This window comes from Hymenobacter sp. 15J16-1T3B (assembly GCF_020711235.1).
GTDB lineage: Bacteria > Bacteroidota > Bacteroidia > Cytophagales > Hymenobacteraceae > Solirubrum.
Window position 1 is genome coordinate 1 of record NZ_JAJFAV010000022.1, and the last position, 57,671, is coordinate 57,671.

General features: G+C 66.4%; 43 protein-coding genes (1 of these 43 running past the window's edge). 22 read left to right on the forward strand and 21 right to left on the reverse strand.

The features are described from left to right. Positions 1-274: 274 nt before the first annotated feature. From LJ737_RS24925 to LJ737_RS24935, 3 genes are all read right to left on the reverse strand, one after another. Positions 275-904 carry a superoxide dismutase gene (locus tag LJ737_RS24925; protein ID WP_227769541.1) on the reverse strand — a complete coding sequence of 210 codons (630 nt, stop codon included), beginning with the start codon at positions 902-904 and terminating at the stop codon, positions 275-277. A 194-nt stretch (positions 905-1,098) separates the two neighbouring features. After that, complete coding sequence (locus LJ737_RS24930) at positions 1,099-1,851, reverse strand: PD-(D/E)XK nuclease-like domain-containing protein (protein WP_227769490.1); 753 nt, start codon at positions 1,849-1,851, stop codon at positions 1,099-1,101. A 138-nt stretch (positions 1,852-1,989) separates the two neighbouring features. After that, positions 1,990-2,307 carry a hypothetical protein gene (locus LJ737_RS24935; RefSeq protein ID WP_227769491.1) on the reverse strand — a complete coding sequence of 106 codons (318 nt, stop codon included), beginning with the start codon at positions 2,305-2,307 and terminating at the stop codon, positions 1,990-1,992. Positions 2,308-2,460: 153 nt separating this feature from the next. On the opposite strand from LJ737_RS24935, the gene LJ737_RS24940 reads away from it, so the two are divergent. From LJ737_RS24940 to LJ737_RS24950, 3 genes are all read left to right on the forward strand, one after another. Next, positions 2,461-3,015: a deoxynucleotide monophosphate kinase family protein gene (locus LJ737_RS24940; protein ID WP_227769492.1), complete on the forward strand. Its 555-nt coding sequence runs from the start codon at positions 2,461-2,463 to the stop codon at positions 3,013-3,015. Positions 3,016-3,129: 114 nt separating this feature from the next. After that, positions 3,130-3,711, forward strand: a complete 582-nt coding sequence (locus tag LJ737_RS24945) for a hypothetical protein (protein ID WP_227769493.1) — start codon at positions 3,130-3,132, stop codon at positions 3,709-3,711. 278 nt (positions 3,712-3,989) lie between these two features. Next, positions 3,990-4,370 carry a globin family protein gene (locus LJ737_RS24950; RefSeq protein ID WP_227769494.1) on the forward strand — a complete coding sequence of 127 codons (381 nt, stop codon included), beginning with the start codon at positions 3,990-3,992 and terminating at the stop codon, positions 4,368-4,370. A gap of 94 nt (positions 4,371-4,464) precedes the next feature. On the opposite strand, the gene LJ737_RS24955 is transcribed toward LJ737_RS24950, so the two are convergent. After that, on the reverse strand, positions 4,465-7,323 hold the full coding sequence (locus LJ737_RS24955; RefSeq protein ID WP_227769495.1) for an outer membrane beta-barrel family protein: 2,859 nt from the start codon (positions 7,321-7,323) through the stop codon (positions 4,465-4,467). A gap of 201 nt (positions 7,324-7,524) precedes the next feature. After that, entirely contained in the window at positions 7,525-8,367 is an 843-nt protein-coding gene (locus tag LJ737_RS24960; protein WP_227769496.1) for a GLPGLI family protein, read from the reverse strand. A gap of 151 nt (positions 8,368-8,518) precedes the next feature. On the opposite strand from LJ737_RS24960, the gene LJ737_RS24965 reads away from it, so the two are divergent. The 12 genes from LJ737_RS24965 (at position 8,519) to LJ737_RS25020 (ending at position 24,437) form a co-directional block, all read left to right on the forward strand. Beyond that, positions 8,519-9,982 carry a sensor histidine kinase gene (locus LJ737_RS24965; protein WP_227769497.1) on the forward strand — a complete coding sequence of 488 codons (1,464 nt, stop codon included), beginning with the start codon at positions 8,519-8,521 and terminating at the stop codon, positions 9,980-9,982. 295 nt (positions 9,983-10,277) lie between these two features. After that, positions 10,278-10,952, forward strand: coding sequence for a response regulator transcription factor (locus tag LJ737_RS24970; RefSeq protein ID WP_227769498.1), 675 nt, complete (start codon positions 10,278-10,280; stop codon positions 10,950-10,952). Positions 10,953-11,189: 237 nt separating this feature from the next. Beyond that, a complete protein-coding gene (locus tag LJ737_RS24975; RefSeq protein ID WP_227769499.1) occupies positions 11,190-12,281 on the forward strand; it encodes a porin in 1,092 nt (363 codons plus the stop codon). A gap of 125 nt (positions 12,282-12,406) precedes the next feature. After that, positions 12,407-12,760 (forward strand): S-adenosylmethionine decarboxylase family protein, encoded by a 354-nt coding sequence (locus LJ737_RS24980; RefSeq protein WP_227769500.1) that lies wholly within the window; start codon positions 12,407-12,409, stop codon positions 12,758-12,760. Continuing rightward, positions 12,757-14,073 carry a DUF4178 domain-containing protein gene (locus LJ737_RS24985; protein WP_227769501.1) on the forward strand — a complete coding sequence of 439 codons (1,317 nt, stop codon included), beginning with the start codon at positions 12,757-12,759 and terminating at the stop codon, positions 14,071-14,073. The genes LJ737_RS24980 and LJ737_RS24985 overlap by 4 nt, the downstream gene beginning before the upstream one ends. Before the next feature lie 12 nt (positions 14,074-14,085). Continuing rightward, positions 14,086-14,277, forward strand: coding sequence for a hypothetical protein (locus LJ737_RS24990; protein WP_227769502.1), 192 nt, complete (start codon positions 14,086-14,088; stop codon positions 14,275-14,277). Positions 14,278-14,389: 112 nt separating this feature from the next. After that, entirely contained in the window at positions 14,390-14,605 is a 216-nt protein-coding gene (locus tag LJ737_RS24995; protein ID WP_227769503.1) for a DUF350 domain-containing protein, read from the forward strand. Continuing rightward, on the forward strand, positions 14,598-16,154 hold the full coding sequence (locus LJ737_RS25000; protein ID WP_227769504.1) for a polyamine aminopropyltransferase: 1,557 nt from the start codon (positions 14,598-14,600) through the stop codon (positions 16,152-16,154). The genes LJ737_RS24995 and LJ737_RS25000 overlap by 8 nt, the downstream gene beginning before the upstream one ends. A gap of 151 nt (positions 16,155-16,305) precedes the next feature. Beyond that, a complete protein-coding gene (locus tag LJ737_RS25005) occupies positions 16,306-17,964 on the forward strand; it encodes an NAD(P)-binding protein (RefSeq protein WP_227769505.1) in 1,659 nt (552 codons plus the stop codon). Then, positions 17,961-19,040: a hypothetical protein gene (locus tag LJ737_RS25010; protein WP_227769506.1), complete on the forward strand. Its 1,080-nt coding sequence runs from the start codon at positions 17,961-17,963 to the stop codon at positions 19,038-19,040. Before LJ737_RS25005 ends, LJ737_RS25010 begins: the two co-directional genes overlap by 4 nt. A 74-nt stretch (positions 19,041-19,114) precedes the next feature. After that, positions 19,115-22,087 carry a glycoside hydrolase family 2 TIM barrel-domain containing protein gene (locus tag LJ737_RS25015; protein ID WP_227769507.1) on the forward strand — a complete coding sequence of 991 codons (2,973 nt, stop codon included), beginning with the start codon at positions 19,115-19,117 and terminating at the stop codon, positions 22,085-22,087. A gap of 214 nt (positions 22,088-22,301) precedes the next feature. Beyond that, positions 22,302-24,437 (forward strand): T9SS type B sorting domain-containing protein, encoded by a 2,136-nt coding sequence (locus LJ737_RS25020; RefSeq protein WP_227769508.1) that lies wholly within the window; start codon positions 22,302-22,304, stop codon positions 24,435-24,437. A 25-nt stretch (positions 24,438-24,462) separates the two neighbouring features. Here the strand turns inward: LJ737_RS25020 and LJ737_RS27295 are convergent, their stop codons facing one another. The 10 genes from LJ737_RS27295 to rhaT form a co-directional block, all read right to left on the reverse strand. Next, on the reverse strand, positions 24,463-25,095 hold the full coding sequence (locus LJ737_RS27295) for a DUF6503 family protein (protein WP_410779969.1): 633 nt from the start codon (positions 25,093-25,095) through the stop codon (positions 24,463-24,465). Beyond that, positions 25,095-26,441, reverse strand: a complete 1,347-nt coding sequence (locus tag LJ737_RS25025; RefSeq protein ID WP_227769509.1) for a transglutaminase domain-containing protein — start codon at positions 26,439-26,441, stop codon at positions 25,095-25,097. Before LJ737_RS25025 ends, LJ737_RS27295 begins: the two co-directional genes overlap by 1 nt. Before the next feature lie 91 nt (positions 26,442-26,532). Continuing rightward, positions 26,533-27,801 carry a glycoside hydrolase family 88/105 protein gene (locus LJ737_RS25030; protein WP_227769510.1) on the reverse strand — a complete coding sequence of 423 codons (1,269 nt, stop codon included), beginning with the start codon at positions 27,799-27,801 and terminating at the stop codon, positions 26,533-26,535. Positions 27,802-27,996: 195 nt separating this feature from the next. After that, positions 27,997-29,658: a glycoside hydrolase family 28 protein gene (locus LJ737_RS25035; protein ID WP_227769511.1), complete on the reverse strand. Its 1,662-nt coding sequence runs from the start codon at positions 29,656-29,658 to the stop codon at positions 27,997-27,999. 250 nt (positions 29,659-29,908) lie between these two features. Beyond that, entirely contained in the window at positions 29,909-32,065 is a 2,157-nt protein-coding gene (locus LJ737_RS25040; protein ID WP_227769512.1) for a hypothetical protein, read from the reverse strand. Positions 32,066-32,117: 52 nt separating this feature from the next. Then, the gene (locus LJ737_RS25045) at positions 32,118-35,498 is read right to left on the reverse strand and encodes a DUF4450 domain-containing protein (protein WP_227769513.1); all 3,381 of its coding nucleotides are present in this window, start codon (positions 35,496-35,498) and stop codon (positions 32,118-32,120) included. Positions 35,499-35,612: 114 nt separating this feature from the next. Beyond that, entirely contained in the window at positions 35,613-37,166 is a 1,554-nt protein-coding gene (locus LJ737_RS25050) for a RagB/SusD family nutrient uptake outer membrane protein (protein WP_227769514.1), read from the reverse strand. Between the two features lie 90 nt (positions 37,167-37,256). Further along, complete coding sequence (locus LJ737_RS25055) at positions 37,257-40,460, reverse strand: SusC/RagA family TonB-linked outer membrane protein (RefSeq protein ID WP_227769515.1); 3,204 nt, start codon at positions 40,458-40,460, stop codon at positions 37,257-37,259. Positions 40,461-40,854: 394 nt separating this feature from the next. Further along, positions 40,855-41,763: an alpha/beta fold hydrolase gene (locus tag LJ737_RS25060; protein ID WP_227769516.1), complete on the reverse strand. Its 909-nt coding sequence runs from the start codon at positions 41,761-41,763 to the stop codon at positions 40,855-40,857. Positions 41,764-42,047: 284 nt separating this feature from the next. Next, a complete protein-coding gene (gene rhaT, locus LJ737_RS25065; protein ID WP_227769517.1) occupies positions 42,048-43,172 on the reverse strand; it encodes an L-rhamnose/proton symporter RhaT in 1,125 nt (374 codons plus the stop codon). A gap of 251 nt (positions 43,173-43,423) precedes the next feature. On the opposite strand from rhaT, the gene LJ737_RS25070 reads away from it, so the two are divergent. From LJ737_RS25070 to LJ737_RS25100, 7 genes are all read left to right on the forward strand, one after another. Further along, positions 43,424-45,532: a bifunctional aldolase/short-chain dehydrogenase gene (locus LJ737_RS25070; RefSeq protein WP_227769518.1), complete on the forward strand. Its 2,109-nt coding sequence runs from the start codon at positions 43,424-43,426 to the stop codon at positions 45,530-45,532. Between the two features lie 367 nt (positions 45,533-45,899). Next, positions 45,900-46,913, forward strand: a complete 1,014-nt coding sequence (locus tag LJ737_RS25075) for a GntR family transcriptional regulator (protein ID WP_227769519.1) — start codon at positions 45,900-45,902, stop codon at positions 46,911-46,913. Between the two features lie 405 nt (positions 46,914-47,318). Then, entirely contained in the window at positions 47,319-48,599 is a 1,281-nt protein-coding gene (locus LJ737_RS25080; protein ID WP_227769520.1) for a sugar isomerase, read from the forward strand. 11 nt (positions 48,600-48,610) lie between these two features. Continuing rightward, the gene (locus tag LJ737_RS25085; protein ID WP_227769521.1) at positions 48,611-49,939 is read left to right on the forward strand and encodes an FGGY-family carbohydrate kinase; all 1,329 of its coding nucleotides are present in this window, start codon (positions 48,611-48,613) and stop codon (positions 49,937-49,939) included. A gap of 171 nt (positions 49,940-50,110) precedes the next feature. Continuing rightward, the gene (locus LJ737_RS25090; protein ID WP_227769522.1) at positions 50,111-50,905 is read left to right on the forward strand and encodes a (Fe-S)-binding protein; all 795 of its coding nucleotides are present in this window, start codon (positions 50,111-50,113) and stop codon (positions 50,903-50,905) included. Between the two features lie 83 nt (positions 50,906-50,988). Continuing rightward, complete coding sequence (locus LJ737_RS25095; RefSeq protein WP_227769523.1) at positions 50,989-52,359, forward strand: lactate utilization protein B; 1,371 nt, start codon at positions 50,989-50,991, stop codon at positions 52,357-52,359. A gap of 113 nt (positions 52,360-52,472) precedes the next feature. Next, positions 52,473-53,036: a LutC/YkgG family protein gene (locus LJ737_RS25100; protein ID WP_227769524.1), complete on the forward strand. Its 564-nt coding sequence runs from the start codon at positions 52,473-52,475 to the stop codon at positions 53,034-53,036. A gap of 36 nt (positions 53,037-53,072) precedes the next feature. On the opposite strand, the gene LJ737_RS25105 is transcribed toward LJ737_RS25100, so the two are convergent. The 6 genes from LJ737_RS25105 to LJ737_RS25130 all read right to left on the reverse strand — a co-directional run. Continuing rightward, on the reverse strand, positions 53,073-53,279 hold the full coding sequence (locus tag LJ737_RS25105; protein ID WP_227769525.1) for a hypothetical protein: 207 nt from the start codon (positions 53,277-53,279) through the stop codon (positions 53,073-53,075). A 67-nt stretch (positions 53,280-53,346) separates the two neighbouring features. Next, a complete protein-coding gene (locus LJ737_RS25110; RefSeq protein WP_227769526.1) occupies positions 53,347-54,138 on the reverse strand; it encodes an L-fucose dehydrogenase in 792 nt (263 codons plus the stop codon). A gap of 91 nt (positions 54,139-54,229) precedes the next feature. Next, the gene (locus LJ737_RS25115) at positions 54,230-55,060 is read right to left on the reverse strand and encodes an amidohydrolase family protein (protein WP_227769527.1); all 831 of its coding nucleotides are present in this window, start codon (positions 55,058-55,060) and stop codon (positions 54,230-54,232) included. After that, entirely contained in the window at positions 55,047-55,904 is an 858-nt protein-coding gene (locus tag LJ737_RS25120) for a fumarylacetoacetate hydrolase family protein (protein WP_227769528.1), read from the reverse strand. Before LJ737_RS25120 ends, LJ737_RS25115 begins: the two co-directional genes overlap by 14 nt. Before the next feature lie 236 nt (positions 55,905-56,140). Continuing rightward, positions 56,141-56,905: an SDR family NAD(P)-dependent oxidoreductase gene (locus LJ737_RS25125; protein ID WP_227769529.1), complete on the reverse strand. Its 765-nt coding sequence runs from the start codon at positions 56,903-56,905 to the stop codon at positions 56,141-56,143. A 165-nt stretch (positions 56,906-57,070) separates the two neighbouring features. After that, positions 57,071-57,671, reverse strand: the final stretch of a protein-coding gene (locus LJ737_RS25130; protein ID WP_227769530.1) for a glycoside hydrolase family 28 protein. 812 nt of this gene lie beyond the right edge of the window; only the last 601 of its 1,413 coding nucleotides appear in the window; its start codon lies beyond the right edge, outside the window; it ends in the stop codon at positions 57,071-57,073.

Here is a 57,671-nt window from a genome sequence, read left to right on the forward strand (position 1 = left end):
GTGCGGCGGCGCCGCCTCGTAGCCGGGTTGCCCGGGGCCGATGCGGCCATGATGACGTGGATGCACCAGTAGCCGGAGCCCGACCTCGCGCAGCTGACCGCGCACCAGTACGAGGACTTCTGGGCCGCCGAAGCCGCGGAGCTGCGCGCCCTCGACCGGCAGATGAGCCAGGCCCTGGACTCGGCCCGCGCCGTGCGCTGAACCCAGCCCACCAAACGCAACGAGCCGCTTCCTGCGCAGGAAGCGGCTCGTTGCGTTTGGCGGCAACACCGGCTTAGCCTTTCAGAGCCGCGTCGTAACGCTTGCCGGCTTCCGACCAGTTCACCACGTTCCAGAAGGCGGCCACGTAGTCGGGGCGCTTGTTCTGGTACTTGAGGTAGTAGGCGTGCTCCCACACGTCGAGGCCGATGAGCGGGGTGCCGCGCTGAATGCCGGCCACGTCCATCAGCGGGTTGTCCTGGTTGGGGGTGCTGGTAATGGCCAGCTTGCCGGCTTTGGCGTCGTGAATCAGCCAGGCCCAGCCCGAGCCGAAGCGGCCGGTGGCGGCTTTGGTGAATTCCTCCTTGAACTTGTCGAAGGAGCCGAAGTCTTTGGTAATGGCCGCGGCCAGCGTACCGGTGGGCTGCCCGCCGCCCTTCTGGGCCAGCAGCTGCCAGAAGAAGGAGTGGTTCCAGTGGCCGCCGGCGTTGTTGCGGATGGCGTCGGGCTGCTTGCTGGCCGAGGCCAGCAGCTGGGCCAGGCTCATTTTCTCCTCCGGCTTGCCCGCCACGGCTTCGTTCAGCTTCGAAACGTAGGTTTTGTGGTGCGCGTCGTGGTGGATTTCCATCGTCCGCGCGTCAATGTGCGGCTCCAGGGCATTGAAGGCGTAGGGCAGCGGCGGCAGCGTGAAGGGGCCGTCGGCCATGGGCAGGGCGCGGGCTTCGCGCAGCAGCTTTTCCTCGTGAGCGGCGGCCAGCACGGCCGGGCTGATGACGGCGCCGACCACGGCCAGCAAGCTGTTTTTCAGAAAATCTCGCTTCAGCATAGCGGTGAACTAGTGAGAGGATGAATGGGGAGAGCCGGCGGCAAATAAGCCAGAAAACCCGGAATTGCCGGGCTTTATTCGGCCGGCGCGGGCGCGGGGTCATCCTCCTGCTCGGGCGGGGTGTGGCCCAGCTCCACCACCACGTCGCGCACGGCGGGGTCGAGGTAGTCGGGCAGCTTCGCCGGGTCGAGCAGGCGCAGCAGGCGCAGGTACTTGGCGCGGCCTTCTTCGAGCATGTGCGGGGGCACTTCGAACACGAAGAGGTGATGGGGCGGCTGCTTTTGCACGCCCACGAGGATAAACCGGTCGGCGCGCAGCGCGTCGAGGTAGAAGGCGGCCTGCCGGTCGTAGTCGTAGCCCGTGCACTGGGCCACGAAGTGGTGGTAGTCGCGGGCCAGGGTCGTTTTAAAGTCGATGACGGTGTAGGGCTGCCCGGGCACGTCGACCACCAAGTCGGCGCGCAGCTTGCACATGGTGCCGGTGATGGGCTCGGTGAAAATGCAGCTGGGTTCGGCCACGCCGTTGTCGAGCAACTCGCGCAAATCGTCGCGCAGGCGCACGCCCTCCACCAGCCACCACACCAGCGTGTCGTTGACGGCCGGGTAAGCGGGCACGTATTGATCAGGCTCGAGCAGGGCGGTGTGGAACGCGGTGCCGAAGCTCAGGGCCGACGAGCCGCTGGATTCGCGCCGCGGGCGGCCGTTGAGCGCGTCGCGCAGCCGCGAGAGGTCCGAGTTGGCAATGGCGGGCAGGGCGCGGTAGTCGTCGTAGGAAAGGCGCAGCAGATCGGGGCGGCGCCAGGGAGCGGGCGGGGTGGTGTCGGACATAGCGTAGCGCAATGTACTACGGCGGGAGCGGCCGGGTTGTTGAGCGGCGCGGCGTCGCCCGGGCGGGCGACGTGGCCTTGGCGCGCGCCGACGCCGGGCCGTAGCGAGATTCGGCTTCTGGAATGCTCCCCGCGGCGCTTACCGTTCGGGCGCCGCGGGCGGCAAGGGAGGCTGTTTGTTCGGGAATTCGATGGGCCGGAAGCGCCCACTGCCGAGCCCCAGGCACAGTGGCGCAACCACCAGCGCCGCGCTCCACCAGGTCAGGTCCTCGTAGCAAAACAGGCCAAGCAACGCCAGAACCCCGGCCAGCAGGCACCCCAGCATCCGCTGCGCCCGGGACTTGCGCTGGAGCAGCCACCACCACAGCCCCGCGTACAGCCAGAACGCCAGGAGGCCCAGCAGCCACAGCCCAAATTCGACGGGCGAGGTTTCGTTCAACAGAAGCGCGACTAGCATGGAACAAGCGAACAGGCAACGGCGGGATGCCGTTATTTGCGGGGTAATACGGCGAAGTAAGGACAGTTTTCGACTCCGCCGCGGCGCTTGGGCCGCGGCGGGGCCGGCGGCGTCCGCTTCGGGCCGGCTACCGCGCCATTAATTTTTTTCTCCATGATTCAGCTCATCGGCCTGGCCGGCCGCCGCGGCAGCGGCAAAGACACCGTCGCCCGTCTCGTACAAGAACTCCAGCCCGCGCGCCACTGGCAGATTCGCTCCTTCGGCGACGCCATCAAGGGCGTGTGCGCGGTGCTCTCGGGCGAGTCGACGGCGCCGTACTACACCCAGCCGGGCAAGGCCGAGCTGGTGCCGACCTACGGCCTGACGCGCGGCGAGCTGCTGCAGCAAGTGGGCGCGGCCCTGCGCGCCTGGCGCGGCCCGGTGTGGATTGAGGCCCTGCTGGCCGGCCTGCCCACCGACCGCCCCGTCATCGTGGCCGACCTGCGCTTTCCCGACGAGGCAGACACGCTGCGGGCCCGCGGCGCGCTGATCTGGCGCGTGGAGGGCGACCCGCTGCGGCAGCGCGGCGACGGCACCCGCGACGACAACCACCCCTCGGAAACCGCCCTCGACCACTACGCGCCCTACGACGCGGTGCTGCGCAACGACGGCTCGCTGGAAGAGCTGCGCGCCCAGGTTGAGCGGCTGCTGCGCGCGGCCGGCGCCTGAGGTGCCGGCCGCGCTGCCCACGCCGGAACCACCGGCGGCGCGACCCGGCGGCCCGCGCTGCGTATAGCCGGGTAAGCGGGCCGGCGTGCACCACCCCCGGCCCGCGGGCTGCTTATGCACAGGCTGCTGTCGTTTCTGCCGCTGCTGCTCGTCGGCTGCGGCGACTGTCAAGAGGTTCACCTCACGCCCGAGGAGCGGGCGTGGTTTGCCGATTACCGGCCGGGCGCTACCCTCACCTTCCGCAGCAACCGCGGCGGCAGCGCCACCTTCACGGTGCTGCCGCGCCAGGAGTGGTACGAAAACACCAACTGCAACAAGCTGGAATCGGGGCCCTACCAGCCCATTTTCAGCCAGTTGGTGCTGCGCCCCGCCGTCAGCTACAGCGCGCAGTTCCGCGACTTCGTGCTCAACATCCGCAAGACCAACCCCGAACGCGCCGGCCTGCTCACGTTTAGCGCCGCCGGCCTCGACGGCACCACCGACGCGCTGCTCGGCAAGCCCACGGCCACCCTGCGGCAGCAGGCTTGCACGCTGAGCAGCGGCCAGAGCTACCCGGCGGCCTACGTGTTTCGGCAGGGCCAGAACGCCACCGCCTACGGCAACAGCCGCGTGCGGGCCTTTTACTGGGACAAAGCCGCCGGCCTGATCCGCTACGAACTGGCCGACGGAGAAATATTTGACTTGGCCCCGCGCTAAGCTGTATCTTAAGGCTGAATGGCTTATCCCACCTGAAGCCAGGCACCGGCGCTTACCACTCGTGTGGACGCCGCTCTACCCAGCAACCCGCCACCGGCCAGCGCCGTTGGAGCGGGCGTTGGGCTCTGCTTCTGCCGCCGTTGCTTGGACTGCGGCCGCCGGTGCCCCTCGCCGTTTCGGGCGCCGTTCTCGCCTGCCGCCGTTTGCCGGAACCCCGTTCCTGATTCAGGTATGTCCCTTTCCGTTTCTGCCCCCGGGCACCCCACGCCGAAGTCGCCGTGCACCTGCCGGCCTTCGTGCGCGCCTTCCACCGCCAGCTCAGCACCGATGCGCTGCTGGCCCCGCTCTTTCCCACCACCCACCACCCACTGACGGCGCAGGAGTACCAGTTCTGGCACGACGTGCTGAGCGGCAGCTGCTACCTGGGCCGGCCGTTTCCGCGGCCGCAGGCGCCCGCGCACCTGCTGGCCGTGTACGAGCGGTGGCAGCTGCTGCTCGGCGCCACCCTCTACGCCCACCTGTCCCGCACCCAGGCCGCCGAAGCCCTGGCCCACGCCTCCAACGTGGCCGTGCTGCTGCAGCACCTGGCCCTGGGCCGCCCGACGCCGCCCCCGCCGGCTCCGCCGCGCCGCTACCCCGCCACCCGGCACTGGATTTAGTACCCGCGTGCCCGTCTCCGAACGCCAGACCGCCCCGCCCCGACGTAGCAATCGGGACGGGGCGGTCTGGCGTTCCGGAGGGCGCCTGCGCGGCTTACTTGCCGAAACTGCGCACGTTGTAGCCGAAGCTGAGCATCAGGTAGCGGGTGAGCACGCGGCTGCGCACGTCTTCCAAATAAGTATCGGTGACGTTGCGCACCACGCTGCGGTTTTGCTTGAGCAGGTCGTAGGCCTGCAGTTTCAGCTCGCCTTGCTTGTTCTTAAACAGCTGCCGGGCCAGGGCTACGTTCCAGAGCGCCACGCCCTGGTTAAAGCCCGCCGAGCGGCCGGCGTAGCGCGTCAACCACAGGTCGGAGCTAATCGTCCAACGGCCGGGCAGCTGGTAAAACGCATCGGCTTCCAGCGTCTGCGTCCAGTAGGCGGTGTTTTGCTGGGGCAGCAGGGAGTAGCGCGCGTCGAGGTAGGTCACGTTCAGGTCGAGGCCGAATTCGAGCCGGTCGTTGAAAGCGGTATTCACGCTCAGCCCCTGGCCCAGGCTCCAGTTGCGGGCTTGGTTCCACTGCTCGTTCACCAGGCTGCGGCCCCGGGTGAAGCTGCCGTTGGTGCTCAGGTTCACGTTCAGCTTGTGCCAGCCCAGGCGCTGGCCCAGGGACAAAAACCCGTTCAGCGTGCGGTAGCCGTCGGCGTTGACGGGCCGGGTGGTTTGCACGCCTTGCGCGTCGAAGGAGGTGGCGGACACGATGCGGTCCTGCACTTGCGTGGCGCTGAGCAGGCCAAAAAGGCTGCGGTTGTTGACGGCGTTGAACTGCTGGTAGGTGGCCGTGAGCGTGTGCAGGTACTCGGGCCGCAAAAGCGGGTTGCCGCGGCGCACGAACAAAGGGTTGGTGTTGTCGGTGACGGGCTGCAGCTGGGTGGCCGAGGGCGCTTGCAGGCGGGTGCGGTAGTTCAGGCGCAGGGTGCGGCCGCGGGAGCCGTTCCAGGTAACCATAGCGTTGGGCAGCAGGGCCGGGTAGCGCCGCGTGAAGGCGGTGTCGCGGGTTTGGTTATGCACCCCGAGGCTGGCCTGCTGCCCATCGAGGCCCAGGGCGTAGCCGTAGCGCAGGCGGCGCGTCTGCCAAGTCAGGCCGGCGCGGTGCGTCAGAAACTGGCTGCTGAAGCGGTTGCTCAGCCCCGGGCTCGGCTGGTCGTAGGCGCCGGTGGTGGCGTCGTAGTCGGCCGCGGTGCGGCGGGCCCGGCTGCGCGAATCCGCCACGTTGTAGTGCAGCTCCAGCTTTTGCTGCAGGCTCAGCGGCTCCACGTAGGCCAGGTTCAGCGCCTGGGTGCGGGCGGGGTAGTCCTGGGCTATGCGCTGGTCGAGGCGGGTGCGGCGGGTCGCGCCGTCGGGGGCGAAGAAGGTGTTGTCGGCTTGGTTGAAGGCGGTGCCGTCCTGGTTGTTGAGCACCGCGCTCAGGTTGGCCGACAGCGTGCGGCCGGCCTTGGCAAACTTGCGCATCAGCAGCAGGTTGCCGTTGCCCCAGGCGCTGGCGGCCGTGGCCTCGTAGCGGCTTTGGCTTTGGTTGAGCGGCTGCGCGCCCAGGTCCGTTTGCTGGCTGACGTTGCGCCCCTGCTCACTCTTCTGCCACCACAGCGCCGGCGTGAAGCGCAGCGAGGTGAGCGAGTCGAGCTTGTAGTCGAGGCGGAAGTTGAGGCGCTGGCTCAGGGTGCGGCTGCGGGCCGAGGTCGATTGGTCCGTTACCAGCGCCGGCCCGGCGGCGTCGCCGGCGCGGCGGCCGGTGGCGGTTTCGCGGCGGCTCAGCTGCTCAGTGCGCACGGTGCTGCGCGCGGCCAAGTAGCTGGTAGCCACCTCGGCGCGCTTGCCCCAGGCGTCGCGGTAGTTCAGGCCGCCCGTCAGGCTTTCGGTGATGCTAGTGGGCTGGTTGTTACTGCCGCTCGCGCTGCTGCCACGCCCGCCGCCCTGCACCAGCATCGGCCCGCTGCCGGGCCCGCCCACGCCGCCGAAGCCGCCGGGCAGGCTGCTCGCGCCGGCGTTGGCACCGGGGCCGCTGCTCAGGTCGCCGGCCGCGGGCAGGCCGTTGTCCGAGAAGCCGAGCTGGTTGACGTTGTTGGCCTGCCCAAGCGCGGAAATCTGCCGGCCATTGTTGAAGCGGTTCAGGCCCAGCTGGGCGCGGTAGCGGCCGTCGGTGCCCACGCCCAGGCCCTCGGTGCCAAACCAGCCCTTGCGCTTGTCGCGCTTGGTCACCAGGTTGATGGTTTTTTGCTGCTGCCCGTCGTCGATGCCGCTGAACTGGGCCTGGTCGCTTTGCTGGTTGAACAGCTGCACCTGGTCGATGATGTTGGCCGGCAGGTTGCGGGTGGCCACTTTGGGGTCGTCGCCGAAGAAGGGCTTGCCGTCGACGAGCACGCGCTGCACCGGCTGGCCCTGCGCCCGGATGGTGCCGTCGCGGTCGACCTGCACGCCGGGCAGCTTCTTGAGCAGCTGCTCCACGGCGGCGTTGGGCTGGGTTTTGAAGGCGCGGGCGTTGAAGGCCACCGTGTCGCCCTGCACCGACACCGGGGCGCGCTCCTGCGCCACCACCACCTCGCCCAGCGTCTGGCTGGTGGCCCGCAAGCGCACGGTGCCCAGCTCGGCCGCGGGCGCAGCGGCCGTGAGCTGCAGCGGCACCAAGCGGCTGCGGTAACCCAGGAACGTCAGCAGCAGCACGTAGCGGCCCGGGGCCACGCCGCGCAGCACGAAGCGCCCGTCGCCGTCGGTGATGGTGAAGCTCAGGTAAGCCGAGTCGCGGGCCGCCAGCAAGGACACCGAGGCCTCGCGCAGCGCCTTGCCGCTGGCCGAGTCGGCTACGCTGCCGCGGATCTGGCCGGCGGGAACGGTCGGGCTTGAAGCGGCGGGTTGTTGGGCCCGGGCCATAGCCGCACCCAGGCTGAAAAGCAGAAGGAATAGAACGAAGCGCATGAAAAACCTCCCCCCGCCCCCACTCCTTGCTGGAGAGGGGGGCCTGACGATTTAAGGGGGTGCGTCAGGGAGTTGAGCCTGATGGATTGGAGCAGCGGGCAGATGAGGCGCGGCGGCTGGCGCCGCTTGCCTGACAGCCGGTGGCGGGCGCCGTGCCGTTGCCGGGAATGGTGGCCGGCCGCGTCGCCGGCGCGGGGCGGCTTAGTTGCGGCCGCCGGGGGCACCGAAGTTGTCCATGGCGCGCTGCCGGAAGTCGGCGCGGGCCTTGTCGCGCAGGTCTTTCAGCTCCTCGGCCGATACTGGCTGGGCCTGGGCGCTGGGGCGCACCTCGGCTTCGGCCACGGCGGTTTTCAGGTCCACTTTGCTCGCCCGAAACTGCTCGTTGGCTCCTTCCACGGCCAGCACCACGCCGTGGTCGGGAGTCAGCTCGCGGATGGGCGAGTAGGTGAAGGGCAGCTCGGTGGTAATCCAGACGGTGTAGGTTTCCTTGCGGAAGGACACGGTGGCCTTGCGGCAGGTGTAGCCGGCAATTTTCTTGGTTTGCTCGGTTAGCTGCCAACCCTCGGCTTTGCCAATGGGCGCGTCGCTGCGGTAGGCGGTGGTCTTGTCGTCTTTCTTGAGGGTCAGCACGGTGGCGGCGCTGCGCTCCTTCAGGTTCAGGTAAGTCGTTTCCTCGAAGGGCCGGCCGAGGTTGGTGGTTTGGGGGGCGCGCCCGCCGCCGGGGCCACCGGGGCCACCCGGGCCGCCAGGCCCCTCGAGGGTGCGAATCATCAGGCCGCCGCCCTCCTGGGTTTCCTTCGCGTAGTCGCCAGCGAAGCTCAGCGTCTGGGCGAAGGTGCGCACGTCGGGAATGTCGGCCGGGAAGTCGGGGGAGCCGGGGCGCAGCTCCTGGCCGTTGACGACCACGCGCAGCTGGCTGGGGTCGATGCGGCGGGTGGCTTCGTAACTGATGCGGCCGGCCGCCTGGGCGTGCAGGTGCTGAAACGCGCTCAGGCCGGTGACGAGCAGCAGGGCGAGGAAGAGAATGGTAAGCAGGGCTTTCATGACGTGGGGCTGTAGAGGGTTGGTTGACGCTCACAAAGCACCGGCATCGGCCTGTAAAGCACTGTTATCTTGTGTTAAAGAGTGTTAACGGCCGCGCGCCGGCCCGGCCCGCGTCGTATTTTCGCCGCAGTACTGCTCACCTCCCCCGCCCATGAAACGCCGCATCCGCACCATTTTCTGGCTTATGGCGGCCTGCATCCTGGGCATCAACGGCTTTCAGGCCTACTGGCTCTACAACACCTACCAGCTCAGCCGCACGCAGTTTGAGCGCACCACCCGCGAGGCCCTGCTGGCGGTGGTGCAGCGCTACCAGCTGCGCAGCGCCCGGCAGCTGTTTGGGCGGACACCCGGTCCGGGCCAAATCTTCGTGCGGCAGTTCAGCGCCGACGACGCGGGCACCCGCGTCGACCGCATCGTGGTGACGACGGACCACCAGGCCACTCGTTCGGCCGCCGACTCCCTGCGCCCCCGCGTGCGGAGCGCCGACAAGCTGGTGCTGACCACCCATGCCGGCGGGCCGGCACGGCGCAGCGCCGCCGATACCACGGCCCGCCGCCTCTCGCGCATCATCATCAACGACTGGGCCGGCTCGCGCCGCATCGACCTGCCCCGCCTCACGGCCGACTACCGGGCCGAGCTGCGCCTGCGCAACGTGGCCACCGAAGCCGTGCTGGATACCCTGACGGTACCCGCCGCCGGGGCCCTGGCGGTGGGCGCGGTGCCCGGCAAGCCCGCCCGCCCGGGCTACCCGGTGCAAACGCCGCCGGTGCCGTTTAACCCGCTGCGGGCGCTTTACGTGCAGGCCGCGTTTCCGCCGCCCACCTCCTACCTGCTGCGGCAGATGGGCGGGCTGCTGGCCGGCTCGGTGCTGTTGCTGGGCCTGACCACCGGCTGCTTCGTGCTGATGCTGAACACGATTCTGCGCCAGAAAAAGCTCGCCGACGTGAAAAACGACTTCATCAACAACATGACCCACGAGCTGAAAACGCCGCTGGCCACGGTGTCGGCGGCGGTGGAGGCCCTGCAGCATTTCGGCGCCCTGCACGACCCGCAAAAGGCGCAGACCTACCTCAGCATTTCGCAAAACGAGCTGCAGCGGCTCTCGGACCTGGTGGAGAAGGTGCTCAACATTGCCGTGGAGGAGCGGCAGGCCCTGCAGATCCACCCCGAGCCGGTGCACCCCGCCGCGCTGGTGCAGGAGCTGGTGCAGCGCCAGCAGCTGAAGGCGCCCAAGCCGGTGCATTTCCAGGTCGACATCGAGCCCGCCGACGTGGTGCCGCTCGACGTGCTGCACCTGGGCAACGTCATCAACAACCTCATCGACAACGCCATTAAGTACTCCCGCGAGCAGGTCACCATTGTGCTGCGCGGCCGCCGCGACGAATCGGGCTGGCGCCTCACCGTGCAGGACGACGGCATTGGCATTCCGAAAAGCTACCAGGACGCCATCTTCGACCGGTTTTTCCGCGTGCCCACCGGCAACCTGCACCCCGTCAAGGGCTTCGGCCTGGGCCTTTACTACGCGCGCCAAGTGGTGGAGCGCCACGGCGGCCGACTGGCCGTGCGCAGCGAGCCGAACCGCGGCAGCGAATTTTCGTTGTGGCTGCCGGTGTGAAAGCTTGGAATCAGGGTAAAAAGGTCGTCATCCTGAGGCGCAGCCGAAGGACCTTGCTCGTACCCCGCACCGCCGCAGCCTACGCAGTGCAGACGCTTTTCCGGCAACGGCCACTAACGCTGTCAGCTGAGCAAACCGGGACGTTTTTCGAGGTAAAAAAAGTCGGCGCTCGGCCTGTGGCGGCGGTACCGGGCTTGAGCAAGGTCCTTCGCTGCGCTCAGGATGACGGGCCGTTCACCTTGGTTCTTGAACAGTGCTCCTCCCTGCTTCTACTATCACCTAGTCCCTCCCTACCATGCCTTCCATCCTCCTCATCGAAGACGAGCCCGCGCTGGGCATGATTGTGAAAGACAGCCTGGAGGTGCGCGGCTTTCAGGTGCGCTACGCGGCCGACGGGCAGGAAGGCCTGGAGCTGTTTCGCCAGGAGTGCCCCGACATCGTGGTGGCGGATGTGATGATGCCCCGGCTCGATGGGTTTTCGCTGGCCGAAATCATCCGGCGCGAGAATGCGCGGGTGCCCATCATCTTTCTCACGGCCCGCTCGCAGCCCGCCGACGTGGTGCGCGGCTTCGAGCTCGGCGGCTCCGACTACCTGAAGAAGCCCTTCAGCATGGACGAGCTGATTGTGCGCATCCGGGCGCGGCTGGGGCAGCCGGCCGCCGCGCCCGCCCCGACCGGCGTGCTCGGCCTGGGCCAGTACCAGTTCGACCACCCCAAGCAGCGCCTGCACCGGCAGGGCCAGGAAGTACCCCTCACCCACCGCGAAGCCGAGCTGCTCAAGCGCCTCTACGACCAGCGCAACCAAGTGCTGGAGCGCACCGCCGTGCTGCGCGAGCTGTGGGGCGACGACAACTTTTTCAACGGCCGCAGCCTCGACGTGTTCATCACCCGCCTGCGCCGCTACCTCAGGGACGACCCGCAAGTGCAGATTGTCAACGTGCGCGGCATCGGCTACAAGCTGGTGCTGTGAGGGCCGGCGGCGCCCGCCAGCGCGGCGGGCCGGAGCGTCGTATTGGGAAGTCCACCTTTTCATTTTGGTAGGCCGCCCTGAATCAGAGTGCACCCACCAAAAATCAACACCCTAATCATCAGCTGATTGACGTAAAACAAAAAGCCGTTTTACCGTTGGCCCGTAACTTGGCAGGCCAGGCCCTAGCCGGGCACCGCACCCGCCACCCCACGTTCGGCGGTGTCCGGCTTTAGCTCGATGAACGCACTGTTTCTGCTGACCCTGACCGCTCTGGCCGCCCCGGCGGCTGCCCAAACGCCCGCCGATTCGGTGGCCGCCGACCCGAACCCGCTCACTTTTTACGGCTTCGCCGACGGCTACTACGGCTACGACTTCACCGGCCGTAGCCAGACGCGGCCGGGCTTTCTTTACTCGCACCCCCGGGCCAACGAGTTTGCCCTCAATAACGCCGTGCTCGGGGCGCGCTACGACGACGGGCGGGTGCGCGGGGCCGTGGGCCTGCACGCGGGCACCTACGTAGAGGCCAACTACGCTGCCGAACCCGCCGCCCTGCGCCCGGTTTACGAGGCCTATGCGGGCTTTCGGCCCTTCGCCCGGGCCTGGATCGACGTGGGCATTTTCGGCTCACACATCGGCTTTGAGTCGGCGCTGAGCAAGGACAACTGGACGCTCACGCGCTCCGTCATGGCCGAAAACTCGCCCTACTACGAGGCCGGGGCGCGCCTCAGCTACGAAGCCGGGCCCAAGCTGACTGCGACGGGGCTGGTGCTCAACGGCTGGCAAAACCTGCGCGAAAACAACCGCGCCAAGGCCCTGGGCACGCAGCTGCAGTGGAAGCCCACGGCCAAGCTACTCATCAACAGCAGCACCTTCTACGGCAACGAGCAGCCCCAGGACTCCGCCCGCCGCCGGCGCTACTTCCACGACTTCTACTTCAGTTACGCCGCCACCGATAAACTCAGCCTGGCCGCTGTGTTCGACGTGGGCGCCCAGCAGCGCGGAGCGGGCCGGCGCGGCGCCGACACCTGGCACGCCGGCGCGGCTCTGCTGCGCTACCAGCTCACCGAGCACTGGGCCGCTTGTGCCCGCTACGAGTATTACCGGGCGCAGCGCGGCGTGGTCATTCGTAGCTTCGCTCCCGCCCCCGCCGACGCGGACTTCAACGTGGGCGGGGCTTCGTTGAACCTGGATTACGCTCCCGCGGCCCACGTGCTGGTGCGCGTGGAGGGCCGGGCGCTGCGCAGCCGCCAGCAGCCGTTCCGGACCGATGCGGGCGCCCCCACGGCGCGCTACGCCAACGTGACGAGCAGCGTGGCCCTGAGTTTTTAAGCGCGGAGCGTCCGCCGAAGCGGGCCCTGCCGCCTCAGCCGGGGCCGCTAGCGCGTGTGCCCGCGGCTGCGTAGTTTTGACAATCCTGCCCTTGCGGCCCGTTTGCGGCCGGCGTTTTCTATCCGATGGCAACTTATACCCCGGGCCTGCACGTGCTGGCCACCTTCAGCGCCCCCGCCGCGCCGCTGACCGATGCGGCGGCTTGCCAGGCGTTCTTCGACGCGCAGATTCAGGCCCTGGCGCTGTGCAAAGTCGGCGAGGCCTACCACCGCTTCGACAACGGAGGCTTCACGGCGGTAGTGGCCCTGACGGAGTCGCACCTGAGCATCCACACCTGGCCCGAGTACGGCCTGGCCACCTTCGACGTGTTTCTCTCCAACTACCGGCGCGATAATTCGGCCGCGGTGCGCCAGCTTTACGCGGCTACGCTGGGCTTTTTCGGGGGCCAGGAACAAAGCCTAACCGAAGTGCGCCGATGAGCGAAACCGCTACGCTACCCGCCCACTCGGCGCAGCTGGAGTGCCCGAAATGCCACTACCGCCTCACCTGCTACGACCTCGCCCACAGCACCCACTGCGCCTGCCCGGATTGCCACAACTACTTCGAGCTGCGCAACGAGCAACTCAGCGGCGTGCTCGGGCGCTTCACCAAGGGCCCCGACTTCGTGCGGCAGGTGCTGCCGCTGGGCGCCACCGGCACCCTGCCCGACGGGCTGAGCTACCGTGTGCTCGGCTACTCTGCCCGCGCCGAGGCCAAGTCCATCGACTTCCGTTGGGGCGAGTACGTGCTCTTCAGCGCCCCCGACCGCTACGCGCAGCTGGCCGTGTACGAGGGCCACTGGACGTTTATCCGCCCCGACAGCCGCCTGCACCGGGTGTCGAACCCCAAGACCCGGGAGGCCGCCGTGGAGGCCGATGACCACCGCTACGAGCTCTACAACAAGTACTCCCCGCGCATTCACCACGCAGCCGGGGAGTTCAACTGGAACATCCGCCAGGACGAGGCGCTGACGGTGCAGGAGTTTATCGACCCGCCCTACATGCTGGTGCGCGAGCAGGGCGGCGGCCAGCCGCCGGCCTGGTACCTGGCCGAACACCTGGAGCCGGCGCAGGTGGCCGAGGCGTTCGGGGTGCCCGCCGGCCAGCTGCCCGAGCGCGAGGGCGTGGGCGCCGTGCAGCCCGCGCCGGGCGAGCCCAGCTGGCAGCCGCTGCTCTACTTCAGCTTCGGGCTGGCCCTGCTGGCGGTGCTGCTGCAGCTCGTACTGGCCGGGACCAAGCCCTCGAAGAGCCTGCTGCAGGAATCCTACGTGACGCAGCAGGCGCCGGGCAGCATCCCGGCGGCCGGGCAGAGCACGGTCATCGTCACGCCGTCGTTCGAGGTGCACGGGCCCACGGCGCTGTATTTCCAGCTCTGGGCCGGCGTCGACAACCAGTGGCTGGAGCTGCCGGTCAGCCTGGTGAACGAGCGCACCGGGCAGGGCTACGAGTTCACCAAGACCTTCGAGTACTACCACGGCTACGAGGACGGAGAGAGTTGGAGCGAGGGCAGCGCCGACGCCGACGCGACTCTCACCAACATTCCGGCCGGGCGCTACCACCTCAACCTCTACCCGCAAAGCGAAAACGCGCAGTCCATCCGCCTGCGCGTGGGCGTGACCGAGCACCCCACCCTGGAATCCAATCTGCTGCTGTTGCTGCTGGTCATTCTGGCGTTTCCGGTGGTGCAGTACCTGCGCCGCCGCCTGCACGCCCAAACCCGCTGGAGCAACAGCGACTACGGCCCCACCTCCTAACGCCCTGAGCCCATGCGCGAGCTGCTGCGCCACCACAAATTCTACGCGCTGACCGTGCTGCTGGCCTTCGGCCTGTACGCCTGGGCCAGCCTGAACGGCCGCCGCCTGCTCGGCGACGACAACGAAATCACCGAAAACATCAACGGCAGCGGCGGCACCCGCGCCGGCGGCCACGGCGGCCGCAGCCTGTACTTTCACAAGTAGTGAAGTTGTGAATTTGTGAAGTGGTGAAAGGCAGATTCGGATCCTAGCCAGATCGTTTTGTCCCTTCTTAAGATTCACAATTTCACAATTTCGCAAATTCACCACTTGCCCCATGGAATACCTCAACGCCAAGCTTATCGTCGCCTCCATCGTGTACTCGGTGCTCGGCATTCTGATTCTGATTCTCAGCTTCGTCGTCTTCGACAAGCTCACGCCCAAGACTTTGTGGAAGGAAATCATCGAGGAGCACAACACGGCCCTGGCCATCGTGGCGGGGGCGTTCATGCTGGCGGTGGCCCTGATCATCAGCGCGGCCATTCATGGGTAGTCCGCCGGTGCTGCCCCCGCCCGCGCGCCGCGCCCGGCCCGACCACCTGCCGGCCCTGCTGCTGGGCTCGGTGTTCGTCATTGCCACCTGCGGGCTGATTTACGAGCTGATTGCGGGCACCCTGGCCAGCTACTTGCTCGGCGACTCGGTTACGCAGTTTTCTACCATCATCGGGGCCTACCTGTTTTCCATGGGCATCGGCTCGTGGCTGTCGCGCTTCCTCGACGCGCCCCTGCTGAAGTGGTTTATCCGGCTGGAAATCCTAGTGGGGCTGGTGGGCGGCCTTTCGGCCCCGCTGCTGTTTGTGCTCTTTGAGTACGTCACCTCCTTCCGCCTGATTCTCTACACCCTGGTGGGCTTGACGGGCATCCTGGTGGGGCTGGAAATACCCTTGCTGATGCGCATTCTGGAAAACCGCTTCGAGTTTAAGGAGCTGGTTTCCCGCGTGTTCACCTTCGACTACATCGGCGCCTTGCTGGCTTCGCTGATTTTTCCGCTGGTGCTGGTGCCCCAGCTCGGCCTGATTCGCACCTCGCTGTTTTTCGGGGCGCTGAACGTGGCCGTGGCGGGGCTGCTGCTCTTCCGCTTCCGCGAAACGCGGCCCTACCGCCGCTCTTTTACAGCCGTGGTGGCCGCGGCGCTGCTGGTGCTCGGGGTGGGTTTCGTGTTTGCCGAGCGGGTGCAGGTCTACACCGAGACGCTGGCCTTCCAGGACCAGGTCATTTACAGCAAAAGCACCGTCTACCAGCGCATCGTGCTCACCAAAAACCAGCGCGAGCTGCGCCTGTTCCTCAACGGCAACCTGCAGTTCAGCTCGGCCGACGAGTACCGCTACCACGAGGCGCTGGTGCACCCGGCCATGCAGGCCCTGCCCCGCGCCCGGCGGGTGCTGGTGCTCGGCGGCGGCGACGGGCTGGCCGTGCGCGAGCTGCTGAAGTACCCGCAGCTGCAACAGATTCGGCTGGTGGACCTGGACGAGGGCATGACCCGGCTGTTTCAGCACAACGAGCAGCTGCTTGGGCTCAATCAACGCTCCTTGCTCAACCCCAAAGTGCAGGTTATCAACGGCGACGCCTACCGCTGGGTACGCCAGGACACGACCCGTTACGACCTGCTGGTGGTCGATTTCCCCGACCCCTCGAACTACAGCATCGGCAAGCTTTACAGCGCGGCGTTTTACCGGGATCTGGACCATTTGCTGGCCCCCGGCGGGCTGCTGGTGGTGCAGAGCACCTCGCCCTACGTGGCGCGGCAGTCGTTCTGGTGCATCAGCCACACGCTGCAGGCCGCCGGCTTCCACACCATTCCCTATCACCTTTACGTGCCCTCCTTCGGCGAGTGGGGCTACGTGCTGGCCGGCCGCAACGGCCACTGGCGCGGCGACGCGGGCCCGCTGCCCCGCGGCCTGCGCTACGTCACGGCGCAGTCCATCCGGCAGATGCTGGTGTTTCCGCCCGACATGGCCGAGGTGCCCACCGACATCAACCAGCTCAACAACCAGGCCCTGGTGCGCTACTTCGAGGAGGACTGGGGGCCCTACACGCACTAAGCCGTGTCTGTGGCCCCTAGAACGGTCCTGCTTCGACAAGCGTACGCCAGATTATGCAGGACGTTCGAATAAGCCCAAAAAGTCTTTTCAAACACAACGCAGTAGCGGGCTGACGGCCCCGGAATTAGCGTAGCACAACTCGTAAAGGTCCATGACGCAGCCCGACGAACCCGCTGGTTTCTCCCTTAGCCGCCGCGCCTTCGTGGCGCGCACCGGCCTGGGCGCGGCCGGCCTGCTGCTCGGCGGCCCGGGCCTGCTGGAAAGCTGCGCCCCGGCCAGCTCGCACGCCCACATCCAAGGCAGCCTGCGCGGAGCCAGCGCCGCCGTGGGCCACCTGCTGCGCCGGCCCGGCGGGCTACCGGCGCCCAGCCGCACCGAGCGCACCGACATGCTCATCGTGGGCGGCGGGGTGGCGGGGCTGGCGGCCAAGCGCTGGCTGCAGCGCCACGGCCGGGCCGACGTGCTGCTGGTGGAGCTGGAAGACGCGGTGGGCGGCAACGCGGCCCACGGCCGCAGCGAGGTATCGGCCTACCCCTGGGGCGCGCACTACCTGCCCGTGCCCGACGTGCGCAACCGCGAGCTGCTCGACTTTTTGCAGGAAGCCGGCGTCATCACCGGCTACGCCGCCGACGGCTTGCCCATCTACAACGAGTACCACCTCTGCCACGACCCGGAGGAGCGCCTGCTGCTGCACGGCCACTGGCAAAGCGGGCTGGTGCCCGAGTTGGGCGTGCCGACCGAAGACAAGGCCCAGATCAGCCGCTTTTTTGCCTTGGTCGACGAGCTGCGCACGGCCCGGGGCGCCGACGGCCTCGACGCCTTTGCCCTGCCGCTGGACCGCTCCTCCGCCGACCCGCGCTGGCGCGCCCTGGACGCGGAATCTTTCGCCGCCTACCTCGACCGGGAGGGCTTCACCTCCGCCTACCTGCGCTGGTTTCTCGACTACGGCTGCCGCGACGACTACGGCGCCACGGCCGCGCAGGTCTCGGCCTGGGCCGGGCTGCACTACTTCGCCTGCCGCAAGGGCCGCGCCCACAACGCCGCCCACAGCGACGTGCTGACCTGGCCCGAGGGCAACGGCTTCTTGGTGGAGCAGCTGCGCCGGCAGGCCCCGGCGGGCATTCACGCCGGCACGCTGGCCTACGGGCTGCGCGAAACGGCCGCGGGCGTGGAAGTGCTCTGCTACGACGTGGCCACCCGCCAAACCACCCGCGTCGAGGCGCGGCAGGTGCTGCTGGCCACGCCCTGGCTGGTGACGCAGCGCCTGCTCGGCGCAGTGGCCGACGCGCCGGTGCTGAGCCCCGCGCCCCACCACGCGCCCTGGCTGGTGGCCAACCTCACCGTCGACGGGCTGCCGCAGGGGCCGGGCCAGCCGCTGAGCTGGGACAACGTGCCCTACGGTGGCGCCGGCGTGGGCTACATCGACGCCAACCACCAGGACCTGGCGCTGCGGCCCGGCCCGCGCGTCATCACCTACTACTGGCCGCTCACTCACGCCGACCCCACAACCGCCCGCCGCGAAGCCTACCAAACCAGCTACGCCGAGTGGCTGCCGCGGGTGCTGGCCGAGCTGGAACAAGCCCACCCCGGCGTGACGCCCCGGGTGCAGCGCGCCGACCTCTGGCTGTGGGGCCACGGCATGGTGGCCCCCACCCCGGGCTACGTGTGGGGCGGCCGCCGCGAGGCGGCCCGCCGGCCCCTGCGCAACAAGCTGTTCTTCGCCCACACCGACCTAAGCGGCATTTCCCTGTTCGAGGAAGCCTTTTACCAGGGCATCCGCGCCGCCACCGACATGCTCCTGCCCGCGTGAAACAGCCCTGGATTCGCTCGGCCTGGTACGACGGCCTGCTGGTGCTGGCCCCGCCCTTCCTGGCGCTGCTGCTGGTGCTGCTGCTGCCGCCGGCCTTTCGCAGCTCCCCGCAGATGCCGGTGCTCGGCTGGGTGGTGCTGGTGCTCTTCATCGACGTGGCGCACGTGTACAGCACCCTTTTCCGCACCTACCTCGACCCGGTACGGCGGCTGCGGCAGCGGCGGCTGTACTGGCTGGTGCCGCTGGGCTGCTACGCGGCCGGCGTGGCCTTGCACCACGTCAGCGGCCTGCTGTTTTGGCGGGTGTTGGCCTACCTGGCGGTGTTTCACTTCGTGCGGCAGCAGTACGGCTTTTTGCGCCTCTACGCCCGCCACGAACCCGCCGCCCGCTCCCGCTGGCTGGATACGGCCGTGATTTACGCGGCCACGCTCTACCCGCTGCTCTACTGGCACCTCTCGGCCCCGCGCAACTTCAACTGGTTTGTCGACGGCGACTTTGTGCAGCGCGACTGGCCGGCGGGCCGGGCGGTGGCCACCGTTGCGTACGCGGGCCTGCTGCTGGCCTACGGCGCCAAGGAGCTGCGCCAGGGCCTCACGACGCGCCGCGTCAACCTGCCCCGCAACCTGCTGGTACTCGGCACGGCCGCCTCGTGGTACGTCGGCATCGTACTCTGCAACGGCGACCTGGCTTTCACCCTGCTCAACGTGGTGTCGCACGGCATTCCGTACCTGGCGCTGGTGTGGGCCAGCGGGCACGAGCCGCGGCCCGGCCAGCGCGCCACGCGCCGCGGCGTGTGGGCCGGGCGCTACGGCTGGATGCTGTTTCTGGGGCTGATTCTGGTCTTGGCCTACCTGGAAGAAGGCGCCTGGGACGGGCTGGTCTGGCGGGAGCACGGCGGCGTATTCGGCTGGTTTCAGCAGCTGCCGCACGTGGTCGAGACGCCGCTGCTGGCCTGGCTGGTGCCCCTACTGGCCCTGCCCCAGGCCACGCACTACGTGCTCGACGGCTTTATCTGGCGGCGGCCGGCCGCGTCGCCCCAGCAGGCCGCCGCGGCCCCGGCATTCGAAACGGCCTAAGAGCAGGAAGCTACAGGTCACTGGCGCGGCCGGCGTTGGCTATGTTGGGCCCGCTAACCCACTTCCCGCCCCGCATGTTCTTGTTTCTCACCCGCTGCCTGGGTGCCCTGTGGCTGCTCGGCAGCTTGGCGGCCCGGGCCCAGCCTGCCGCCCCCACCAAGCAGACGCTCTACCTCTCGGGCCGCGACAAGGACCGCACCGTGGCCTGGGATTTTTACTGCACCGGCGGGCGGCAGAGCGGGTATTGGACCACCATTGCGGTGCCCTCCTGCTGGGAGCAGCAGGGCTTCGGCAGCTACAACTACGGCCGCGACTACAAAACCTACGGCAAGAACTTCCGCTTCGCCGACGAGCAGGGCCGCTACCGGCACGAGTTCCGCACGCCCGCCGACTGGCAGCAGCGGCGGGTGTTCATCGTGTTCGAGGGCTCGATGACCGACACCGAGGTGAAGGTGAACGGGCAGCTGGCCGGGCCGATTCACCAAGGCGCCTTCTACGAGTTTCGCTACGACATCACCGACAAGCTGCGCCCCGCCGGCCAGCCTAACTTGCTGGAAGTCACGGTGAGCAAGATGTCGGCGGATAAGTCGGTGAACAACGCCGAGCGCCTGGCCGACTACTGGGTGTTTGGCGGCATTTTCCGGCCGGTGAAGCTGGAAGCCGTACCGCAGCAGTTTATCCCGCGCCTGGCCATCGATGCGCGAGCCGACGGTGCGTTTGCCCTGAACGTGTTCGTGCGCGGGCTGCAACAGGCCACCGAGGTGCAGGCCGACATCCTCGACGCCGACGGCCGCGTGGTGGGCACGGCGCGGGGCACGGCCCAGCCTGCCGATACGTTGGTGCAGGTGCAAACCCGCGTCCGGCAGCCGCGGCGCTGGACCTCGGAGACGCCGCACCTCTACCGCACCCGCGTCACGCTGCGGGCCGGCGGGCAGCCGCTGTACCAAACCGAGGAGCGGTTCGGCTTCCGCACCATCGAAATCCGGCGCGGGCGGGGCATTTTCGTCAACGGCACCCAGGTCAAGCTCAAGGGCACAAACCGCCACAGCTGGTGGCCCGAAACCGGCCGTACCCTCAGCGACGCCGTGCACCTGCAGGACGTGCGCCTGATCAAGGAAATGAACATGAACGCGGTGCGCATGTCGCACTACCCGCCCGACCGGCGCTTTTTGGAGCTCTGCGACTCGCTGGGCCTCTACGTGCTCGACGAGCTGGCCGGCTGGCAGAAAGCGTACAGCACCGCGGCCGGCGCCCCGCTGGTGCGCGAAATGGTGCAGCGCGACTGCAACCACCCCAGCATTCTGTTTTGGAGCAACGGCAACGAGGGCGGTACCAACAAGGAGCTGGACGACGACTTCGCGCAGTACGATTTGTCGAAACGGCCCGTCATCCACGCCCACCACCGCCCCGGCAACCAGCACAACGGCATCGACACCAACCACTACGAGAACTTCTACAGCACCCAGAAAATCCTGGCCGATTCGCTGATCTACATGCCCACTGAGTTTTTGCACTGCCAGGACGACGGCGGCGGGGCGGCCGGGCTGCAGGATATCTGGGCGCTGCACTGGCAGGCCCCGCGCTCCGGCGGCGGCTTCCTCTGGGCCCTGGTCGACGAGGGCGTGGTGCGCACCGACCAGCGCGGCATCATCGACGTGAACGGGGTGAATGCGCCCGACGGCGTGCTGGGCCCGCACCGCGAAAAGGAAGGCAGTTTCTACGCCATCCGGGAAATCTTTTCGCCCATCCAAGCGCGCATACCCGGGGCGCCGGCGAAGGCCGCGCAGAAGCCCTCGAAACGGGGCCAGGCGTCGGCAGCTTCGGCCCCGAGCGGGGCGGCGGCCACCAGTTCTGCCCCGCCGCTAGCCGAGCTACCCGCAGACTTTAAGGGCATTGTCGAGGTCGAAAACCGCTACCACTTCCTGAACTTGAGCCAGTGCTTTTTCCAGTGGGAGCTGGTGAATTTTCGCAAGCCTGGCGACGCGTTCAGCGGGCACGTAACCCTGCAGCGCGGCCGGGCCGCCAGCCCCGAGGTGGCGCCGCTGGCCAAGGGCCGGCTGCAGCTGGACCTGCCCAAGGACTGGCAGCGCTCCGACGCCCTGCAGCTGGCCGCCTTCGACGCGCAGAAGAACTTGGTGTACCGCTGGACCTGGCGCACCGGCCCCGCCCGCCGCGCCCTCGACGGCATCGTGACGCTGGCGGCCGGCCCCGTCGAAACCACCGACACCGACTCCACCCTCACGCTCAAGGCGGCCGGCATCACGGTGGGCTGGAACCGGCACACCGGCCGCCTTACCGGGCTGAAGGGCAACAACGGCGACAAGCTCAGCTTCGGCGGCGGGCCGCTGCTGGTGAGCGGCGCGGCCGCGTTCGAGGGCCTCACGCACCACGCGGAGCCCGACGGCGAGGTGGTGGAGGCGCGCTACCGGGGCGACCTGCGCGCGGTACGCTGGAAAATGTACGGCTCGGGCTGGCTGCAGCTTGATTACGAATACGCCACCGAGGGCGACCTGCCCTTCGCCGGCCTCTCGTTCCGCTACCCCGAAAACTACGTGCTGGGCGCCCGGTGGCTGGGCCGGGGCCCCTACCGCGTCTGGAAAAACCGCCCGCATGGCGTCGCGCTCGACACCTGGGAAAACGCCTACAACAACACCCAAACCGGCGCCGCGCCCTGGATCTACCCCGAGTTCAAGGGCTACTTCGCCGACATCAGCTGGCTGGAGCTGAACACGGTGGAAGGCAAATTCCTCGTGGCCACGCCCGACGCCGGACTCTACGTGCGCCTCTTCGACTTCTACGGCCTCTCGGGCGTGCAGCCCCACCCGCCGCTGCCCGCCGGCAACCTCTCCTTCCTCGACGCCATTCCGCCCCTGGGCACCAAGCTGGCCCTGAACATCGACGCCAACACCGCCGCCCTTGGGCCCCAGAGCGAGCTTAACCACCTGCGCGGCACCCGCCGCCGCACGCTGTATTTCTTTTTCGGCCTGCCCCCGGCCAGCAGCACGCCCCAGCCCTACACCGCCCCGGCCAAGGACGACCTGTTCTAGCGCCTGCTTCCCGTTGCTTCCGGCGCGGACTTCAGGGCGACTTCGGCGGGGGCTGTCCTGACGCTGCCAGCGCCAGCCGCCCCACCAAACCCGCTGATCGACAAGGCCTAGTTGCGCCTTCGATCAGAAACGCCGTCCGCTACCAACCTTTGCGACGATTTTCTCATCCAGTAACTTGTTTCCCCTACTATTGCCGTCCTAGCTCCTTCCGTGTATGAAGCACTTTAACGCCCCGGTCGTGCTGTGCTGTTTGTTGTGCCTGCTGCTGAGCCGCGGCGCGCGGGCCCAGCGCGAATTCGACAACTGGTACTTCGGCCTCCGGGCCGGGGTGGCGTTCGGGCCTTCGGGGCCGCGCCTGCTCACCGACGGGGCCATGAGCTCGGGCGAGGGCTGCGCCGCCATTTCCGATGCCCAGGGCAATTTGCTGCTTTACACCAACGGCATCACGGTGTGGAACCGGCAGCACCAAATCATGGTCGGCGGGACGGAAATTGGCGGCTACAACGGCACCAACAGCGAATTGACGCCCAACTCGGCTACCCAGGGCGTGACGGTGGTGCCCCGGCCCGGCAGCCGCACCGAGTACTTCATCTTCACCGTCGACGCGGCCGAAAACAGCTTCCGCCACGGCTTCCGCTACTCCGTCGTCGACCTGAGCCGCCAGGGCGGGCTGGGCGAGGTGGTGCGGAAGGATGTGCAGATACCCGTGCCCGTCGGGGACGGCCGCCTGACCGAGAAACTGGTGGCCGTGCGCCACGCCAACCAGCAGGACATCTGGCTGGTGGTGCACGGCTGGAACAACAACGTGTTTTTGAGCTACCTGCTGACGGCCAACGGCCTGGCCCCGGCGCCGGTGTGGTCGTCGGGCGGAGTGGTGCACCAGGGCGGCCGCAACGGCCGCAGCGACTACAACGCCCTGGGCTACATGAAAGTCGCGCCCACCGGCCGCCGCCTCGCGCTGGGCCAATACAACGGCGCCCTGGAGCTGTTCGACTTCAACTACGGCACCGGGGTGGTATCGGGGCCGCGCCGCCTGCCCGACCCGCCCGTGTCGCTGCCAGCCTACTACGGCCTGGAATTTTCCCCCGACGGCAACCTGCTCTACGTGGGCCTGGTCAACAACATTTACCAGTACGCGCTGCCGGGCGGCAACCCGGTGCTGGTGGGCGGGGTCAGCAACGCCAACGGGGCCCTGCAGCTGGGGCCCGATCAGAAAATCTACCAAACGCGCCTGAACGTGGCCACGGCCACGCTCGGGCTCAACGTCATTGCCGCGCCCAACGTGGCGGGCCTCGGCTGCGGCGTGCGCGAAAACGCCGTCACCGGCTTCGACGCCGCCCACTTTCCCAGCATGGGCCTGCCCAACGTGCTGGTGCGCCCGCCCGTGCCGGGCGAGGTGCTCGTCAACTTCGCCCTGCTCAGCAGCGACGTTTGCTTCGGCGACGACGCCGTGTTCAGCGCTTCCATCTACCCGCTCATTCCCGACGCCACCATCACCTGGAACTTCGGAGAGCCCGGCGCGGGCGCGGGCAACGTGGCCACCGGTGCCCGCGTTACGCACCGCTACGCGCAGCCGGGCACTTACACCGTGACCATGACGGTGCGCGAGGTGAGCGGCGCGGTCCATACCTACTCCCAGGCCGTGAACGTGTTCCACTACACCGTTGCCCGCCTCGCCCCGACCGCGCCGGCCCAGTGCATCGGCACCACCGCGGTGCTCTCGGTGGTGCCGGCCGTGCCGGATGGCACGCGCTTTCTGTGGTCCGACGGCAGCACCGCCCCCACGCTCCGGGTCCGCAGCTCGGGGCACTATTGGGTGGAAGTGACGGCCCCGCAGCGCTGCCCCGTCCGCGACTCGGTCACACTGACCTTTTACCCGGCGCCGGTCGTCAGCCTGGGCGCCGACCCGGAAATCTGCGCCAACGAGCGGGTGCTGCTGCGCCCCAGCCCGCAGCCGGCGGGCAACACCTACCGCTGGCAAGACGGAAGCACCGGCGCGAGCTTCGACGCCACGCAAGCCGGCCGCTACACCGTGCTGGTGACCAACCCGAACGGCTGCTCCACGGAGGCGGCCGTGCAGGTGCGGTTCGGGGAAAGCTGCCCGTTCATGATTCCCAACATCATCACGCCCAACGGCGACGGGCAGAACGACGCGTTTGCGCCGCAGGGCCTGGAGCCCAACGCCTGGCGCCTGCAGGTGTTCAACCGCTGGGGCGTCAAGGTCTACGAGCAGCCGGCCTACCAGAACGACTGGGCCGCCCCGGGGCAATCGGCCGGCACCTATTTCTACCTGCTCGAACACGCCACCTCCGGCCGCCGCCTCAAGGGCTGGCTGGAAGTCGTGCGCTAACCCCGCAACACGCTCTGCCGGCCGCCTATTTCAGCTTGTCCTGGGGCTTGGGGTTCTGCAGGTAGCCCGCGGGCAGCTTGGGTACCACGGCAATGCTATTGAGCCGGCGGCCGTCCTTGCCGTCGGTGCGGTTGTCGGCGAGCAGCAGGCGGCCGTAGGGGCGGTAGTCGCTCCACTGCCGGCGGAAGCTGGGCGCCGCATCGGTGGCGTTGCGGTAGAAGGCCCACTCCTCCAGCAGGTAGGTGCGCGGGCTGATGAGCAGCTCGTAGCGGTTGTTGGGCGTCACGCCCACGTTTTCGAAGGTCATTTCGACCACCCGGGCCGGGCTGCCCTGCATGGTTTTGCCGGTGCCCTTGTAGGCGAGCTTCACGCCCGAGTCCTTGAGCTTAAACGGCATCAGCAGCCACCAGGAGTTGTTGGCCCATGTGGCGTACATGTTGGTCAGCAGCTTTTTGCCTTCCTCGGTTTCGCTGATGTCCTGCCCGGCCTTGTAGACTTTGCCAGTGCGCGTGTTGAGGTTGCCGGTCATCACCAAGTCGCCCTTCTGCCAGCGGAAGTCGTTGGTTTGCTTGTCCCACACCTGGTACTGCTCGCCGAAAAACTCCCAGCCGATAAAGCGCGCCTTCTGCCAGGCGTCGTAGCCGCCCATGGCCTGCATCACGCTGTCGGCCAGGGCCACGGCGCGGGCGTCGGAGCCCACTTGGTTGAAGTCCTTGCCAGCCGGGTAGGGCGTGACTTTGCCCAGCTTGGCCTGGGCCCGGGCGGTGGGGCCGCCGAGCAGGCAGCCGGTGAGCAGCAGGCCCAGCCCGAGGCGGGTGCTGGCGGCGGAAAGAAGACGAGCAACGAGCATAAGGAACCGGGTTTGGGTTGGGGAAGCACCCCGCATACGCAACACAACCGCGCGGGGCTGTTCAGGTTAGCTGCGGCGGGATTTTGGGGGCGCGGCGGGCCCGCCACGTACTGCAGCACGTCAAACCACAGCGTGGCCGAAGTGCGCACCCGCAGCAGCACCGGGCCGGCCGCCGGCTTGAAGGTAACTCGCCACGCGTTGCCCTCTCGCTGCAAATAACAGGGCTGCGTTCCGTTGAGCAACATGAGCTGGGCGTCTGCCGGCGCGGCCACCACGAAGGTGTACGGGCGGCCGACGAGCAGCCGCTTGGTGAGCGGCACCTGCACCAGCCGGATGCCGGGCCAGCCCCCGCGCACGCCGGGCAGGCGCAGCCGGTATTTGGCCTCCAGAGCGGAGTCCAGCAGCCGCTGCGGGTCGAGGCCGTAGGCAAACAGCTCGGGGTCGACGGCGGGCAGCGCCCGAAACGCCTTGGGTTTCACGGGGGCCGCCACGCCCTGCCACTGGGGCTTGGCGGGCAAGTGCCAGAACAGGAAAGCGTAGGGGTCGGCGTCAAACCAAAACGCGTCGTAGGCGGGCACAAACACGGGCTTGTGGCGTCCCTGCACGCCGCCGGCGCCCCAGGTCACGTCGAGCAAGTGCCAGCGTCCCTCGGCGTAAAAGGCGTTCCAGGCGTGCTTGATGCGCTTGCCCCGCGGTGTCTTGGCCAAGGCCGGGCCCGCTTTGGCGTCGCCGATGATGGTGGTGGCCCGCAGGCCCATGGCCGTAGCCACGGCCGTGAACAGGTCGGCGTAGCCGGCGCACACGGTGCTGCCGCGGCGCAGCACCACCGCCGGACGGTTGCGCCGCTGCGGCCCGCGCCGGCCCGCGGCCACGCGCCGGGCAAAGCGTAAGTCGTAGCGGATGTGCTGCCCGATCCAGGCGTAGATCAGCCGGGCCTTGTCGTAGTCGGAAGTGGCTTTTTGCCCCAGGTAACGGGCCAGTTCGGGGACGCTGCCGGCTTGGCCGGCCTGCTGGGCGGCGTACTGGTCCAGCTCCGCGTCGGGGGTGCGCGGCCCGGGTGCTTCTTCCAGACGCGCGGCGTTCGGGGAAGAGGGTTGCGCCGCGAGGCCCCCGCAACGCAGCAGCAGCACGAGGAGCAGACTGGCCTTCGGCATGGATAGCACTAACATAAACGGTGCCCGAGCAGCCGCCCGGGCACCGGCAAACCTACGCCAAATCAGCTACATCCGGCGCCGTTCGGCCAGCTCACTTTTTGCCGGCCATTTCCATTTCGATGCTGGCCATGATGAACGGCCCGACGCCCTTGAAGTCGTTCTGCTTGATGGGCTCGGAGAGGTAGTACTCGTAGCTGCCGTCGCGGTAAGGATTGCCGCCCAGGCCCCCCACGCTCACGGTGCCGTTCAGGGCAAGGCTGCCGTCGGGCTTGGTTTCCACGAACTTCTGCAGCACGCCCTGGTAGCCTTTCTGGGCCGCGGCGGTGTATTTTCTATCGAGGTAGCCCAGGCGCACGCCTTTCTGCAAGGCGTAGATGAACATGCAGGTGCCGGAGGTTTCGATGTAATTGCCGGCGCGGTTGGCTTGGTCCGTTACCTGCCACCAGCCGCCGCTGGCCGGGTCCTGGTACTTCACCAGCACCGGCGCCAGGCGCTGCAGATACTTAATCAGGTTCTGGCGCTGCGGATGGTCCTTGGGAAAGTAATCGAGCACGTCGACCAGGGCCATGGCGTACCAGCCCATGCCGCGGCTCCAGAAGTTGGGCGAGAGGCCGGTTTGCTTGTCGGCCCACTTCTCGGTTTTGGCCTCGTCCCAGCCGTGGTAGAGCAGCCCGGTTTTGGGGTCGACCAGGTGCTTTTCCACCTGCGCAAACTGCAGGGCCACGTGGTCGAAATCCTGGGGCTGGTTGAAGAGCTTGGCGTACTCGGCCGAAAACGGCTCGGCCATGTACAGGCCGTCGAGCCACATCTGGTTCTGGTAGCGCTTCTTGTGCCAGTAGCCGCCCTCCGTGGTGTGGGGCTGGTTCTGGAGCTGCTGGTGCAGCGTTTCGGCGGCCTTGCGGTACAGCTCGCGGCGCGGCAGCTGGGGCTGCTGGTACAACGTGAGCAGCACCCGCCCGGCGTTGATGTTGTCGAGGTTGTAGTCCTCCATCTTGAAGTAGCGGATGCTCGCGTCCGGGCCGATGGAGTAGTCCATGGTCTTGACCACGTAATCCAGGTACTTCTGCTCGCCGGAGCTGCGCCAGGTGCGCTCCAGGGCCTTGAGCATCAGGCCGTGCTCGTAGCCCCAGCGGGCGGCACGGTTGCGCTCCGGCGGAATTGTATCGGGGTAGAGCTGCATAAACGCATCGGCCATGCGCTGCGACCAGGGCCGCGCCACCGCGGCTGCGGGTTTGGGCGCAGCAGGGGCTGTTTTCACCGGCGCGCTGCCTTTCGTCTTGATTTTTACTTTGCTTTGCGCCGAGGCCAACGGGCTGACGAGCAGCAGCGCGGCCAGCACCGGAAAAGAGTAAACTCGCATAGGAAATGCGGGAGCTAAGTCGAGTGAAAAATTGTGGTTGACAAGGTTACCAGCCCGAGCTAGTTTCGCTGTCATGTGCCCTCATGCGTACCTGAGTAGGTAGTAGGTAGCCCAATTTACCGAATCATCAACTGAAACAGCTGGCACTGAATTAGTCAGTGAATTGACTTCTGCAACATAGCCGCGGCAGGACACCTACTTTTTCGTCACGCTGACGGCCTTTTTCTTCACGCCGGCGCCGAATTCCACCGGCATTTTGGCCTGCGTCACGTCGGTGTTGCTGAGCTTGATGTCCTTGGCCTTGTCGGCACCGGAGGCGCGCAGCAGCGTGGTAGCGCCGGCGGGGTACTTGATGCCGTCGAGCGTGATGTTCTGGCTGTTGTGGACTTCCATCACCGGGTCGGTCTGCTGGCTCAGCAGGCTCACGTTCTTGAGGCTGATGCGGTTGGCTTCGATGCACACGAGGCCTTTGTCGGCCTGCAGCACGGCGTTTTCGAGGCTAATGTCTTCGATGGCGCGCTCGGGCAGACCGCGCACCAGCATGGCGGTGCGGGCGCCGTTGCAGGTCACGTTGCGCATGAAAATCTTGCGGAAAGCGGGCGTGCCCTCCCCCACCGGCTGGGCGGGCGACACGGGCCGCTCCTTGGAGCCGACCACCTGCGGGGTGGGGTCCTTGATCATGTAGTACATGTCGAAGAGGATGGCCTCGCCGGGAATGTCCTTCATGTCCACGTTTTCGATGAAGATATTCTCCACCACCCCGCCGCGGCCGCGCGTGGTCTTGAAGCGCAGGCCGATGTCGGAGCCGATGAAGGTTAGGTTCTGGGCCCAGATGTTGCGCGCCCCGCCCGACATTTCCGAGCCGATGACGAAGCCGCCGTGGGCGCGGTACACGGTGCAGTTGCGCACCAGGATGTTTTCGGTGGGCATAGCGCGCTGCCGCCCCTGCTCGTTGCGCCCCGATTTGATGCAAATGGCGTCGTCGCCCACGCTGAAGGTGCAGTTTTCGACCAGCCCGCGGTTGATGGATTCCAAATCCAGCGCATCGGTGTTGGGCGTGTAGGGGCCGTTGAGCACGGTCACCCCGCGCACCACCACATCCTGGCTCATCATCGGGTGCAGCGTCCAGGCCGGGGAATTCTGGAAGGTCACGCCCTCCAGCAGAATGCGCTTGCAGCCGTCGAGCACCAGAAAATCGGGCCGCAGGTAGTCCTTGATGTCCTCGAAATCCTTGACCTCCTTTTTCTCCTCGGTAATGACGCCGGCCTCTTTCACTTTGGTGCCCTGGAACGACTGCTGCGAGGGATACCACCGGTCCTGCTTGTCGTTGAGCACGCCGCCCGAGGCCACCAGCTGCTTCCACTCGCCCTCGGGCGTGCGGCCCTTCTGCACCATCCACCAGGCTTCCCCGGCTCCGTCGAGGATGCCGTGGCCGGTGACGGCTACGTTTTCCAGGTCCTTGCCGTAGATGAGCGCCTGATTGCGCACGGCGGCCAGACCTTCCCAGTTGGTTTTAATCAGCGGGTAATCGGCGCGGTTGGCCGAAAACTGCAGCAAGGCGCCCTGGGCCAGGTGCAGGTTCACGCCCGAGCGCAGCGTGAGCCCGGCCGTGCGCCAGTGCCCACGCGGCAGCAGCACCACGCCCCCGCCCTTCTGCCCGCAGGCATCAATGGCCTGCTGAATGGCCTGGGTGCTCGGCGTGAGGCCGTCGGCCACGGCGCCGTACTTGGTAATGTTGAAAGTATCCTGGCGAAACTGCGTCGGGTTGACCTTGGGCAGGTTCGGGGTGAAGGATTGAGCGGCGGCGGGCAGGCTGGTTAGGGCCAGCAGGGAAAGTATGGGCAGGTATTTTGTCATGAAGAAGCGCTAGAGCTTAAAACTAGCTTCCCTCCTCTCTATGAGGGGAGGTTGGGGTGATTGATTCGGGCCCGAAAGCCCGGTCAGTAGTCGGCAAAGAGGCGACAAAGCTGCTTCGGCGCCGCAGAAATCAGGTACATATTGCCGTTCGAGGGACGTTGTTCTCGTGGCGCGGCCGCCCGTCAGCCGTCCCGGTCAAGCCCCCGGCTTGGCGGCCGTTTTTCACCTGAAGCGGGCGGCTTGATCGGGCTTAGGGCATGGGCTTGAGGCCTTCCCACTTCACGTTCCAGCCCAGCGGGATGCCGGGGTTTTTCGTAGGGCTGCCGTCGTAGCCGGCGCACATCAGGGCCACGGCCGCCAGCAGACCGCCGTTGCCGGGCAGGTAGAGGCGCAGCCGGTCGTCCTGGAAGTTATGGCCGTTGGGCAGGTAGGTGTTGGTTTTGATGGGCATCAGCAGCGCGTCCACCGCTTTGTCGGGCAGGCCCAGGCGGGTGGCGGTCATGGAGGTCATCGGGAAGTCCCAGCCCCAGGTGTGCGGCCAGTTCCAGTCCTTCCAGACGAGGTCGAAGGTGCGGCGCATGGTGGCCGCGTCCTGCTGCCCCGTCATCGGCATCATGCCCAGCGCGCCGAGCACGGAGGGGTGGTCGGTTTTGAACTCGGGGTTGGTGTAGGAATCCGGGGCGCTTTCGGTGGCCAGGTACACGCCCTGGGCCTGGGGCAGCTTGGAGAGTTTCTGCAGCACCGCGGCGTACTTGGGGTTGGGCGCGAGGCCGGCGCGCTGGCGCCACTGCTGGGCCGTGGTCAGGGCCCAATGCCAGTACACCAGCTCGTAGGTGGGGTTAAAGGTTTCCTCTGCCTTGAAGCGTTCCTGGGCCGGAATCACGCCCTTGCCGAGGATGTAGCGGTCCTTGTCCTTCTCGTAAAACGGGTACGAGGCCATGAAGTCGGCGGTGGCGAAAACCAAGTCCTGGTACTTTTTCTGCGCGGCGGCCCCGCCCCCGTCGCGGCGCACCAGCTCGGCCAGGTAGATGAAGTGCGGCTGCTGCCAGATCAGAAACGCACCCACCGAGGACGGCGCCTCGCGGCCCTGGTTGTCGGTCATCTTCTGCCAGCGCAGCCCCTCGAAGCCCTGGCGCTGGGCAATGGCCTTGGCCCCGGCCATGATTTCGGGGCGTAGGTACCAGTCGAGGCTTTTCTGCAGCAGCTCGGTGCGGCCCCAGAGGCCGTAGTGCATGGCGTGCCAGTAGTGCATTTCCAGGTGGGGCTTGCCGTACCAGCTGTTGTACACCAGCCCGGTTTCCTGGGGCGGAAACTGCCCCGTTTCCTGGCTGCGGATCAGGTACTCGGAGAGGATGATGCGCCGCTCCAGCTCCTTGGCCCGCGGGTCCGGGGTAGCGCCGAAGTCGACGGCGCCGCCGCTCAGCCAGAAGCTTTTCCAGCCCGCTACGCTGCTTTTTTGGGCCTCGGCGAAGCTTAGCGGCTGCATCTTCTCCTCCAGTGGCGGCGTGAAACGCGCGCTGACTTCCAGCACGTCCAACTTGCCGTCGGGCGTCAGCACAAACTCGTGCGGCTGCGGGCCGGCTGCTAGCTTGGCCTTGCCGTTCCAGCCGAACGCCACCTGGTAGTGGTCGGCGTCGAGGCGGTGCGACACCACGGCCATTGCCTCCCGCTGCGACTCGATTTTCGACTGGTGCTTGTCGGTGTCCTGGTAGTTCACGCCCACGTCGTCCCACTGGGCCGTGGGGTACGGCAGGCGCAGAAATACCTTCAGCCGCCCTTGCTTCACCAGCGGCGACTTCACCTGCACGGCCACCGCGTCCTGCTGCTGGTGGCCCACCGTCAGCACGTCCACCGGCGTGCCTTCCAGCGAGAAGTGGCTGCGGATTTCGCCGGTCCAGGGGTTGAGTTCCTGGCGCAGCTCCTTCAAGTCCTTGATGGTAGCGCGGGAGCCGTCTTTTTTGAGCAGCACGAAGCCCAGGTTGCCCAGCTGCAGACGGTGCGGGTTGGCCCGCAGGAAGTCCACGGCCTGCTTGTTGCGCTCGGGCGTTTTCACCTGCACGGTGTAAGGAATCTTGCGCCCGTTCAGCTCGTATTGGCGCTGGGCTTCCTCCACCTTGTAGGCTTCCTTGTTCGGAAAGCTGTGCCAGCCCCACTCCGACTGCGTGCCCAGCGGCACGCCCTTGCTGTAGTATTCCGGGAATGACTGCAGCCCCGTCACGTCGACGGTCATGGCAAAGGCGCCGTTGCCCACGTTGAGCGAGGCCAGCGAGTCGGTGGTGGTGGTCACGACCTTGTGGCGCTCCACCACGGCCTGGCGGTTGATGGCCTGGGCCAGCGCATCGGCCGCGGGCACGGTGGCGGCCCCGAAGCCGAGCAGGGACAGGAAAAGGAAGCGGGTGTTGGGCATGTTGGGGTGGAATTGCAAGTTGTTGTCAGCCCGTTGGGGCGAGCAAAACGGCTCACGGCCGCCCGAGCGTCACGCTCATCAGGCCGATGACGACGTCATTGGCCAGGGCGCGCACGGTGAGGCTTTTGAGTTTCTTCTGGGGGTCGAGCGGGACATCGAGCACCGTGGCCGCGCCGCCGTCGATGGCGCGGGTGCTGAAGCCCTTGATGCTGGTGTACTGATCAAATTCGCTGCCGGGCACCATGCGGCCGGTCTTGAGATGCACGCGCAGCGGGTGCGGGGCGCCGAGGCGAAAGGCAAAGCCGTCGTCGAGGTAGTCCTGCTCGATGGGCCACCACGATTCGGGGTTGCGCAAGGCCAGCCGGCTCGTCGTGCCGTCGGTGTACTCGACCAGCACTTCCCCGTTGTCGAGCTGGCTCTGCATGGGGTTGGTTGAGCCGGCCATGAGCAAGCGCGCCGACGCGGCGCGGCCCTTCAGCGGCACGGTGGCCTGCTGGGGGTAGTTGCGCCACTGCGACACGAACAGCACGTTCTTCGCTGCGGCCGCGCCGGGCGTGCGCAGCGGCGTGCCATCGGGTAGCCGGATTTCGTTCTGCGCCCCCGCCAGCCGGCGCAGCCCACTGTCGTCGATAACGGCCTGGGTCAGCGGGTAGCACCAGTTGCCGATGCCCTGGGTGGGCAGCTGCAGCGTGGGGCCCTTGGGGCGCGGCTCCAGGTACTTATTGGGTTGGAAGATGCTCGTCACCTGGTCGTTGAAACGGGTGCTCAAATCTACTTTCTCCCAACGCCGAGCGGCAGCCGCTGCGGGCGCCGCCGAAACCGCCGGGGCCGCGGCCGCCGCCTGCACCGGCATCCACCAGCGCAGTTGCCCCTGGCTCATGGGCACAAACACGGTCTGCTGCTTGGGCTGCCGAGCCGTTGCGGCGGCGCTGTCGGCGGCCGGCACGCGGGCCAGCGGCGCGGCGCCCCGCCACTGAATTTCCACCGCGTACTGCGCGGCCGGCGCGCTGTGGATTTCGATGCCGGGCCGGCCGACGGCGCCGGACAGGTTGCGCCAGGTGGCGGGCTGCCCGTTCACCGTCACGGCGGCTACCTCGGTGGCCAGGGCGGGCACTTGCAGCTTCAGCGCCAGGCGTTTGGGCAGGCGCGGCGTCAGCTGGTAGGTCTCGCGCGGGCCCTGCCGGCGAAAACGGAACGTAGCATCGGGCACCACCAAGCTGGCCGAGTCCCAGGCGGCGGGCAGGCCGGGGCGCACCAGCAGGGTGTCGTGCAGAGCGTCGGGCCGCAGGCCGAACAGGCCCTCCACCAGGGAGCGAGCCGCCACGCCGATAGGGTCGGCAAAGTCGCGGTACAGCTCGCCGCGGTAGGCGTCGTAGAAGCTGATTTGCTGAAAGTTGCCGGGGCTGCTGCCCAGGTACATGCTTTCGAGCAGGGCGCTTTTCCAGAGCCGGAAGGCGTCATCGGCGCGGCCGGCCTGCCAGTAAGCCAGCGAGGCGTGCAGGTTTTCGGCCAGCGCCACGTTGTTCAGGGACCAGTCGTAGGGCTGCCAGTTGGTGGTCGAGAGCAGGTACAGGCCGTTTTCGCGCAGCCCTTCGGCCGCCACCGGAATATGCGGCAGCTGCGTGTCGATGTAGCGCGTGGCCTGGTAGGCCTGGAAGGCGTCAGGTACTTCCGAGTCGATGGCGTGGTAAATGGTCCAGAGCCCCGGCGCCGCGTGCAGCTCTTGGCGCCCCAGCGCGTCCTGAAACTCGGCGTACCAGCCCTGCTCGGGCAGCCACAGCCGCGTGTTCAGCGCCCGCCGGATCTTGCCGGCTTCCTGCTGGTAGGGAGCCGCGTTCTGTCCGATGAGCGCGGCCAGTTCGGCGGCCATTTTATTCGCCAGGTAGTTGTAGGCCGAGGAGTGCGTGACGCCGCCCCCGCTGTACTGCAGCGCGTCCGAGGCCCAGATGGCGGCGTAGGCGTCGTAGAGCCCGTCGCCGTCGGGGTCGAAGTTGCGCTTTTCCCAGGCGAGGTGGCGCTGCAGCACGGGCCACATTTCGCGGGCAAAAGCCAGGTCGCCGGTCCAGCGCAGGTGGCGCAGCAGCTCATCGACGAACACCAGGTTCATGTCGTAGTGGTGGGCGCGCAGGTCGCCGCCGGGGTTGCGGCTGATGTAGCCCGCGGAGTACACGCTGGTGCCCAGCTTTTCCTGGGAGCGGGCCAGGTTCAGGGCCGTGTCCATCACCACCGGCCCGATTTCGGGCTGCGTGAGCTGCGACTGGGCATAGGCGCGGAAGTGCATCTGCGCCCGCTCGTGCCAGCCCAGCGGGTCGGCGGCGTAGGGACCGCGCCAGCCGTTGAGGCGCATGCGCCAGGCCACCGCGCCGTGTATGTAGGAGGGCGCCTCCCAAATAGCGTCGGCGGCCACGCTCAGGGCCCCGCCCAGGGTGTTCAGGTACGCGTCGGGCGTGCTTACCTGCACCCGCCCGGCCAGCTGCCGGCGCGCCGCTTCGGCCCGGCTGAAAGCCCGCGGCAACTCGGCGTAGCGCAGCGGCGCGGGCGCAGCGGCAGTGCCGGGCTCCGCGGCCTTCTGCACCGTGAAGTACAGCGGCTCCCCGGCTTTGACCTTGAGTACGCCCGCCACCACCGGCGCCCCCGCCCCGGCCGAGGCTAGGAGTTGCTGCGGGGTGGCTTGCTGCGTGGCATCGGCCAGGCGCAGGGCCGCGGCCGGGGGCGCCACGCCCAGCAGGCGCGGGCGGGGCGTGCCGGCCGGGGCGGTTTTGGGCGGCTGCCCGTAGCTGAGCGCGAAGCCATTGCCAAGCAGCTGAAACTCGTTGCCTTGGCAGTACTCCGGCTTCAGGTCGAAGCTGGATTCGGGGTCGGCCCCGATGTCGCCGTCGCGGCTGAATTTCTTGCCCGACGCCCCGCCAAACGCCCACGCCAGCTGCACCGCCCCGGGGGCCACCTGCTCGAAGGCGGCCTGCACCACCACGCCTTCGGCGTCGGCCAGGGCCAGCACGGTCAGGCGCAGGCGGCCCTGCGGGCCCAGCAGCGGGTCCTGGATGTCGTAGAGCATGGCCCCGGGCCGGTAGCGGGCTTCGATGCGGGCGGCCTGGGTCAGCCACTTGCTCTGCCCGCCGGCCAGCAGGCCCAGCTTCAGGTTGCCGCCCATGCCGGGCAGGTACAGGGCAAACTCCGGCAGGTCGCCGGCTTCCACCCGGAAGGCGGTGTCGGTGCCGTACAGCGCGCGGGTGAAGCGGTGCCGGCCGTTGACAATGACGAAATCCGCTCCGTCGGGGCGGTAGCGCAGGCTGCGCTGCTGCCCGTGCCAGAGCGGCGGCGCGGGCGCCTGGGCCCGCGCGGGCCCGGCCGCGGCCAGCAGCCCGAGGGCGCAGCCCAGCCCGCCCAGCAAGCGCCGGCCGGGCCGGAAAAACGGAAAAGCGGAAAAATTCACTGCGCGTTGGGGGTCGGCCCGGGGGCCGGGGTAAGGAGGGCGGACGAAAGATAGGAAGCCCGATTTCCGCCCGCTGAGGCGAAAACCGGGCTTGCCCAGGGTGTCAAAGGGCGGCTAGTAGCCGGGGTTCTGCTCGTAGGAGTACGACGAGGCGGCCATTTCCTGCTGGGGCACGGGATAGAGCACGTCGTTGGCGTTCAGCGGCTTGCGGATGCGGTTGTTCGTATCGTCGGCCGTAATCCAGGCGTTCATCACCGATACCATGCGGCCGGTGCGCACCAAATCGTGCCAGCGGATGCCCTCGCCGGCAAACTCGCGGCGGCGCTCCTCCAGCAGCTGGTCTAGGTTGACGCTGGTCAAATCGGCCACGGGGCTCGGGGCGGTGATGGAGAGGCCGTAGGCGCGGCGGCGGATCTGGTTGACCAAGCCCAGCGCCTCGCTCTGGCTGCCGCCGCTGCGCAGCAGGCATTCGGCCTTGAGCAGCAGCACGTCGGCGTAGCGCAGCACGATGAAGTTGATGGGCCAGTCGGTGCGCGTGGTGCCGCGCAGCGCGCCGTTGATGTACTTTTTGAACGCAGCGCGCGTCTCCACGGCCGTGCCGGCGGTGTAGCCCACCTGGAAGTTGACGCCCTTGCGCAGGTCGCCGGTGGCGTAGGAGTTCAGCAGGCTGTTGGAGGCCGGCCGCAGCTCGTCGCCGGTGCCGAAAGTGGTGCCCACCCCGATGGAGGTGAAGTAGTTGTTGGTCACCAGAATCGAGGGGAAGCTACCGCCCAGGCCCACGCCGCCGCTGATGTACTGCACGTCGAAGATGACCTCGCGGTTGCCGTTGTTGCTCTCGTTGGTGTAGGAGAAGACGTTGGCGTAGGCGTTGGGCGAGGTGCCGGCGGCCGTAATCAGCTGGTACTGCCCGCTGGCAATGACTTCGTTGAGCAGGCCCAGGGCCGCGGCGTAGTCGTTGGTGCCCAGGCCGGGCCCTTGGATACCGCCGTAGGTGTCGCCCGAGCGCGTCATGTACACCAGGGCCAGCAGGCTCTTGGCCGCGCCCGAGGTCACGCGGCCCGCGTCGGCAGCGGCGTACGACACGGGCAGGTTGGCCGCCGCGTTCTGCAGGTCGCTGACGATGAGGCTGTACACGTCGGCCACCGGCGCGCGGCCGAGCTTGGCCACGTCCTGGGGCTCCAGGGGCTTGTCCACGAGCGGCACGCGGCCGAAGTAGCGCACCAGGTCGAAGTAGTAGAAGGCGCGCAGGAAGCGGGCCTGGGCTTCGGTGCTCTTGCGGGCGGCGTCGGTGAGCACCGTGCCGTTTTGCTCCAGCTGGTCGAGCAGCACGTTGGCCCGGTAAATGGCCAGGTAGTCGGCGCTCCAGGCGTCGGCCGGGTACTCGTTGGCCACCACGCCCAAGGAGAAGTTGTTGATGGGCTCCCAGGTCCGAATGCCCTGGGTCGACACGCCGTAAATATTATCGGAGCGCGTTTCGGACATGGTCAGCGTACGGTCGGGCCAGCTCCGCAGGGTGCTGTAAGTGGCGTTCAGGGCCTGGTTGAAGTCGTCGGCCGACTTGTAGAACGTGGGCACCGAACCCGAGGAAATCGGTGCCTGGTCCAGGTCTTCGCAGCCCGTGGCGGTCAGCAGCGCGGCCGCGGCCAGCAGCAGAAATATCTTTTTCATGGGAAAGTCAGGGAGGAGAGCGTAGATCTGAGCGCCTAGAACGTAGAAGCAAGACTGCTCCTGCAAGGTCTCAGGCCCAAGTTCTGAGTTCTAGAAAGTCACGTTCAGGCCCAGGGTCATCGATTTGGTCAGCGGAAGTCCGCCGTAGTCGGTGCCCACCGAGAAACCGCCGCCGCCGGTGTCGGAGTTGACCGCGTCCACGTTGTAGCCGCCGTTGTACTTGTCGTGGCCGAAGAAGTTCTCCATCGAGAAGTACACCCGGGCGCCCTGCGCCACGCGCTTGCTGATGACGTTGCCCAGGTTGTAGCCCAGGGTGATGTTGCGCACCCGCACGTAGTTGGTGGAGTACAGCCAGGAGTCGCTCTTCAGGGGCGAGAAGTTGATGTTCGACTTGCCGCGCAGGCCCGCACCGGGCTGTTCGGGGCTGATCCACCGGTCGCGCTGGGTGCCGAGCACGTTCTGGTTGTAGCCCATGCCGCTGTTGTCGATGGCGCGGCCGATAAGCGAGTAGAGCTGCCCGCCGTTCTGGCCCTGCACCAGCACGCTCAGGTCAAAGCCTTTGTAGCTGAAGGTGTTGGTCACGCCCCAAGTGTACTTCGGGCTCGGCCGGCCAATGATGACGCGGTCCTGGTCGGTGATGACCCCGTCGCCGTTGGCGTCAAGGTAGCGCGGGTCGCCCACCGTCTCGCCCTGAATCACGGGCGCACCGCCGTCCACGTCGGCCTGGGTCAGGATGCCGGTCTGCTTGATGGCGTAGAACACGTACATCGGCTGGCCCACCATCAGCAGGGTGCTGCTGGCCCCGTAGGGCGAGGGAATTTCGATGGTGGCGTCGCCCGGGCCGAGGTGCTTCACCTCGTTCTGGTTGTGGGCGAAGTTCAGCGAGGTGTTCCACTCGAAGCCGCCCGAGGCCAGGTTACGCGTTTTCAATTCCACTTCCCAGCCGCGGTTCTGCACCTCGCCGATGTTGACCAGCTGCGACTCGTAGCCCGAGGCGCTGACGCGCGGCACGTTCAGCAGCAGGTCCTGGCTGGTTTTGGTGTAGTAGTCGAAGGAGCCGTACACCCGGTTCTTGAGCAGGCCCACGTCCAGGCCCACGTCGAAGGTGCGCGACTTTTCCCACTGCAGGATGCCGTTCGGGGCCTTGTTGGGCGCCTGCCCGGTGGCCACGGCCCCGCCGAAGGTGTAGTTGTAGATGCCCAGCGTGGCAATGGAGCTGTAGTCGCCGATGCCGTTGTTGCCCGACATGCCGAAGGAGCCGCGCAGCTTCAGGTCACTCACCGGCGTCACGTCCTGCATGAAGTTTTCCTGCGAGATGCGCCAGCCCACCGAGGCGGCCGGGAACACGCCCCAGCGGCGGTCGGTGCCGAAGCGGGACGACCCGTCGCGGCGCACGCTGGCCGAGAGCAGGTACTTGCCCATGTAGGCGTACTGCAGGCGGCCGAAGTACGAGATGAGCACGTTCTGCGTCTCCGAGGTGCCGTTGTCGGAGGTGCCGGTGATGTTGGTGGCGCCGTTGAGCGTGGTTACGGCGCTGTTGACGAAGCCGCCCGAGGACTTGAGCTTGTCCGTCTCGGTCTTGAAGAAGTTGTAGCTGTAGCCGGCCAGAGCCGAAATGTCGTGCCGGTCGCCGATGACCTTGGCGTAGGTCAGCGTGTTTTCGTTCACGAAGGCCTGCTTGCGGTAGCCGCTGTAGGTGCCCGTGGCGCCCGAGCCCACCAGCTTGGAGTTCGGAATGTAGGTCTTGGAGCGGGCGTCGGTGTTGTCCAGGTTCACCGACACGCGGCCGCGCAGGCCCTTCACAAACTCGTACTCGCCGTACACCGTGTTCAGGGAGCGGAAGGTGGTGGTGCGCTGCTGGCGGTTCTGCAGCTCGCCCACCGGGCTGATGCTGGAGCCGGCCCAGAGGTAGCGGTCATTCTCGCCGTAGTTGGTGTAGAGGCCGGCCGAGGCCTCGGCCACCGGCACCATGGTGATGAACTTCTGCGCCAGGTTGTCCTTGCCCTCCACGCCCGGGTCGCGCGAGACGGAGTAGCTCGGGCTCATGTTCAAGCCGAACTTGAGCTTGTCGGAGGCCTTCACTTCCACGTTGGCACGGCCCGAGTAGCGCTTGTAGTCGACGCCGATGACGATGCCCTGCTGGTTGGTGTAGTTGCCGGAGAGGAAGTAGTTGACGTTGTTGGTGGCCCCGCTGGCCGACACCTGGTAGTTCTGGATTTTGCCGGTGCGGAAGATGGCGTCCTGCCAGTCGATGTAGGCCAGCCCCTCGTGGTTGGGGTCCAGCCACCGGTCGTCAATCATCAGCGCCGGATCGATGGTGGTGCGGTTCAGAATGGCCATGCGCTGGGCCGTGGTCTGGTCGGCGGTTCGGCCGGTGCCCGAGCGCACCCAGGCGCCGTTGATGATCTGCGTGGAGCGCTCCACCCACTCTTCGGGCGAGAGCAGATCCAGGCGCTTGGCCTGCTGCGAAATGCCGGCGTAGGTGTTGAAGCTGATCTGGGGCTTGCCGGTTTTGCCGCGCTTGGTGGTTACCAGCACCACCCCGTTGGCGGCGCGCGAGCCGTAGATGGCGGCCGCGGCGGCGTCCTTCAGCACCTCAATCGACTGAATGTCGTTGGGGTTGATGTTGTCGAGCGGGGAGCCGGTGGCGTAGTTGCCGTTGCCGTTGGGCGAGGTGCCCTCCAGCGGAAAGCCGTCAATCACGTACAGCGGCTGGTTGTTGGCCGTGATGGAGCCGTTGCCGCGCACCTGAATGTTGAAGCCGCGGCCCGGCAGGCCGGTGTTTTGCTGCACCTGCACGCCGGCCAGCTGCCCCACCAGCGCCTGGTCGACGCGGGTGATGGGGCGCTCCTCCAGCTTGGTCGCGTCGAGGGTGGCAATGGCGCCGGTCACGTCGCTGCGCTTCTGGGTGCCGTAGCCCACCACCACCACTTCGTCCAGGGCCTTGGTGTCGTCCTGTAGGGTAATGTTAAAGGTTTGCGCGCCGCTGAAGGGCCGCTCCACCGTCTGGAAGCCCACGAAGCTGAACACCAGCGTGCCGGCCGTTTCGGGTACCGACAGCGCAAAGCTGCCGTCGACGCCGGTGGTGACGCCGCGGGTCGAGCCCTTCAGGGTCACCGTCACGCCGGGCAGGCCTTCGCCGTTGCTGCCGACCACGCGCCCCGTCAGCTGCCATTCGGCGGCAGTGGCTTCGGTGGCGTGGGCGGCCAGGGGCGCGGCCAGGGGCGCGGCCAGCAGCAGCAACGACAGCGCAGCGGCGGGCTGGTACCGGGGCCAGTTGTAAAATTTCTTCATGACCTATGGGTGAAAAAGAGTGGGAAGACGTCTGATTCTGAAGGCCAAACTATTCCCGCTCCCGGCCCAAACTGTCCTGTAGACTGCTGGAAGGTGATGAAGCACTTACTTTATTACCCGCCGCGCCGGCCCCATCTGCTTCGCCGCCGCCGGCAAACACCCCAAACGTTTGCAGCAATATCGTCCCGATTCTCCTGCCCAAACATTGCAAAACAAGATTTTTTGCCCGGCCGGCCCCGTTAGGCAGGAGAGTACCCGAAAGCCTCCGGTGTTCAGAACCAAGGGCTTATCAGCGAGAGCAATTTCCTGCCCGGCTGCCGCCGGCGAGGCTCCGACGATGCCCGCAGCACTTATGTTAGCCTGCGGCGCTGACCGAGGTTGCATGGCCGGCCGGTTAGCGCCGCCGGCTTAGCCACCACACGCCGGCGGCCAGCAGCCCCAGGCCCACCGCCGCAGCCCCCGGCAGGCGCCGGGAAGCTCGCTCAGGGGCCGCAGCTGTCAGTTCGGCGGTGCGACCGGCGAGGGCGGCCAGCACCACGCGGGCGGTTTCGGCGGGCTCGTCCCACTGCGGAAAGTGGCCGGTGTGCGCAAACCAATGCAGGTGCGCGTCGGGGAACAGCTGCTGGGCCCGCCGGGCTTGGGCAGGGAAGCACACCCTATCGTGGCGGCCCCAGCCGATGAGCAGCGGGGCCTTGACGCTGCCCGCGGGGGCGCCCTGCTGCCGCTCGCCGTAGGCCAGTTGCCACAGCAGCTCGTCGAACACGGGCGAGGCGGCGAAGGAGCGCATTTCGGTGAGGGCCTGGCCGGCGGGTAGCTGCCAGGGCCGGGCGGCAAACTGCGCCAGCAGCGCGGTCCGGCCCACGGCGTTGCCCGTCAGCAGCGGCATCACGGGCTGCAGGGCCCGCACCAGGCGCACCGAGGCGGCCACCGAGTAGTAAAAGGCGGGCACCTCCCAGCCCCGCCAGAACCCACCAGGGTCGAGCGACACCACGCCGCCGAGCACGCCGCCGCGCCGGACCAGTTCCAGCACCAACCGGGCCCCCATCGAGGAACCGACCGCGTCGACGCCGAGCAGGCTGTGGCGGCGCAAAAACCCGGTGAGGGCGTCGGCCAGGGTGCGGATGGAGGTTTCGCCGGCCAAGGGCGGGGTGGCTCCGTGCCCGGGCAAATCCACGGCAATGACTTCGCGCCCGCCGGCCACCAGTGCGTCGATGATGAGCTGCCAGGATTGCCAGCTGCCGCCGATGCCGTGCACGAGCAAAAGCGGCTGGCCCGCGCCGCGGCGGATGTGGTGCATGTCCATAGGGGGTCGAAACAAACCGCACCGCCACCGGCAGCCGTCCCGGAGCTTACGCGGCTTCGCCCCGGCGGTTGTAGCCCGGCCGTCGGGCTGCCCCTCAGCCACCGGCAACCGCGGCCGGCCGGAGCACCTTGGCCCACTTGAGCGGTCTGGACGCGGCGCATCTAGCATAAACCCTGGCTACGACCAACCCAAAAACAAAGGAGGTCGGCCCCTGTCGGGCCGACCTCTTTTGCTTCACTCACTCAGGGTAATCGGAACGTGGTACTGTAAAACTGCGCAGCGTCTTAGTGGCTGGCCAGCATTGAAGGCGCTTCGGTACTGGTACGGGCCTGGGGCTGACTGGTTTCCTGAGCTTTGGCTTCGGCCGGCTTCTCCGAGCCCAGGTAGTTGCCGTAGCCCACAATCACCGTAGAAAACACCACCGCCAGAATACCGATGGCCACGGTGCGCATGGTGGGGGCGTTGGCGCCGCGCCACTCGTGCAGGTAGAGGCCCCACAAAGAACTGAAGGTGATGATGAAAGCCATGTGAAGCGTCCAGCCCGAGAAGCGGTAGTCGCCCAGCTGGGTGTCGCCCATGCCGTAAAAGAAGAACTGCAGGTACCAGGTCAGGCCGGCCAGGGCGCAGAAGAAGAGGTTGCGCGCTACCGGGGCCGACACGTTGGTGTAGTCCGCGAAGGTCTTGTTCTTGAAGTTCAAGTAGAGGCACCAGAGGCCGTTGGTGGTCAGGCCGCCGAGCAGCACCACCACCAGAATGGCGTTGTTTTTATACAGCGGGTCGGTGCCGTGCTGCACCGCTAGGTCGGCAATTCCCTGGCCCGCGTCGAGGCCGAAGGACATGCAGGCGCTCATGATGCCCGAAAACACGGCCACCAGCAGGCCTTTGCGCAGGTCAAATTCAGCAATGGACGCTTGCTTCTGCTCGGTCGACAGCGACTTTTCCTTCATCATGCCGGCCACTCCGCAAATCAGAATGCCCGCCACGCACACCGCGAGGCCAATCAGAATCATGCGGCCCGAGGGCGTGCCCAGCAGCTGGGCAAACTCGCTTTTCCAGAGCGGGGGCACCACCGTGCCGAACACCGCGCAGAGGCCCAGCGTGACGGCCATGCCCAGCGAGAGGCCGAGGTAGCGCATGGCCAGCCCGAAGGTGAGGCCGCCGAAGCCCCACATCACACCCCAGAAGTACACCCAGGCCAGATCGGAGCCCGAGGCCTGGCCCAGCACCTGGAAGAGGTCCGACACGGTGGCCAGGCCGAGCACGATGGGCGCAATCAGCCAGGAGACGATGCCGCCAACCAGCCAGTAGCTTTCCCAGGCCCAGCCCTTCACTTTCTTGTAGGGCAGGTAGAAGCTGCCCGAGGCAAAGCCTCCCAGCGCATGCAAAATGACTCCCCAGAGAACGGCCATCGGAAAAATAATAGTGGGTGGGTGTTGAGCAAATCTGTCGGTAAAAATAGCCCGAACTCTCCTGCTCCCTCCTGATTGCGGCCGAATCCAAGTAAATGCTTACTCACCGGACCTAACTCGTTAGTCTTCCGCCCGGTATTTTTCGGCCGGAGCAGGAGAGTGCAGGATGTTGGCCGCGGCGGCAGCGGCGTACTTTGTTCCAAAGCCTGATTCCACTTACCCATTCCCCGCGACACTAACCAAGGCGCACTATGGAAAAAACGCTCACCTTCCAGCACGTCAGCTACCTGTGGGACGATGCGAAGGCGGCCCAACTGGCCGGCGACGAAGTAGCTCTGTTCCTCTACCGCTCGAACTTGCTGGGCGCCGACCTGCGCCTGACCAACTACGCCGGCGGCAATACCTCCTGCAAAATCACCGAAACCGACCCCGTAACGGGCCAGCCGGTAGAGGTGATGTGGGTGAAGGGCTCGGGCGGCGACATCGGCACGCTCACCAAGGCCGGCTGCGCCAACCTCTACGTCGACAAGCTGCACGCCCTGAAGCAGCGCTACCGCGGCCTGGAGTTCGAAGACGAGATGGTGGCCCTGTTCGACCACTGCCTGTTCGACCCGAAGTGCGCCGCCCCCTCGATTGACACCCCGCTGCACGGCCTGCTGCCCTTCAAGCACATCGACCACCTGCACCCCGACGCGCTGATTGCCATTGCCGCCAGCAAGGACGGCGAGCAGATCATGCACGACATCTGGGGCGACACCATGGCCTGGCTGCCCTGGCAGCGCCCGGGCTTCGACCTTGGCTTGAAGCTGGAGGAAGTGGTGAAAAACAACCCCGGCCTGCGCGGCGTCATCCTCGGCGGCCACGGCCTCTTCACCTGGGGCGACACCAGCTACGATTCCTACATCAACACGCTGGAAGTCATCGAGCAGGCCGCCAGCTACCTCGAAGAAAACTACGGCAAGCGCCGCCCCGTTTTCGGCGGCGTGAAGCAGGAGCAAACCTTGGACGCCACCCAGCGCCGCCAGCAGGCCGCCGCCGTGATGCCCACCCTGCGCGGGCTGGCCTCGGGCCACCGCCGCATGCTCGGCCACTACACCGACGACAGCCGCGTGCTGGAGTTCGTGAATTCCAACGACCTGCCGCGCCTGGCGCGCCTGGGCACCTCTTGCCCCGACCACTTCCTGCGCACCAAAATCCGCCCGCTCGTCCTCGACCCGGCGCAGATGCACCAGCCGCTGCCGGCGGTAAAGGAGTACCTGCAGGAGCAGTTTGAGGCCTACCGCCAGGACTACACGGCTTACTACGAGCGCAGCAAGCACGCCAACTCGCCCGCCCGTCGCGACCCGAACCCGGTGGTGATTCTGTGGCCCGGCGTGGGCATGTTCACCTTCGCCAAGGACAAGCAGACCGCCCGCGTAGCCGCCGAATTCTACACCAACGCCATCAACGTGATGCGCGGGGCCGAAGCCGTGTCGGAGTACCAGGGCTTGCCCGAGCAGGAAGCCTTCGACATCGAGTACTGGCTGCTGGAAGAAGCCAAGCTGCAGCGCATGCCCAAGCCGAAGTCCCTCTCGGGCCAGGTGGCGTACGTGACCGGCGGCACCGGCGGCATTGGCAAGGCCATCTGCGAAATCCTGCTGCAAAACGGCGCCTGCGTGGTGGCTACCGACCGTGACCGGCTGGAAGAAACCCAGACCGAGCTGCGCCAGCGCTACGGCAAGGACAACGCCCTGACGGCGCCCATCGACGTGACCAGCGCCGAGAGCATTGCCGAGTCGCTGCGCCAGTCGGTGCTGCAGTTCGGCGGCGTCGACATCGTGGTGAACTGCGCCGGTCTGTCGATTAGCAAGCCGCTGAGCGAGACGACCCAGGCCGACTGGGACATCCTGAACGACGTGCTGGTGAAGGGCCAGTTCCTGGTAACCCAGCAGGCCGTCGAAATCCAGCGCCAGCAGAGCCTGGGCGGCGACGTGGTGAACATTGCCAGCAAAAACGGCTTGGTAGCCGGCCCCAACAATGTGGCCTACGGCACCGCCAAAGCCGCCCAGCTGCACATGTCGCGCCTGCTCGCGGCCGAGCTGGGCCCCGACAAAATCCGCGTCAACACCGTGAACCCCGACGCCGTGCTACGCGGCTCCAAGATCTGGGAAGGCGACTGGGCCGCCGGCCGCGCCAAGGCCTACGGCGTGGCGGTGGAGGACCTGCCGGCGCACTACGCCAAGCGCACCCTGCTGGGCGAGGAAGTGCTGGCCGAGGACATTGCCAAAGCCGTGCTCGTGTTCGTCGACGGCTCGCTCTCGAAGTCGACCGGCAACGTGCTGAACGTGGACGGCGGCGTGGCCATGGCCTTCGTGCGCTAACGAATTAAAAAAGGGATGCGCGCGCAATGCCCTGCGCGTGCAGTGGGATAAATAAGCCGGCCGCTTGGCCGGCTTATTTATTTTATCCGCCTTGAGTTGTTAGCGCATTTGTAGTAGTATTATTAAATCAATTTAATAATTACCAAATCCCAATTACTGGCAACGTTCCCGGCATCGTTTGCGCAACTAAACCGTAGGCTTGTTTTCTATTTTCAGTTGATTTGAGTAAGTTTTGTCTACTCCAGACCTCCCCTCCACCCTGGTTTGCCCGGCCCCGCCCTGCGGGGCCGCTTTCCCGCTGCTGCCAGCTTCGCGCCGGGGCCCGCAGGAATACCGGCCAACCAGCCTTGCCACCTAGCCGCAACCGATGTACAAACTGCAGTTTAAGCCGTTTGATAAAACCCCGAAATACAAGCAAATCGTGCAGTCGGTCATCACCGACATCGAGCGCGGCGTGCTCAAACGCGAAGACCAGCTGCCCTCCATCAGCGAGCTGAGCGCCGAATACTACCTGGCCCGCGACACCGTGGAAAAGGCCTACCGCGAACTGCGGGCCCGGGGCTTCATCGTCTCGGTGCAGGGCAAGGGCTACTACGTGCAAGCCACCGACGCAAGCAAACTCAAGATTCTGCTGGTGTTCAATAAATTAAGCTCGTATAAAAAAATTATTTATTACTCCTTCCTGAATGCCCTCGGCGACCGGGCAACGGTGGATTTGCAAATCCACCACCACAGCGCCAGCTTGTTTCAGGATATCATGGAAAAAAGCCTCGGCAAATACAATTATTACGCCGTGATGCCGCATTTTACCCAAGACTTGGATAAGGCGGATTTCAAGGCAATTTTGAACAGCATTCCGCCCGGCGAGCTGGTGCTGCTCGACAAGGATATTCCTGACCTGAAGCACCCCACACTAGCGGTGTACCAGGACTTCGACAAGGACATCTTCGGGGCCCTGGAGGGCGTGCACGACTTACTGGCCAAGTACCACAAGCTGGTGCTGGTGCTGCCGAGCGTGGGCAACAACTACCCGGTGGAAATCGGCTGGGGCTTCCGCACCTTCTGCGCCAAAAACGGGAAGGAGTTTGCCATCAAGGAAAACGCCATGAACGAGGTGCTGGAGCCCGGCACCGCCTACGTGGTGGTGGAAACCACCGACCTGGCCGAGCTCATCAAGAAAGTGCGGCAGACGCCCTACCTGCTGGGCCGCGAAATCGGCATCCTCTCCTTCAACACCAGTACCCTGAAGGAACTGCTGGGCATCACCGTCATTTCCACCGACTTCGAGGCCATGGGCCAGACGGCCGCCACCCTGCTGCTGCAGGGGCGCCGCGAGAAGGTCAAGAACCCGTTCTACACCATCCGGCGCGGGTCGTTGTAACCGCCGAAGGGCTTTTTAGCCCATCAGACGGAGCGCGGCCTAGGCATCCTGTTAGTTAGTAACTAGTAGTGTCCTGCTGAGCTTGTCGAAGCATCTCTACCGAACGACGCTACGAAGCGGTAGAGCTGCTTCGGCAAGCTGCTCAGCATGACGTTCTTTTTTCGTCGTTTGATAGCCGCCCGCGAGATGCCTCGGCGGCGCTTAGCAGGGCCTTCAAGTTTATCTGCCGGCCCAGTGCAGTTTGCCTTAAGCTGCTGGCCAGCTTTTTTACCCGTGCGGCCCGCGTGCAGGAGAGTTCAGAACAGTTTCGGGCGTGGTCAAAACTACTTTGCTACTTCTTAGCCATGTCCCACCCGGCGGGGCGGTGACTACTCACTCAGCCCCGGCCATTCTTCCCGCGCGACTATGATTGACGCCCAACGTCTCCACGATTTCAATCAAGCCAAGCAGGCCGAGCACAGCTTGCGCCTGGGCTACCTCTCGGACCTGCTCAACCGCCGCGGCCTTGATGCGCAGGACGTAATTCAGAAGCTGGTGCAGTTTCAGGTGGCCATTCCGAGCTGGGCGCTGGGCACGGGCGGCACGCGCTTCGGCCGCTTCCCGCTGGGCGGCGAGCCGCGCAACCTGGAGGAAAAAATTCAGGACATCGGCCTGCTCAACCAACTTAACGGCTCCTCGAACTCGATTTCCCTACACATTCCCTGGGATATTCCGAAGGACGTGGCCGCCATCGAGCAGCAGCTGCGGGAGCAGAAGCTGGTGATTGACTCGGTCAACTCCAATACCTTCCAGGACCAGAAAGACCAAGCTTACTCGTACAAATTCGGCTCCTTGTGCCACACCGAGCAAGGCGTGCGTGAGCAGGCCATTCAGCACAACATCGAGTGCGTGCGCTACGGCGAGCAGCTCGGGGCCAAGACGCACACCGTGTGGCTGGCCGACGGCTCGAACTTCCCCGGGCAGCAGCACTTCCGCCGCGCCTACCAGCGCACGCAGGAGTCCTTGGCGTCCATCTACGAGGCGCTGCCCTCCGACTGGACCATGCTCATCGAGTACAAGCCCTACGAGCCGAATTTCTACTCGATGATCATCCCCGACTGGGGCACTTCCTACTCCTTGTGCCAGCAGCTCGGGAAACAGGCGCAGGTGCTCGTGGATTTGGGCCACCACCTGCCCAACACCAACATCGAGCAGATTGTGGGCCGCTTGCTGCACTTCGGGCGCCTCGGCGGCTTCCACTTCAACGGCTCCATGTACGGCGACGACGACCTAACGACGGGCAGCATGAAGCCCTTCCAGCTCTTCCTCATTTTCAACGAGTTGGTGGACGGCGCCCAGGATTCGGCGGTCAGCAACCCGGCCGTGGCCTACATGATTGACGCTAGCCACAACACCAAGGACCCGCTGGAAGACCTGCTGATGTCGGTTGATGGCATCCTCGGCGCCTACGCCAAGGCCCTGCTCGTGGACCGCGCTCAGCTGAGTGACCTGCAGCAACACAACGACGTGGTGCGGGCCGAGGAACTGCTGCGCGACGCGTTCCTGACCGACGTGCGGCCCCTGGTGCAGGAAGCCTACCGACAGGCCGGCGGCGCCATCGACCCGATTTCGGCCTACCGCACCGCCGCCGTGCGCGAGCAGCTGATTCAGCAACGCGGCAAGCTCAGCCTCTCGACCGGCCTGTAACGCCAACTCGTATGAAAAAGACCATCTACGCCGTCTTCGACGTGGGCAAGACCAACAAAAAGGTCATCCTCTTCGACGAAGACCGGCAAATCATCGAGGAAAAGCAGCACGTGTGCGTGGATACCGTCGACGACGACGGCTTTCCGTGCGAGAGCCTGGCCCGCCTCACCCAGTGGGTGCAGGACCACTGGCACGCCTTGCGCCAGAACCCGCGCTACTCCGTGAAGGGCGTGAACTTCACCTCCTACGGGGCCTCCTTCGTGCACCTGGGCGCCAACGGACAGCCGGTGCTGCCCTTGTACAACTACCTCAAGCCCATGCCGGAGCAGTGGCTGGAGCGCTTTTACCAGGAACTGGGCCAGTCGAAGGAGGAGTTTGCGGCCGCTACCTGCTCGCCGCAGTTGGGCATGCTCAACTCGGGCCTGCAGCTGTACTGGCTGAAGCACGCCAAGCCCCAGCAGTTTTCGCGCATCCGCACGTCCTTGCACCTGCCGCAGTACCTCTCCTACCTCATCACAGGCGAGGCCTTCAGCGACTACACTTCCGTGGGCTGCCACACGGCCCTCTGGGACTACGCCAAAGGCCAGTACCACGACTGGGTGTACCGCGAGGGCATCGACGACAAGCTGGCCCCGCTGACCCAGGACTCGGTGGCCGGCGTGGTCGACGGCATCCTGGTGGGCGTGGGCCTGCACGACTCGTCGGCGGCCGTGCTGCCCTACCTGCTGGAGTGCCCGGAGCCCTTCCTGCTCGTTTCGACGGGCACTTGGGCGGTGGTGCTGAACCCGTTTAACGACCAGCCGCTCACGCCCGAGTTGCTGCGCCGGGACTGCCTGAGCTTCCTCTCGCCCAAGGGCCGCATGACCAAGGCGGCGCGTAGCTTCTTCGGCCGGGAGCATGACTACCAGGTGCAGCGCATTGCCAACCACTTCCAGGTCAAGCCGGACTTCTACCACAGCTTCGTGCTGGCCCGCCCCTACGACCCGCAGGCGGCGCCCTTCCATCCGTGGTGCATGGCCGGCACCGGCCCCTTCCCGGACGAGCCGGTGACCGAGTGGGATTTGTCGGGCTTCAAGACGGCCGGCGAGGCCTACCACCAGCTCATCCACGGGCTGATGGACATTCTCACCGAGTCGATCAAGCTGGTGTACCAGGACGAGCGGATCATCTACGTCGACGGCGGCTTCGCCCGCAACCCGCTGTTTATGCAGGTGCTGAGCTGGAACTTCCCGCAGGCCGATATCCGCACCCTGGAAGTGCCCCAGGCCACCGCGCTGGGCGCCCTCACGCACCTGGAACAGGGCGAAGCCTGGACCAAAACGCAGCTGTTGTTTACGTAGTGCCTCCCCTCAGCCCCCTCTCCGATGGAGAGGGAAAACCAGCTTTTAGGTTTCTGGAGCTAATTCAGGGGTGAACCTGCACCGTTTTCATGTGAAGCCAGACTTCACTAATTCTAACTGCTAGAGCTAGTTCCCCTCTCCTTTTCGGAGAGGGGCCTAGGGGGAGAGGTAATGAAAGTAGGGCTCTTTATTCCGTGCTACATCGACCAGTTTTATCCGCAGGTGGGCATTGCGACCTACCAATTGCTGGAAAAGCTGGGCGTGCAGGCCGATTTCCCGCGGCAGCAGACCTGCTGCGGCCAGCCGATGGCCAACACCGGCTGCGAGCAGGACGCCAAGCCGGTGTACCATCACTTCGTCGACACCTTCGCCGGGTACGACTACGTGGTGGCGCCCTCGGGCAGCTGCGTGTACCACGTGCGCAAGCACTACGACGTGGTGGAGCAAACCGGCGCCGTGCAGCACGTGCGCCAGTCGACTTTTGACCTGTTCGACTTCATCACGACGGTACTGGGCGTGACGGAGCTGCCGGGCCGCTTTCCGCACCAGGTGGGCCTGCACCTGAGCTGCCACGGGCAGCGCGGGCTGCACCAGGCCAACGAGTCGGAAATGACGCCGGTGCGCGACGGGCAGCTCAGCCGCCTGCTGCGCAGCGTCGACGGGCTGACGCTGACCGAGCTCAACCGCAACGACGAGTGCTGCGGCTTCGGCGGCACCTTCTGCATCACCGAGGAAGCCGTATCGGCGCGCATGGGCCAGGACCGAGTGCAGGACCACCTGCTCAACGGCACCGAGGTGCTCACCGGCGGGGATATGTCCTGCCTGATGCACCTGGAGGGCATTGTGCGCCGCCGGCAGCTGCCGATGCGCGTCATGCACGCGGCCGAAATTTTCAACGCGGCGCTGCCGCAGCCCAGCCCGTCGGTGTCGACGTTTGTGCCGCAGCCCATTGTGGCGGAAAGCTAGCCGGCTTCCCGTTCAGGAATTAGTACCGGTAGCGCGGCCCGCTGAGTCCGCACTACGACGCGCCGCTCGGCGCCTTCTTGCCCATGAGTCACCCCCAACGAGCCGCCGCCTTTACCAGCGACGCAGAGCGCACCACCTGGCACGACGAAACGCTGTGGTTTGTGCGCCAGAAGCGCGACAAGGCCGTGTACGCCATTCCGGAGTTTCAGCAGCTGCGCCAGCTGGCCTCCGACATCAAGGAGCACACCCTCAGTCGCCTCGACGAGTACCTGGAGCAGTTTGAGCAGAACGCCCGCGCCAACGGCGTGCAGGTGCACTGGGCCGCCGACGCCGCGGAGCACAACCGCATCGTGCTCGACATCATGCGCGGCGTGGGCGCCACCAGCCTCGTGAAGAGCAAGTCCATGCTCACCGAGGAGTGCCACCTCAATCCGTTCCTGATTAAAAACGGCATTGCGGTGGTGGATACCGACCTGGGGGAGCGAATCGTGCAGCTGCGCGAGGAAGCGCCCAGCCACCTGGTGTTGCCCGCCATTCACCTCAAAAAGGAGGACGTGGGCGAGACCTTCCACGTGCACCTGGGCACGCCCAAGGGCGAAAAAGACCCGCAGAACCTGACCGAAGCCGCCCGCCAGCACCTGCGCGAGAAGTTTCTCATCGGCCAAGTGGCCATTACCGGGGTCAACTTCGCCGTGGCCGAAACCGGGGCCGTGGTGGTGTGCACCAACGAGGGCAACGCCGATTTGGGCGTGAACCTGGCGCAGGTGCACATTGCCTGCATGGGCATGGAAAAGCTCATTCCGCGCACCGCCGACCTAGGCGTCTTCACCCGCCTGCTGGCCCGCAGCGCCACCGGACAGCCCGTCACCACCTACACCTCGCACTTCGCCAAGCCCGCCGAGGGCCGCGCGATGCACATCGTCATCGTCGACAACGGGCGCACCCGGCAGCTGGGCCGCCCCGACTTCCGCAACTCGCTGAAGTGCATCCGCTGCGGGGCCTGCATGAACACCTGCCCGGTGTACCGGCGCAGCGGCGGCCACAGCTACGATTTCACCGTGCCCGGCCCCATCGGCGCCATCCTCTCGCCCAACATCGACATGCGCCAGCACAGCACGCTGCCCTTCGCCAGCACGCTCTGCGGCTCCTGCACCGACGTGTGCCCGGTCAAAATCGACATCCACGCCCAGCTCTACAAGTGGCGGCAGATCATTGCCCAGGAAGGCGAATTGCCGGCCTCCAAAAAGCTGGGCATGAAGCTCCTGAGCACCGTGCTGGCCCATCCCGGCATCTACCGCTTCGGCGGAAAAATAGCCCGTGAAGGCCTGCGTCTGCTGCCCCACGGCCTCACCCACGCCGCGGCGTTCAACCCCTGGGCCAAGGCCCGGGAGCTGCCCGAGCCGCCCAAGCAAAGCTTCCGCGACTGGTACGCGGAGCAGGTGGTAAAATTGTGACAGGGGAAGTTGTGAATGCACGTTCTGGCCTTCCAGCAGGAAGAAATTCCGAACTACCATCCCGCACTTCCGCCTGTCACAATTTCACCTTTCGCAACTTCAGCACTTGCCAAATGTCCTCCCGCGAATCCATCTTGGCGGCCGTGCGCCGCAACCGGCCCGAACCCACTCCCCTGCCCCCGGTGGCCGATTTCGGCGGCGAGGCTACGGTGGAGCAGTTCGCGCACTGGCTGCACTTCATCGGCGGGCAGGTTATCCGCCTGGCCGCTGATCAGCCGCTGGAAGACGCCATACGTCAGCTATTCCCCGACGCCGGGCGCGTGGCCTCGGACCTGATGCCGAGCACGGTTCCCGTCGACCAGCAGACGCCCACGGCGGTGCTCGAAGCCGTGGACGTGGCCGTGCTGCGCGGGGAGCTGGGCGTGGCCGAAAACGGGGCCGTGTGGGTGCCCGAGGCCAACATGCTGCACCGCGCTCTGCCCATGATTGCCCAGCATCTGGCCCTCGTGCTCGACCACGAGAACATCGTGGCCACCATGCACCAAGCCTACGCGGCCGTGCAGCACACCGGCAATTACGGCGTGTTCATTGCCGGCCCCTCGAAGACGGCGGATATCGAGCAGTCCCTGGTTATCGGGGCGCACGGGGCGCGCAGCTTGGTGGTGCTGCTGCGGTAGCACCGCAAGCGGTAGGCCCATGAAGCAAAACGGCAGCTACTGCAGTAGCTGCCGTTTTGCTTCCTGAAGCGCCTCCACTAACACGTCAAAAGGAAGCCCTTTGACCTCGCTCAAGAGTGTTACGTTAAGCTCGCCCTGGTCCTGATCTAGAAGCGCTACATACACCCCGTTGATAACGATGTACGCTACCAGCTCCTCGTAGTCGACGGGGCTGCCAATGACTATCCGGTAGGGTCGATTCACGCTGCAAGGGTAGCGGATTTCAGCGCAATCTGAGTTTCAGCGCCTGCACCGCGCATGCCAAACCACGCTAATCAGCGTTGGCCAGGGCCCGGTCGAGGTGCACGTAGCCGCCGTCGACGTGGATGATCTGGCCGGTGGTGTGCGAGCTGCGCCCAGAGAGCAAAAAGGCCACCGTGTTGGCAATTTCCTCGGGCGTGGTCATGCGGTTTTCCAGCGGAATCTTGCTGGTGATTTCGCGCAGCTTTTCTTCCGGGTTGGGCAGGGTTTGAATCCAGGTTTCGTAGGCCGGGGTCCAGCTTTCGGCCACCACCACGGCGTTGACGCGGATGCCGTATTTCAGCAGTTCCACGGCCCATTCGCGGGTCAGCGCGTTACGGGCGCCGTTGGCGGCGGCGTAAGCCGAGGTGTTGCCCTGCCCGGTTTCGGCCGTCTTGCTGGTGATGTTGACGATGCTGCCCTTGTTGCGTTTCAGCTCCGGCAGCGCGTGGTGGGCCAGCAGGTAGTAGTGCACCACGTTCTTGTGCAGCGAGGCCATGAAGCCAGCGTAGTCGCCGTGCTCCAGCCCCACCCCGTCGTTGACGCCGGCGTTGTTAACCAGCCCGTCGATGCGGCCGAACTGCGCAAGGACCTGCTGCACGGCCCGGGCGCAGGCCTCGGGGTCGGCCAGCTCGGCGGCTACCTGCCCGGCCCGGCCCCCGGCGGCTTGCACGGCCGCCACGGCCTGCTGGTTGTCGGCTTCGTTGCGGCCGATGATGACGGGCACGGCGCCCTCGGCGGCCAGCACCCGCACGATGCCCTCGCCGATGCCCTTGGCCCCGCCGCTGACGATGATGACTTTGTCCTGAAGCTCCAGATTCATGGTGGAAATGCGTTGATCTTCGATTGCTGATGTTGTTTATGCCGCCTCGTTCGCCGCAGACCATTCCACGACGAGACGCGAATACGCGTCTCTATAGCCGGTAGAACCGGGCGGCGTTGTCGCCCCAGAAGCGGCGCTGCTCGTCGGCGGAGAAGGCGCGCAGGTACTGCTCGACCAAGCCCACCACCTGCCCGTACTGGCCGGCCACGAGGCACACCGGCCAGTCGGAGCCGAACATGACGCGCCCGGGCCCGAAGGCGTCGAACACCACGTCGAGGTAGGGCCGGAAGTCGGCGGGCTGCCAGCGCTGCCAGTCGGCCTCGGTGACCATGCCGGAAACTTTGCACCACACGTTCTCACGCGCGGCCAGGGTCTGCATATCCTTTTTCCAGCCGTCGATGTCGCCGCGCTTGATGTAGGGCTTGGCGATGTGGTCGAGCACAAAGGGCTGATTCGGGTGCGCCGCGGCCAGTTCAACGGCGTACGGCAGCTGATCGGGGAAGATGAGCACGTCGTAGGTGAAGCCGTGGGCCGAGAGGGCCCGGATGCCGCGCTGAAACGCTGGCTGCAGCATCAGGGCCCGGTCGGTTTCGCCCTGCAGCACGTGCCGAAAGCCCTTGAGCTTCGCGAACTGCCGGTAGTGCGCCAGCCGCTCGGCCACATCCTCGGCCCGCAGATCCACCCAACCGACGACGCCGCGCACGAAGTCATGCGGGGCGGCATTGGCCAGCTGAAACTCGTTTTCGGCCTCCGACTGGTCCGATTGCACCACCACGCAGCCGTCGAAGCCGTGCTCCCGCAACAGGGGGGCCAGGTCGGCGGGCAGGAAGTCGCGCTGGATAACGGCCATGTCGTCGGTTATCCAGGCGTCGCGCACGGGCTCGTAGCGCCAGAAATGCTGGTGGGCGTCAATTCTGGCCATAGGCCTTCACCGTTTGGCGGGAGGTGCCCAGCCCGTCGATGCCCAGCTCCACCACGTCGCCGGGCTGCAGGTACACGGGCGGCTTGAAGCCCAGGCCCACGCCGGCCGGGGTGCCGGTGGAAATCACGTCGCCGGGGAGCAGGGTCATGAACTGCGAGATGTAGCTGATCAGGTGCGGAATGCGGAAAATCAGCTCGGCGGTGGTGCCGTCCTGCATTTTCTGCCCGTTCACCGTCAGCCACAGGCGCAGGTTGTCGATGTCGCCCAGCTCGTCGGGCGTGGCCAGGAAGGGGCCGATGGGCGCGAAGGTGTCGCAGCCCTTGCCCTTGTCCCAGGTGCCGCCGCGCTCGATCTGGAATTCGCGCTCCGACACGTCGTTGTGCAGGGCGTAGCCGGCCACGTACTGCAGCGCGTCGGCCTCGTCCACGTACGAAGCTTTCCGGCCAATCACTACGGCCAGCTCCACTTCCCAGTCGGTTTTCACCGAGTTCTTCGGGATGATGATGTCGTCGTTGGGGCCCACCACGGCGGTGGTCGACTTCATGAACAGGATGGGCTCGGCGGGCGTGGCGGCGCCGGTTTCGCGGGCGTGGTCGGCGTAGTTGAGGCCCACGCACACAATTTTGGAGGGCCGGGCCACCGGGGCGCCGAGGCGCACGTCGGCGGCCACCACCGGCAGCTGGGCGGCCTGGGTTTGCAGCAAGTCGGCCAGCTGCTGCAGGCCGCCGTGGGCGAAGAATTTCTCGTCGAAATCGACGAAGTGGGCCGACACGTCGTAGCGCGTGCCGCCGACGATGACGCCGGGTTTTTCCTGGTTGGGCAGGCCGAAGCGGATGAGTTTCATGGAGGAGAGTGAAATTAGCAGGACCAGCCCGTCACGCCGGGCACCGCCAAGACATTAGGCGGGCACCGTTGCACGACCTGAAAAGGACCGTCAGGTCGAGCGCAGCCGAGACGTCGCGCCGGATAGTCCCCCTCTCGTTGAGGTTACTCTCGGGCGTCAGCACGCGGGATGTCTCGACTTCGCTCGACATGACGAGCGAGTGGCGTTCGGAATGACGTGCTAGAAAGAACGAAAATCTAGTTATTCAGCGTGATGAAGCCGCCGTCGAGCGGGTAGTCGCAGCCGGTGACGAAGCCGGCTTCGTCGGAGCAGAGGTACAGGGCCAGGGCGGCCACTTCTTCGGGCTTGGCCATGCGGCCGATGGGCTGGCTTTTGGAGAGCTTGTCGAACATTTCCGCCTCGCGGCCGGCGTAGTTTTTGGCGATGAAGCCGTCGACGAAGGGCGTGTGCACCCGGGCCGGCGACACGCTGTTGCAGCGGATGCCGTGGGCCATGTAGTCGCGGGCCACGGACAGCGTCATGGCGAAGATGGCGCCCTTGCTCATGCTGTAGGCCAAACGGTCGGACAGGCCCACGTGGGCGGCAATGCTGGCCAGGTTCAGGATGGCGCCCCCGCCCTGCTGCTTCATGCGCGGCACGGCGGCGTGCAGGCAGTTGTAGGCGCCCTTCACGTTCACCTGGTACACGCGGTCGAGGTCGGCTTCGGAGGTCGTTTCCACGTTGCCGATGTGGGCAATGCCGGCGTTGTTGACGAGAATATCGACCCGGCCAATGGCCTCGAACACGGCCTGCACCGGGGCCTGCTGGCTTACGTCGGCGGCGTGCACCCGGGCCGTGCCGCCCGCCTGGCTTATTTCGTCGGCGGTGGCCTGGCCGGCTTCGGCGCTCAGCTCGATGATGTGCACGGCGGCGCCCTGGCGGGCAAACAGCTGGCTGATGGCGCGGCCGATGCCCGAGCCGCCGCCGGTGATGACGGCCGTCTTGCCGCTTAAGTTGAACATGGATGGTGGGGTTGGTTGAGCGTGATTCCAGTCCGTCAGGTCGAGCGCAGCGGGACGTTTCGCCAAGTAGTCATTTCTCTTGTGTGGGTACTACCTGGCATCAGCCCGCGAAATGTTTCGACAAGCTCGACCTGACGGTCTGTTGGGTTGTTCGAATGCCTACGATTAATTCTGCATGTCTGCGCTGTTGGTCACGGCCACGGGCTGCCGGTTGGCAGCTTGGATGTCGAGCCGGCGGATGTTCCAGCCCTTGGCGTAGTCGATGTTGCCGGCCGCAGCGCTGCGGATGCTGATGTCGGCCAAGGTGAAGTTTTCGAGCACCGAACCCGGCAGGCCCTCGGCCGTTATGGCAACCTGGGCGCCGGTAGCGCGCAGGTTGCGGATGGTCACGTGGCGGAAGTGCGGGGTGCCCTGCTCGGGCGTCACCCGGGCCAGCATCTTTTTCCAGTGCTCGGGCAGCGTGGCCTCGGTGTAGCCGGCCGGCAGGGCGGAGTAGCTGTACGCGGGGTTCCAGTTCATGCTCACGCTGATGGGCCAGCGCACCTGCTCCAGCTCGATGTTTTCGACCAAGATGTCTTCCACCGTGCCGCCGCGGTTGGTGGCCGACTTCAGGCGGATACCGCACTGCGTGCCCCGGGCCCGGAGGCCGCGGGCAATGACGTGGCGGATGCCGCCGGAAGTTTCGCTGCCGCAAGTCAGCAGCCCCCCGCCGGCGCCGGCCACGCAGTTTTGGATGAGGATGTACTCGGCGGGGCGGTTCACGCGC

What these genes read in the sequence shown, in the direction of transcription:
- LJ737_RS25035 (WP_227769511.1), bottom strand. Translation starts at nt 29,658, where the DNA reads ATGACAAAATACCTGCCCATACTTTCCCTGCTGGCCCTAACCAGCCTG.
- LJ737_RS24990 (WP_227769502.1), top strand. Translation starts at nt 14,086, where the DNA reads ATGCGCGAGCTGCTGCGCCACCACAAATTCTACGCGCTGACCGTGCTG.
- LJ737_RS24930 (WP_227769490.1), bottom strand. Translation starts at nt 1,851, where the DNA reads ATGTCCGACACCACCCCGCCCGCTCCCTGGCGCCGCCCCGATCTGCTG.
- LJ737_RS25120 (WP_227769528.1), bottom strand. Translation starts at nt 55,904, where the DNA reads ATGAAACTCATCCGCTTCGGCCTGCCCAACCAGGAAAAACCCGGCGTC.
- LJ737_RS27295 (WP_410779969.1), bottom strand. Translation starts at nt 25,095, where the DNA reads ATGCAGGCCATGGGCGGCTACGACGCCTGGCAGAAGGCGCGCTTTATC.
- LJ737_RS25110 (WP_227769526.1), bottom strand. Translation starts at nt 54,138, where the DNA reads ATGAATCTGGAGCTTCAGGACAAAGTCATCATCGTCAGCGGCGGGGCC.
- LJ737_RS25060 (WP_227769516.1), bottom strand. Translation starts at nt 41,763, where the DNA reads ATGGACATGCACCACATCCGCCGCGGCGCGGGCCAGCCGCTTTTGCTC.
- LJ737_RS25075 (WP_227769519.1), top strand. Translation starts at nt 45,900, where the DNA reads ATGTACAAACTGCAGTTTAAGCCGTTTGATAAAACCCCGAAATACAAG.
- LJ737_RS24935 (WP_227769491.1), bottom strand. Translation starts at nt 2,307, where the DNA reads ATGCTAGTCGCGCTTCTGTTGAACGAAACCTCGCCCGTCGAATTTGGG.
- LJ737_RS25055 (WP_227769515.1), bottom strand. Translation starts at nt 40,460, where the DNA reads ATGAAGAAATTTTACAACTGGCCCCGGTACCAGCCCGCCGCTGCGCTG.
- LJ737_RS25095 (WP_227769523.1), top strand. Translation starts at nt 50,989, where the DNA reads ATGAGTCACCCCCAACGAGCCGCCGCCTTTACCAGCGACGCAGAGCGC.
- LJ737_RS25015 (WP_227769507.1), top strand. Translation starts at nt 19,115, where the DNA reads ATGTTCTTGTTTCTCACCCGCTGCCTGGGTGCCCTGTGGCTGCTCGGC.
- LJ737_RS24945 (WP_227769493.1), top strand. Translation starts at nt 3,130, where the DNA reads ATGCACAGGCTGCTGTCGTTTCTGCCGCTGCTGCTCGTCGGCTGCGGC.
- LJ737_RS24960 (WP_227769496.1), bottom strand. Translation starts at nt 8,367, where the DNA reads ATGAAAGCCCTGCTTACCATTCTCTTCCTCGCCCTGCTGCTCGTCACC.
- LJ737_RS25000 (WP_227769504.1), top strand. Translation starts at nt 14,598, where the DNA reads ATGGGTAGTCCGCCGGTGCTGCCCCCGCCCGCGCGCCGCGCCCGGCCC.
- LJ737_RS25070 (WP_227769518.1), top strand. Translation starts at nt 43,424, where the DNA reads ATGGAAAAAACGCTCACCTTCCAGCACGTCAGCTACCTGTGGGACGAT.
- LJ737_RS25090 (WP_227769522.1), top strand. Translation starts at nt 50,111, where the DNA reads ATGAAAGTAGGGCTCTTTATTCCGTGCTACATCGACCAGTTTTATCCG.
- LJ737_RS25085 (WP_227769521.1), top strand. Translation starts at nt 48,611, where the DNA reads ATGAAAAAGACCATCTACGCCGTCTTCGACGTGGGCAAGACCAACAAA.
- LJ737_RS24955 (WP_227769495.1), bottom strand. Translation starts at nt 7,323, where the DNA reads ATGCGCTTCGTTCTATTCCTTCTGCTTTTCAGCCTGGGTGCGGCTATG.
- LJ737_RS24975 (WP_227769499.1), top strand. Translation starts at nt 11,190, where the DNA reads ATGAACGCACTGTTTCTGCTGACCCTGACCGCTCTGGCCGCCCCGGCG.
- LJ737_RS24995 (WP_227769503.1), top strand. Translation starts at nt 14,390, where the DNA reads ATGGAATACCTCAACGCCAAGCTTATCGTCGCCTCCATCGTGTACTCG.
- LJ737_RS25050 (WP_227769514.1), bottom strand. Translation starts at nt 37,166, where the DNA reads ATGAAAAAGATATTTCTGCTGCTGGCCGCGGCCGCGCTGCTGACCGCC.
- LJ737_RS24965 (WP_227769497.1), top strand. Translation starts at nt 8,519, where the DNA reads ATGAAACGCCGCATCCGCACCATTTTCTGGCTTATGGCGGCCTGCATC.
- LJ737_RS25115 (WP_227769527.1), bottom strand. Translation starts at nt 55,060, where the DNA reads ATGGCCAGAATTGACGCCCACCAGCATTTCTGGCGCTACGAGCCCGTG.
- LJ737_RS24940 (WP_227769492.1), top strand. Translation starts at nt 2,461, where the DNA reads ATGATTCAGCTCATCGGCCTGGCCGGCCGCCGCGGCAGCGGCAAAGAC.
- LJ737_RS25080 (WP_227769520.1), top strand. Translation starts at nt 47,319, where the DNA reads ATGATTGACGCCCAACGTCTCCACGATTTCAATCAAGCCAAGCAGGCC.
- rhaT (WP_227769517.1), bottom strand. Translation starts at nt 43,172, where the DNA reads ATGGCCGTTCTCTGGGGAGTCATTTTGCATGCGCTGGGAGGCTTTGCC.
- LJ737_RS24980 (WP_227769500.1), top strand. Translation starts at nt 12,407, where the DNA reads ATGGCAACTTATACCCCGGGCCTGCACGTGCTGGCCACCTTCAGCGCC.
- LJ737_RS25005 (WP_227769505.1), top strand. Translation starts at nt 16,306, where the DNA reads ATGACGCAGCCCGACGAACCCGCTGGTTTCTCCCTTAGCCGCCGCGCC.
- LJ737_RS25040 (WP_227769512.1), bottom strand. Translation starts at nt 32,065, where the DNA reads ATGCCCAACACCCGCTTCCTTTTCCTGTCCCTGCTCGGCTTCGGGGCC.
- LJ737_RS24925 (WP_227769541.1), bottom strand. Translation starts at nt 904, where the DNA reads ATGGCCGACGGCCCCTTCACGCTGCCGCCGCTGCCCTACGCCTTCAAT.
- LJ737_RS25025 (WP_227769509.1), bottom strand. Translation starts at nt 26,441, where the DNA reads ATGCCGAAGGCCAGTCTGCTCCTCGTGCTGCTGCTGCGTTGCGGGGGC.
- LJ737_RS25125 (WP_227769529.1), bottom strand. Translation starts at nt 56,905, where the DNA reads ATGTTCAACTTAAGCGGCAAGACGGCCGTCATCACCGGCGGCGGCTCG.
- LJ737_RS24970 (WP_227769498.1), top strand. Translation starts at nt 10,278, where the DNA reads ATGCCTTCCATCCTCCTCATCGAAGACGAGCCCGCGCTGGGCATGATT.
- LJ737_RS25100 (WP_227769524.1), top strand. Translation starts at nt 52,473, where the DNA reads ATGTCCTCCCGCGAATCCATCTTGGCGGCCGTGCGCCGCAACCGGCCC.
- LJ737_RS25020 (WP_227769508.1), top strand. Translation starts at nt 22,302, where the DNA reads ATGAAGCACTTTAACGCCCCGGTCGTGCTGTGCTGTTTGTTGTGCCTG.
- LJ737_RS25030 (WP_227769510.1), bottom strand. Translation starts at nt 27,801, where the DNA reads ATGCGAGTTTACTCTTTTCCGGTGCTGGCCGCGCTGCTGCTCGTCAGC.
- LJ737_RS24985 (WP_227769501.1), top strand. Translation starts at nt 12,757, where the DNA reads ATGAGCGAAACCGCTACGCTACCCGCCCACTCGGCGCAGCTGGAGTGC.